Origin of the sequence: Priestia megaterium (assembly GCF_009497655.1) — a bacterium.
GTDB classification, from domain to species: Bacteria; Bacillota; Bacilli; order Bacillales; family Bacillaceae_H; genus Priestia; species Priestia zanthoxyli.
The window spans coordinates 3406840-3464510 of the sequence record NZ_CP023317.1 but is presented as its reverse complement, the minus strand read 5'-3'; the positions used below and the strand labels follow the sequence as shown (position 1 = coordinate 3464510).

Here is a 57671-nt window from a genome sequence, read left to right as displayed (position 1 = left end):
AGATGTCTTTAAGTTGCTACGTGTTACAGAATGTTTTAAGCTCAATTTTATTTTATGGATGGGGCCTTGGATTGGGTGGACACCCTCGTTCATTCTTCGTCATTTTTGTTTGGGTATTAATCTGTTTGTTTCAAATGTTATTTGCTACTTTGTGGCTTCGTTATTTTAAAATGGGTCCTATGGAATCAGCGCGTAAACGCTTAGCCAATTTAACTATAAGGAAAAATATAAAGAAAGATCTTAAAATGTAAGTCAGCTTCTTTTGGATGAATATCAAACATGTTATAAGAAGCAAAACTTTTACATAGAATTTTATGTTAAATTGATATTAGATATTAGAAATTTTAACCAATTAATAGTCCGTAGAGGAGAATTAAAGAAAATGGCTAACTTCTTCTTAATACTTATCGGCTTCTTTATTATCATTGCAAATATCGTTGGATTTATCTCCTACCAAAAAAAGAAAAGTCTATACGCTGCTGCTTTCACAATATTGATACTGGCGGCTTTATTTGGGGCAATAGGCGGTATATTAGCACTGTTAATCATTAGAGACGCTTTTGCCATATTTTATGGTTTACAAGTTGGATACTATTTACTTATAAATAGCGCAATTGTTCTGTTAATGGCAGTTATAGTCACAGTTATAAAACAATATAACAATAAATAAAAAATTTGCTTAGTAAGACTTATACTTCATAAATTTGTAGTTACCATAATACCTGTTTCCGGAACTCATGCAAAAAACAAACCCTTGGTACTCAAGGGCTTGTTCGCCTTTTGAGTTTATCGTTTATACAGCTTTTTATAGATCCCTTATTTATAAAGGTTTGATGCAAGAGAAAAAATAAAATGAATGAATAAAAAATTTGCATTTTATGCATATGGTCATTACCTTAACCCTCTAATAAGCTTACTAAATATAAACCTCTTCCAGGTATAATTCGGGGGAGGTTTATATTTTTATTATTAAGCTTGAATGAATTTTAATTTACAATTTTTTCATATAAAATCATTGACTTTATTAGTACCTAGTACTAATATCAATTTATATATCTTGGTAACAAATAAGAGAAGGGTGAATACAATGAAATCAACTGCACGTATTACAGCAATAGGTACATATGTACCGAAAAAAAGACTTACCAATGACGATTTAGAAAGAATTGTAGATACAAACGATGAATGGATCGTGAAACGAACTGGCATGAGGGAAAGAAGAATTGCTGATGAAAACGAATATTCTTCTGATCTAGCTGTTAAAGCAATTGAAAACTTAGTGGAGCAGTATCAGAAAGAGTTAAAGGATGTAGGATGTATCATTGTCTCAACTACGACACCGGACTATGCATTTCCAAGCGTAGCAGCTCAAATACAAGGCTACTTTGATATTCCTACAACAGGGGCCCTAGACTTTAATGCTACCTGTGCTGGTTTTACATACGGATTACACATGGCAAACGCTTTTATTACATCAGGACTTCATCATAAAGTCCTAATCGTAACTGCAGAAACGTTATCAAAGGTTACAGATTATACAGATCGCACTACATGTGTCCTATTTGGGGATGGAGCTGCAGCTGTTTTGGTCGAAAGTGATGTAGAGCGCCCGAGTTTTATTGCTACGCATATCGGTACAAATGGAAAGGGAGGTAAACATGTATACCGCACCAATTTATCTACTACTATGCATGGACAACCTTTGAGTTCGGGTGGCAAGATGGTGCAAAACGGAAGGGAAGTATATAAGTGGGCATCTCGAACAATTCCTTTAGGTATATCTGAATTGCTAGAACAAGCAAATCTACAAAAGAGAGAAGTAAATTGGTTCGTTCCACACAGTGCCAATTTACGAATGATTGAATCTATATGTGAAAGATCAGAGTTTCCAGTCGAGAAGACATTAACTAGTGTTGAGTACATGGGAAACACTTCTTCCGTTTCCATTCCTCTAGCATTACAAATAGGGATAAACGACGGGAAATTAAAAAATGGAGATGTTCTCTTACTCTACGGATTTGGAGGAGGCCTTACCCACGCAGGCCACCTTATTAAATGGGATTTAGGTAAGTAGTAAATAATTAATGTATACCATTACAACAAGAATTCTACAGCTTATACTATCTTTAATAAACGGAAGAATGAAAACAATAAACAAAGAAAATTAAATGCATTTCTACTAGAAAGCTATCTCGTTTACCAATGGCGGGGTAGCTTTTTATATTTTCTACAATCTTTACCATGCTCTTAGTCAAAAACACCTTGACTAAAAAAAAGGTAATTAGAGTCTTTTTATACCGTTAGTTCATTTTTTTATTAAAATTTTAAGCCAAATGCCAAGTAACTTTGTCTAATAAGTATAAAAGGAAAAAGAAGAGAGGAAGGATTTCAATTATTAGGATCGTTAAGAAAGCTCAAAAAGGTAATGATAAAGCTTTTTTGAAGCTTTTTCAGACATATGAACAAGATATTTATCGAATGGCTTATGTATATGTCAAAAATAAGGACGATGCTCTTGATGTAGTGCAAGAAGTAGCATACCGTTCTTTTAAAAAGATAGATACATTAAAAAAGCCTGAATACTTTAAGACATGGTTAATCAAGATTACCATTAGGTGCGCAATCGATCATTTAAGAAAAAATAGCAAGGTCGTTCAATTACATCCAGAACATGAGGAAATCATCGGCTCAGGCATTGAAGATATTCCCCTTACATTGTCCCTTCACCAACTAGTAGAAGAATTAAATGAAGATGAAAAAAGTGTTATTATTTTACGGTTTTATGAAGGCTATTCTTTTAGGGAAATAGCTGAGACGTTAACCATTCCTTTGGGCACGGCAAAATCTATTTTATATCGTGCTTTAGCTAAACTTCGTAAACAAGTGAAAGGCGTTGGTATTTATGAAGAATAAACTAAAACAAGAACTTGAACAAATTGAAATTCCAAAAGAATTACACATGAGAGCCAAACTCGGTGTAGAAAAGGCTAAATCAGAGCAACCAAGAAGAACGTTTAAAAAAGCAATTGTGTTTTCAGCTGCCGCAGCCTTATTCCTTATAGGCTCTGCAGGTGTAAGTGCAGCGGCCTTTCCAAGTTTTAACCACTTACTATCTCTTGTTAGTCCTGACATTGCTTTGTTTCTTCAGCCTATTGAAACCACTAGTGAAGATAAAGGAATAAAAATGAAGGTTATAGGTGCCATGAATGATGATGAAATGGCTGTTATTTATGTTACGATGCAAGATTTAACCGGTAACCGCATAGACAAAACGTTGGACCTTTATGATTATACACTAACTGAAGGGCATATGTTTAATAGCCAAATTGTTGACTACGATAAAGATACAAACACAGCGACGTTACGAGTTCAAGCAAACGGAGGCACAAACTTAAACCATAAAAAAATAAATTTCCAAATAAGCTCTTTCCTTAGCAACAAGCATAACCATGATGGTATTCATGTAGACACTCACTTAGCAGATTTAAAAAATAAAGAAGTAGCGACAGTTTCTATTAACTCAGATAGTACGTCTGGAGGTGGTGGAGAGATGTTTAATAAACTTGAAAAAGGTGAAAAGATAGAAATCTTAAAACCTAACGAAACTATTATCTCTCTGCCAAAAATAAAATTTATGCATGTATCAAATATTGGATTTATTGATGGTCAACTTCACGTTCAAACAAAATGGTCCAATGAAGATATAGATAGCCACGGAGATTTTTATTTAGTCAATCCTTCAGGCAAGAAGATAAATGCTTCTTCCAACATCTCTTATGGAGTAGATGAATCAGGAGAAACTGTTTACGGAAATAACTATGTAGAATATATCTTTGATGTAAATAATGAAGATCTTAGTAAGTTAAAGCTTATGGGAGACCTTATATCTAACGGCAATTTTACAAAGGGTAATTGGAGCACTACATTTAAACTGCATTCTGTAGAAAAAGAAAAAAGTCTGAGTTTTAATGAAAACCTTGGCAGTTGGAAAGCAACTAAAATGACCCTTTCATCGCTAGGTGTAACGCTATATGGAAAAGGCAAATTTAAAGACACTGATAACATAAAAGTGAGTGTCAAAATGAAAAATGGAAGCAGCCAATCACTCGATTCATTACAAAACTTTAGTGACAACAAAAGCGTTAAAGCTAAATTTCTATCTTCTTCTCCATTAGATCTATCAAAAATCGATACAATCAACGTAAATGGTACAGTCATAAAAGTCTCTAAATAAAAGATAAAGCTAAGTTTCTTACTTATCGCACTAAGAAACTTAGCTTTTTTAGCATTAACGATTTTAATAGCTCTCCTAAACGTTGATTCGTTAAGGTTACAATGCATATGGATTGGAAAGATATACGTTTAAAAAAGTATCTGTAATAGTACCTTCTTATCCCACTAAATAAAAACTTTTGGTACAAACTAGGAAATTTATAAGTGATAAAAGAAAAGGTCTTCTTAAGCGATTAATAAGTCTAGGAGGATTTTCTTGTATATAAGAGATTATAAAGAAACAGATGAAACTGAATGGCTTCGGTGTAGAGTATTGTCGTTCTTGGACACTGCTTATTTTGATAACGTTCTTAGAGTGAAAGAGAAATATAAAAATTCAGCTGTTGAGCTAGTGGCTGTAGAAAATAAGCAAATTGTGGGACTTATTGATGTTGAATGTGAATCTCAAAAAGGCACGGTTTGTTCCGGTTTAGAGAGCGGGCTTGGAGGTATGATCTGGCATCTTGCTGTTCACCCAGATTTTCGTCGCAAGGGAATTGCCAATCAACTACTTTATGCAGCAGAAAATCGAGTTAGAAAGCTAGGGATTACTTATCTTGAAGCGTGGACTCGGGATGATCACTGGGTAAATAAATGGTATTTAAAAAACAATTTTAAAGCCAGGGCGTCTCATTTACATGTATTCCTTGAAACATCTACCGAAATAAAAAAAGCAATTAGTAGCTCATTCCACTATTTACAGCCAGTTCAGGCATTTGCCCATTATACAGGACCTGAAAAGGAAAGGGTGATTCGTGAATATGAGAGAGTGCATGAGTGCTATTGCTATCAAAAGGAACTCTTGTAATGATGACTAATTCTTTTGTGTTATCGATCAAACTTATTTTTTATTAGAATATTTTTAGGAATACTCTTTTTAAAACAATAAGATTTATAATGTGATATTAAAGCTACTTTGGAAGAAGTAAAAAATAAGTTGAAGCTAATGTAATACCTGTTTCAACAATCAAAACAGCCTTTAGGTTGGCAAATCTAAAGGCTGTTAGTATATCTAGATATTTAATATTCCTTGTATGTAACAGTTACATTCTTATAATCATTAGGGCTTATTGGGTCAAATAGATAGTGGATTTTTAATTGGTTCTGATTCATCCATTCTAATTTGTAGTTATCCTCGTAAAACATTCTGTAACCATCATCACCACGAATATCCACAAGTTTTTTTGATAATAATTTAAATTTCCACAGTTGATAGACCTCACTATGACGCGTTTCTTTAACCACAAAAGCTTCATTCCTGCTAGGGGAATAAAAAGTAGTGTATGCAGTATCACTATCTATAAGCAGCCACCAACAAAAATTACTTACTATGAGAAAGGTCGAACATATAACAGTAAGGGTTTTTAACGTTTTATCTTTTAGTTTATACATAATAATCCTGGTAACGGATAATAGGATTACGGTATTTATAATAAGGTCAATAGTGTCCTCAGAAAAGTTGGTGCCTTGCACGTAAATGCCATTCAAATTTAGAACAAGCATTATAATTTTCAGTAGAATACTTAATACACAAATGAATAACGTTATAACAAAATTTCTTCCCAAATTGATTTAACCTCTTTTAATTTTTAAATTCCTTTTAACCCCATTTTATCATAATTATTCTTTGGAAAGTTCTTTATATCATGTATAAAACTAGTGCACATAACCATTCTTTCCGACACACAACCCAAAAAGAATCCTTATTCCTCCAGGGACATCTATAGATTTATTGTTATTATTATTCAGCCTTTTGTAAATAAAATAAAAAAAACACTTGATAATTTGTATGCGTTTTCATATTATAAATAAAAAGGTAGTAACTTTTTTGTAAACATTGTGATGTTATGAAGGGGGAGGTGATTTTAGTATCAACTTAGAGGAGGTTATAAGTTTGGAAGTCTATCAAAATTGTAATCTTCTGTGTGATGCATGTTTAATGTGAAGTCTTAAAATGTGTTAATCAAAGGGGGAGAACTTATGGAACAGCCATTGGTTCAAAATGTAGAACATTCAATTAATACGCCTAAGAAACTAAGACTTAAAGAGAAGGTTGCTTATGGATTGGGAGATGTAGGAAATAACTTTATGTTAGACTTGGGTCAAATTTATTTGCTGAAGTTTTATACCGATGCGTTAGGCTTGCCTTCTGCAACAGCAGGTTTAGTATTTTTAATTACAAAAATATGGGATGCGTTCGCTGATATTACAGTAGGTACTTGGATTGATAATCGAAAGAAGATAGGTCCTAAAGGCAAATTTAGACCATTCTTTCTTTATGCTGCAATACCGCTTGCTTTGATAACGATAGTCAGCTTTACTAATCCCGATTTTTCAATAACCGGAAAGATTATATGGGCATATGTAACGTATATGGCATTTGGAACGATTTATAGCATTTCAAATATTCCTTATGGATCAATGGTACCTGCGATGACAAAAGATCCCGTTGAACGAGCAGAAATGGCATCATTTAGACAAGCAGGCTCAAATTTAGGCCTTCTTATTACAACTGTAGGGTTTATGCCGATTGTCTTAATGTTTAACAATCAATCTACTGGTTATTTAGTGGCTGTATCTATTTTTGCATTTTTGGGCGTTTTATTACAAGTCTATTGTTATGCCAATGTAAAAGAAAGATATGTGTATGAAAAACCCCAAAATACAAATGTAAAGCTGACTGACAGCTATAAAGGGCTTTTTAAGAATACGCCTTTACTCATTCTTTGTTTAGTTAATTTGTTTACCTTTTCAGCTTTTAACGTCAAGCTTGCTGTACAAGTCTATTTTTGTCAGTACGTTTTAAAAAATGTAGCAATCGTTCCTTATATGGGCTTTTTTAGTATAGGCTGTGTATTTATCGGCGTAGCAATGGTTCCTTTCATGGTTAAAAAGATTGGAAAGAAATCTACGTACATATTAGGGTGCGCGATTTGGGCTGTAGGAGATATTTTAGCTTATGTTTTTGCAGATAACGCAGTGATTTTTATTACATTAGCTTGCTTTGCTTTCTTCGGAAGCTCATTTGTAAACAGTTTGAACTGGGCATTAGTTTCTGATGCTGTAGAGTATGGCGAATGGAAGACTGGAAATCGATCTGAAGGTGTTGTGTATTCTTTCTTTACGTTCTTCCGTAAACTTTCTCAAGCGCTTGCAGGCTTTATTCCTGGCGTTGTGTTAGGAGTTGTGGGTTACGTCCCAAACGCGGTGCAAAGTGCAAATGTACTGGAGGGAATCAGAGGGTTAATGTTTATTTATCCAAGTGCATTAGCCATTGCAACGATTATTGTCATGTTTTTCTTTTATAAACTTTCAGATGAAAAATACAATAAAATCGTAGCGGATCTTGCTAAAAGTAAAAATAGAATACCAATGTAAGATGATAGGTAAAATGGACGAAATACAAAATTAATTTAATAATCTAGCAAAAAGTACTTGAAATATTGGTGGCGTTTTCATATTATAAATACAAAGGTTATTACAAATTATATAAAGGTCATTATCTTTTAGGGGTAATAGTCACTTAACTGGAGGTATAAAGATGAAGTATTTTTTAGATAGTGCAATTTTAGAGGAAATTCGTTACGCGTATGAAAACTGGGCAATTGATGGAGTTACAACAAACCCTCGCCACATTATGAACAGCGGTAAACCATTCTTAACGGTTTTAGATGAATTTGCAAGTGAGTTTAAAGGAGTCGAAAATTTCCCGATTTCAGTGGAAATCAATCCTCATTTAGATAATGCTAAAGATATGGTAGAAGAAGGGACAAAGATTGCTAAATTATCGTCAAACTTTGTTATTAAAATTCCATGCACAGAGCCTGGCTTAATTGCAGCAAAGGAATTTGAAAAAGAAGGTATTTCTACTAACGTCACTCTTGTCTTCTCGCCATCACAAGCACTTCAGCCTGCAAGAATTGGAGCTAAATTTGTATCTCCATTTGTCGGCTGGAAAGAAAATAGCGGGGACGATACAACTCAATACATTCAGGATATTGTGAATATCTATAAAAACTACGATTACAACACAGAAATCATTGTTGCTGCTTTACGTAATGGTAAACAAATTGTAGATGCGGCAAAAGCTGGTGCGCATATTGTGACTTGCGGATTTGATGTATATAAAGAAAGCTTCCAGCATGCGTTCACAGACTATGGTTTAAACAAATTCCGCAACGCTTGGGATAATACAGTCACAGAAGCTCCTGTCTTAAAATAAACATATGTATTTTATAAAAGGCGCCTCTTAGAATCTTATTATCTTCTTGGAGGGGCTTTTTATATAGCAAAAGGAGAGAAGAAAACGTTGAGCAGCTTTCAATACATGAAAGACTTAAATAAACATGTACCTTTTTATCATATAGAGGACAGCAAATTTAAGCCTTATGGAAAGGTAATTAATGAATACGATTTCAGTGAACTAGAAACATATATGGATAGTTTAACTATTCCTCAAGATCAGAATGTATACGTAGCATCCGTTACTGAGATGGAAAACACCATTATTAAAGATCAGCTTCAAGAAGCTTTTTATGGTGAGATGCCTATTCAAATTGGATATTGTAATGGTCCTAATTCAACCTTAAATGGTCTTGAGTATCATAAAAGCAGTGAAATTAATATCGCTATAACGGATATGGTTCTTTTATTAGGTAAGGTACAGGGAGTTGAAAATAACTTTTTTAATTCAAGTGATGTAATCGCTTTCTTTGTACCTGAAGGAACAGCAGTTGAATTGTATGGTACGACATTACATTTTGCTCCTTGTAAGGTCAATAACGAAGGGTTTAAAACAGTCGTCATTTTACCTAAAGGAACAAATGATCCGTTATCAACTAATATTCAAAAAAGAACAAAAGAAGATGAGTTATTGTTTATGAAAAATAAATGGTTAATTGCTCATCCTGAAAGAGAGCAATTAATCAATAAAGGCGCACACCCAGGTATAAAAGGAGAAAATATTAAAGTTTATCAATAGAGCGCATGAATGTTAGATAAAAGACTAAGCTCTATTAATTGATGGGAGAGATAAAAATGTCAGGTACCTTAAACGTAACTAAAGGAGTCAATGTGGAGATCTTACAAGATGGATTTGAAGTTGCTCTTAACGGTGTAGTTCTGCTTCAGCATACAATACAAAAGCCAATGCTGTTTGTTGGTTATGGAGAAGAAACGATTGAAATGTATCGAGGGAACTTTGATATTAAAGATTATGTGACTGAACGTACAGCTCTTCGCTACGCAACTGTTGAAGAAGTAGAAGGGGCATATAAAATAGATTTCTCCAGCTATAAAAATGGAGATCATATCCTATCTCTTATAGTTAAGGAAGAAGAGGACCGTCTAAAAGTAGAATACCAAAAACACGATGCGAACATTAACCGCTTTTGGTTACGAGTAGCTGCAGATAAACAGGAAAAAGTCTATGGATGCGGAGAACAACTTTCTCATTTTAATATGAGAGGAAAAAACTTTCCTTTATGGACATCTGAGCCGGGCGTAGGAAGAAACAAACAGACATATGTAACATGGCAAGCTGATGTAGTTGATAGAGCTGGAGGAGATTACTATAATACCAACTTTCCTCAGCCTACATATGTATCTAGTAAAAAGTACTATTGTCACGTAGAAACAACGGCATACGCGGACTTTGATTTTCGTAATGAGATGTTCCATGAACTGCAGGTTTGGGAAGTACCTGAATATATGCTGTTTGAAACGGCGGATACGTACCTTGAATTAGTTGAAAAAATTACGGGTTTATTCGGAAGACAGCCCGAGCTACCAGACTGGGTATATAACGGCGTGGTTTTAGGTATTCAAGGTGGTACAGATGTTGTTGAACAAAAATTAGAAAAAGTTTTAGCGAAAGGTATGAAGGTATCTGGAGTATGGTGCCAAGATTGGCAGGGCAAACGTATTACTTCTTTCGGCAAACGTTTAATGTGGAATTGGAAATGGAACGAGAGTGAATACCCGGAGCTAGATAAAAAAATTGCAGAGTGGAAAGAAAATGATATTCGTTTTCTAGGTTACATTAATCCATATGTAGCCATTGAAGGTGATTTATATAAGGAAGCTGAAGATAAAGGATACTTGGCATTAAATATGGAAGGAAATACGTATTTAGTGGATTTCGGTGAATTTTATTGCGGAGTTGTGGATTTTACCAACGAAGAGGCTACTGAATGGTATAAACAAGTTATTAAAGAGAACATGATTGATTTTGGATTAGACGGATGGATGGCCGACTTTGGCGAATACTTACCAACGGATGTTGTGCTCAAAAATGGAGTCGACGCTAAGATTATGCATAATGCTTGGCCGACAATGTGGGCAAAAGCGAACTATGAAGCGGTATCAGAAGCAGGAAAACTTGGTGAAATTGTATACTTTATGCGCGCCGGATATACGGGCATACAAAAATACTGTACGCTTCTTTGGGGCGGAGATCAAAGCGTAGATTGGTCGCTGGATGATGGTTTAGCTTCCGTTATTCCTGCAGCTTTATCATCAGGAATGAGTGGCTGTGGCTTACACCATAGTGATATTGGCGGGTACACAAGTCTACATGGTAATAAACGTTCAAAAGAGCTGCTGATGAGATGGGCAGAAATGGGAGCCTTCACGCCTATGATGAGAACACATGAAGGAAATCGTCCGGATGATTGTTTCCAGTTTGACGGTGATGAGGAGACACTAGAGCATTTAGCAAGAATGTCTAATGTTTATGTAACGATGGCACCTTATATTAGATCACTTGTAGAAGAAAATGCGCGACGTGGAATTCCTGTTCAGCGACCTTTGTTTATGCACTATGAAGAAGACGAAAAAACATATGATATTCAATATCAATATTTATTTGGTGAAGATGTACTTGTTGCGCCGGTTCATCAAGAAAACCAAACAGAGTGGGAAGTATATTTACCAGAAGATCAGTGGGTCCATGTATGGAGCGGTGAAGAGCACACAGGAGGATCGGTTACTGTTCAAGCGCCATTAGGTTATCCACCTGTATTTTACCGTAAAAAATCTATATGGAGTGAGTTGTTTTCTAAACTACTTCACATCTAATTTAAGAGCTATTTATATAAGAAATGTAGTCAAACGGAAAATAGTGTTGATAAAGGTAATGATGTATTTTAAAATGGTTATAACAAATAGTTTTACGACAAGGGGAACTCTATATGCAAAATACAACAGTTTTATATGTGCCTATAGGTAGAAAAACATTTGATATTGAAGCGGCTGAAATGTATCGTCAAAAAAGTATGGAGTGGCTGAACGGCAACTGCAGTACTCTTATCGCGCCGGAGCAAATTATAACTTCAGTTGAAGAATTACAGGGATTTCTTGATTCAATTAAAGGGGATAAGATTGATACCGTTCTATATCAAAGCGTTACGTTTGCCGACGGTGAATTTATGGTTAAGATATTGGAGTATTTTAAACAGCCTGTAATTGTTTGGTCCGTACGTGAGCCAAGTGTAGGGGGACGTTTACGTTTAAACTCTCTAACAGGCGGAAATAGCACCAGTAATGTGCTGCGTAATCATCAGCATCCGTTTGCGTTTGTATTTGGAAATCCAGATGAGAAAGCCTTGCAGGAGCGTCTATTAAGACAAATTAACGTTATGCGCGTGTTAAAAGCATTAAATGAATTAAAAATTGGGGTAGTGGGAGATTATCCGCCGGGATTCTTCTTTTCACAAGCTAACGAAGATGAATTAAAAAGTGCACTTGGCGTAACTCTTCATAAGATGGATTTACAAGAAGCGTTTAAAGAGTGCGTAAAACTTCCAGAACACGAATGGATAGGGGAAGTTGAGCGGGCAGAAAAGCAGGTGATTGGTCTAAATCGAAACGATGAAACCGTTGCTAAATTTGCTCAATTTTCCACTTATATTAAAAAGCACATTCAACGTGAAGAGTTAGATGCATTAGCTATGCGATGCTGGCCAGATTTCTTTAATGATTTAGGAGCTGCTCCGTGCTCAACGCTGTCTCAGTTTACGGAAGACGGAATGGTGACATCCTGTGAGTCAGATATTCACGGATCAATCTCCATGTTTATCCTGCGTGAGTTAGCAGGGGGAAATGCACCTTACCTGGGAGATTTAGTTCACATAGACGAAGAAAAAAACTCAGTTGTTTTTTGGCACTGCGGTGCAGGAGCATATTCACTTGCCAATCCTTCTACCGGAGCAACAGCAGGGGTGCATCCTAACAGAAAAATTGGTTTTGCAATGGATTTCGGATTAAAAGCAGGAGAAGTAACGATCTTCAGGGTAAGTCATACGCCTGATGGGTATCGCCTTCTAGTGATGAAAGGAGATGCCTTAGATGTAGAGCAGCCTTTTACAGGTACATCTGTAGAAGTGGAACTGGCGACAAATGCATCAGACACACTTTATGAACTTATGCATGCGGGATATGAGCCTCACTTTGCACTAGTGTATGGTGATGTGACAGAACATCTAATTGAACTAGGGCGCATGCTTAATCTAGAAACAAAGGTCTATGTCTAAAAAGATCCTACTTCTCTGCTACAGTAAAAGTTAGCCAATACTATATAATAATACCAAACGCTAACTTAAAAGGAGTTTGAGAACATGAAAGATACAATCGGTTCTAATAAAAATATCGCGCTTTATCTTCAAGTAAAAGATGTCTTAATTAAACGTATACAAGAAAAAGTTTGGAAGCCGAATACGTTAATTCCAACAGAACAAGAATTAATGCAAGAATTTGATGTAAGCCGTACTACCTTAAGACAAGCTATTTCTATGCTAGTACAGGATGGACTGCTGGAAAAAAAACAAGGCAGAGGAACAATTGTAAAACCTCAGCCGCTTATTGGCGGTAGCTTAGGCAAGCTTAAAGGACTAGCAGAAGAAGTGGCAGAAAAAGGACTAACGCCGAATTCAAAACTCATTCGTACTGATTTTAAAAAAGATTTATATTATGAAACTTCTATGCTGGAACTGGATGCTGGAGAAGAGGTTTTAGTTATTGAACGAATTCGTTTTGCCGATGAAGTGCCTATTGCCATTGAACGTTCTTGCTGGCCTACGCATATTGGGAAAATACTAGTTGAACAAGATTTAAACCGTGCAAAATTTTATGAAGTACTAGAAGATAATGAAATCTTCTTGAAACGAGCTAAAGAGAAGATATCTGCGATTAATGCAACGATTTATGAAGCCGATCTGTTAGGCATACGAGGCGGAGAAGCTTTACTTGAAATGACACGAGTAAGTTACGGTTTTGATGATAAGCCACTCGAATTTACGGTAACAAAATATCGCAGTGACAAATATCATTACAATATTGAGCTTACAAGATAAAACGCTAATACAATTGGGGATGTGGAGATAATGACAAGTTTAACTCAAGTCAAACAATATGGTTTATATGTAAATGGGGAATGGGAAACAACAGCAGAAAAAATGGAAGTCTTAAATAAATATACGCAGCAGCCTGCAGCTGAAATCTCAGTAGCTACAAAAGACGATGTAAATAAAGCTGTGGCCAGCGCGAAAGAGGCGTTAAAAAACACTTTTTCACCGTACGAACGCTACGAGGTATTAATGAAGGCAGCTGAGTTATTACTAAGCCGTCAAGAAGAATTTGCTGAAATTTTGGCTACTGAAGTTGGAAAGTCTATTCGTGAATCTCGCGGAGAAGTTGAGCGCGCAGCTACAACTTTACAAATTTCAGCGGAAGAGGCAAAACGTATTCATGGAGAAGGTGTGCCTGTTGAATCGGCTCAAGGCTCGGAGAATCGTATGGCTTTTACAGTAAAAGTCCCGGTTGGAGTTGTTGCAGCTATCACACCGTTTAATGTACCTATCAATCTAGTTTGTCATAAACTTGGACCGGCAATCGCAGCTGGGAACAGTGTAGTATTAAAGCCTGCTGAAGTCACTCCAATTTGTGCGCTCAAGCTAGCTGAGTTAATGGAAGAAGCAGGGCTGCCAAAAGGGCGCCTTCAAGTATTGACTGGAGATGGGGCAGCAATTGGTGAATGGTTATTAGAAAACCAAGATGTTAATATGTTTACGTTCACAGGAAGCCCAAGAGTAGGAGAACTTATCCGATCTAAGGCAGGTTTACGTAAAGTTTCACTTGAACTAGGAAATAATTCGGCTACTGTCGTACATAAAGACGCTGATTTAGAAAAAGCTGCATCTTTAATTTCTCAAAAAAGCTTTAATAACGCAGGACAAGTTTGCATTTCCGTTCAACGAATTTATGTTCATACGAATATTTATACTGCTTTTGTTAATAAGCTAAAAGAAAAAACAGAAAAGTTAGTAGTCGGTAATCCAATGGATGAGCAAACCGATATTGGACCTATGATTCGTCTTAAAGAAGCAGAGAGAGTGGAAGAATGGGTAAAAGAAGCGGTGGAAGAAGGGGCAAAAATTGAACTTGGAGGAAAGCGTGACGGTGCTTTTTATCTTCCTACAATTTTGACTAATGTAAATGATGAGATGAAAGTTTGTCGTCAAGAAGTATTCGGGCCAGTAGTAGCTATTGCTCAATATGATGAGATTGATGAAGTGATTTCAAAAGTAAATGATTCTGACTATGGGTTACAGGCAGGCCTTTTTACGAACGACTTACAGTTTGCTATGAAGGCAGCTCGTGAAATCGAAGTAGGCGGATTAATTGTAAATGATGCTTCAGCGTATCGTGTCGATCATATGCCGTATGGCGGTGTGAAAAAGAGCGGTAACGGAAAAGAAGGTCCAAAATATGCAATTGAAGAAATGACGGAAGAACGTATCATTGTTCTAAATTTATAATGTATTAGTTTAAATGAAAGACCTAGATTCTTAATTTTCTAGGTCTTTCATTTGGAAAATAACAAAGAAAAAATGACGAAGGTGAACAAACATGGAGTTCCTAACAATCCTTCTTCCTATTTTCGGGATTTTTGCACTTGGATTTATTGGACAAAAGAAAATAGGATTTGATACCAAAACGATTTCAACAATGGCACTTTATTTGATGTCTCCAGTTCTAGTGTTCAAAACATTTTACACAACCAAATTTACGATTGATTACTTATATCTTACGTTATACACATTTGCACTTTGCTTTGCATTAATTGCTGTCGTCTATATTATTGCTTATTTTCAGCGATATTCTACTTCAGAAACCTGTGGAATGATATTAGCGTCTTCATTTATGAATAATGGAAACTACGGTACACCCGTTGTTTTATTACTTTTTGGCGTGACAGGCTTAGACTCTGCCATTATTTTAATGGTCATACAGCAATTGGTCATGTGTACAGTTGGAGTTTACTATGCAGCTAAAGGAAGTCCACAGGGAAATGGTATAAAATCAGCCATTGACTCAGTTAGACGGATACCAATTGTGTATGGGGGACTTTTAGGAGCTATATTTCAGTTTCTTCATATTCCATTAAGCAACTCTGTAAAAGAAGCGGTTGATTTAGTAGCGGGTGCAGCTATTCCTACCATCATGATCGTACTTGGCATGCAGCTTGCTAAAATATCAATTAGAAATTTAGCCAAAGCCAAAGTTTCATGGTCATTAGCTATCAAGCTTGTAATCTCACCATTTATCGCTTATATACTAACTCTTCTGCTACCTGTGGATGAGATGGTTAAACAAATTATGATTATTATGGCTGCTATGCCCACAGCTGCTAATACAACTATGTATGCGCTGCAATTTAATACAGAGCCGGAGTTTGTATCAAGCGCAACGTTAATTAGTACCTCTCTAAGCCTTGCTACATTGCCTATCATTTTTCTAATTGTTTTGTAAAATAACACAGAAAAATGGTTCAATATAGGTTAAAAAAATAATTTTATTATATGACTTTAAAAGGAGTAGTCAACGTGAATTCTCCTCATAACGCAGTTTTAAAAAGATATTTAAAGTTTATTTTCTATTTTAGTTTTGTGTTCTTCTTATACTTCTACTTCACATACAGTTTTCAACACTATCTGACTAAATATTTGTTTCTTAATTGTTTACTGACGGGGATCTCTTTTTTAATTCGAAATTTAAGAGGTTATACGGAAAAACTGTAAAGGTATCTGTAACGGTATCTGTAACGGAAAAAACTTATTAAAAGAACTTATGGATTCTTTTAATAAGTTTTTTTGGTTCTTAGTATTATCCCTGAATATATCTACATTTGAAAATATTTTAAAAAATAGTTGAAATGCCCGGTACTAAGTATTACAATCTACATATACTAAGTATTACTTAATAGCTTAATTTTAAAAGTTATTAAGTAAAAATTGGCTTGGTACTAAGTAATACAGAATATAAGTCAGACAATATAGAGGAGGTTCTGAAGATCGAAAATTTAACTGAAATGCTGAAGGGTTCGCTGGAAGGCTGTGTGTTAGAAATTATCAGCCGCCATGAAACCTATGGCTATGAGATTACACGCCGTCTGAACGAGCTTGGATTTATCGAGGTCGTGGAAGGAACGGTCTACACTATTCTCGTACGATTAGAAAAGAAAAAACTTGTGAATATAGAAAAAAAACCATCAGATATGGGCCCACCCCGCAAATTTTATTCGCTTAATGAGGCGGGCTACAAGGAGCTTGAGTTGTTTTGGAAAAGGTGGGATTTTGTATCATCAAAAATCAACGTCTTGAAGTCAAACTAGCTTCATAGGATAGACCGTCGGATAGTTTTAAAGCATCTTATGAAGCTTTATAAAAAGGAGGAAAAATGACATGTTGGAAATATTCAAAAAAATGATTGGTGATAAAAAAGAGTATAAAATGATGATGGCACGGGTTGAAGCCTTGCCAGAGGACTATCAGTTTGTATTTAAAAAAATTCAAAACTACATGTGGAATTTCTCATCGGGCAACGGAATGGATATGCTACACATGCAGTATGAATTAATTGATTTATTCGAAGCAGGTGCTGCAGAAGGTAGACAGGTGCTCGAAATTACTGGAGACGATGTGGCTTCCTTTGCTGACGAATTAGTGGCAAATGCTAAAACTTATATGGTTAAGTATCGTGAAGATTTGAACCAGAGTATTAAGGAACGATTAGGAAAAAATAAATTTAATCAATAACATCGACTGAATAGCTAGTTGCTTTTGCTATTCAGTCATTTTTCAAACTCAGTACTAAGTGATACAGAATATCAGTCAGACTGAATAGTAAGGTATCAAAAACCTAGCTCTACGAGACGCTCAGCTTAGTTACATCATGACAGTTCTAACAAGCAAGCTTGTGGAGCTTTTTAAAAGGAGGAAAAACGTATGAGAAATACAGCGATTTTTGTAAAAGAATTAAAAAAGTCCTTTAAAGACAAAGAAGTTTTAAAAGGGGTGAATGTTGAGGTGCAGCGCGGTGAAATTTTTGCACTGCTGGGCTCAAATGGAGCAGGGAAGACGACGACAGTTAACATTCTTTCAACACTGATGAAGGCTGATAGCGGCGAAGTAAGTATTTGCGGATTTGACGTCCAACGTCAACCGGCTGACGTCCGCCAAAACATCAGCCTAACGGGGCAGTTCGCAGCGTTAGACGGCATGCTTACTGGGAAGGAAAACCTGATAATGATCGCCAAATTGCGAGGGGTATTTAATCCTAATGAAGTAGCTGACAATCTCCTTGCAAGATTCAGCTTGACCGATGCAGCCAATCGCCGGGCGGATCAATATTCCGGTGGAATGAAGCGCCGACTTGATATAGCTATGAGTCTGATTGGGGCGCCAGCTGTTATTTTTCTCGACGAACCGACGACCGGACTTGATCCGGAAGCCCGGATTGAAGTCTGGAACACTATCAAAGAGCTTGCTGGCGGTGGTACGACCATCTTGCTCACGACTCAGTATCTGGAAGAAGCTGAACAACTGGCAGATCGTATAGCCATCCTACATGGCGGAAAAATCATCAAAACCGGTACCCTTACCGAACTTAAAGAGATGTTCCCCCCAGCAAAAGTGGAATACATTGAGAAACAGCCAACATTAGAGGAAATCTTCCTCGCAATCATCGGCAAAAAGGAGGAAATGTAAATGAAAAACAATACAGTTGTATTACTAGGACGTTTGATGCGCACGATTATGCGCAGCCCGGATACGATTATTACGGTGGCGATTACGCCAATTATGATGATGCTACTGTTTGTCTACGTATTTGGTGGCGCTATAAATACAGGAACAGCCAATTACGTCAATTATCTATTACCGGGAATCCTGCTGATGGCTATCGCATCCGGCGTCGCTTACACTTCCGTTCGGCTATTTAATGATGTAAAAAGTGGACTGATGGCCCGTTTCATCACCATGCCCATTAAACGTTCTTCGGTATTATGGGCTCACGTGTTGACATCTTTTGTTTCCAATGCCCTTACTATCGTGATAGTTATCTTCGTCGCGCTCTTGATGGGTTTCCGTTCCAGCGCTGATATCCTAGATTGGTTCGCGGTAGCCGGGATACTCGGGCTGTTTACGCTAGCCCTGACATGGTTGGCCATTATTCCAGGACTGACAGCGAAATCTATGGAAGGAGCCACAGGCTACTCGTACCCACTGATTTTCCTACCTTTTATTAGTTCCGCCTTTGTTCCCACTGAAACGATGCCTAAAGCTGTTCGGGCATTCGCCGAGAACCAGCCCGTGACTTCAATCGTGAATACGATTCGTGCACTCTTGTATGAAGGATCTGTTGGCAACGATATCTGGAGTGCCCTTGCCTGGTGCCTAGGTATCATGGTCATCGCTTACTTGTTCGCTAGTAAAGAATTCAAACGCAAATTAGGGTGAATTTTATAAACTGAGCAAGCTACCAAACGTATATGGAATCATCGGAATTTTAATGTAAAGTATTGATAGCATAAAACAGGGATTACTTCTAGTTGTCGTAATGCCTCTTTCCGGAACTCATGCAAAAAACAAACCCTTGGTACTCAAGGGCTTGTTCACCTTTTGAGTTTATCGTTTATACAGCTAACTGAACAAAATCAAAAATTAAATAAAGGAGAAAGACCCATAGATAAGCTAAAAATACATTAAAAAAAATCGATAATAAAAAATCTCTATTTTTCATAACTAACTTCCATTACAATTTTTTCTAGTTTCTATGATTTCATCATAGAAGCTTTTTTATATTGGTATTTATTAATCATTTTTCAGTTTCTGTCATAAGTATTTTTGTTTTATTTGTAAAAATATTTTGAATTAATGATCTGTCTATGATAATATTTAAATCAGTAAATCATATATAAAATTTAAAATCACATATGTGATTTAGAGAGGGTTTATTCATGTCAGTAAAATCAGCAGAACGTGTATTAAGGGTATTTGAATTGATTGCTCAACATCCCGAGGGGTTAACAGTAAAAGAAGTTAGCGATTTACTTTCGTTTCCGCAAAGCAGTACGTTTAATCTTGTGGGAACACTTCATAATGAAGGGTATTTGAATCAGGACTCATTAAAGAAGTACAAGCTAGGGCCAAAGCTAATTCAAATTGGAACAGCGGCTATGGAATCATTGGATATTTCTTCAGAGGGAAAACCGTATTTAAAGAAGCTGATGGAGGATGTTCAAGAAACTGTGTTTATGGCCTTGCTGTCAGATGGAGAATTGGTCTATGTTGTTAAGATTGATAATAATCGCTCTATTAGAACAACCGCTCAGCCTGGTAACCGAAAGCCGCTTTATTGTACCGGATTAGGAAAAATTTTTTTAGCTTTTCTTCCTAAAGATCAGCGAGAGCAGCTGCTTGAACATACGGAGCTGCTGCCTATTACGGACTATACAATTACAGATAAAAAAGTTCTTAATGACAATCTAGATTCTTTTGTTCAAATGGGCTATGCAATTGATGATGAAGAAAATGAAGAAGGGTTATTTTGCCTTGCTGCACCTGTATTTGGAGCAAAGGGAAGCATTCAAGCTGCTATTAGTGTAGCTGGTCCTAAGGAAAGAATGCTGAAGCATAAAGACTTTATTGTAGAAAGGCTGCTTCAAACAGCGACTAATATATCTTTTATTGCTGGATATGAAGAGGCGAAGAGATAAATGAAAAGAGGGGTAAAATGGATGTGATAAGCATGGGGGAAACAATGATTCTGTTTACCCCACACTCGAATGGAAAGATGCGATATGCTAAAGATTTTTCTTCGAAAATTGCTGGGGCAGAAAGCAACACGTTAATCGCCCTGTCAAAACTAGGTTATCAAACGGGATGGGTTAGCCGATTAGGAAAAGACGAGCTAGGAGAGCGGGTTCTTTCAAGTATTAAAGGAGAAGGAATAGATGTAAGACATGTAATATTTGATGATCATGCTCCTACAGGTCTTTTTTTAAAGCAAAAGACAAATGAAATGAACAGTAAAGTGTTTTATTACAGACAAGGGTCAGCAGCAAGCTTTATGAATCCGCATGATATGAATGAAGAGTATATCTCTTCTGCCAAATATTTATACGTGACAGGAATAACACCTGCGCTGAGCGACTCCTGCCATGAAGCTGTTTTTCAAGCAATGAAAGCAGCTAAAAAAAATGGTGTAAAAATAGTGTTTGATCCAAATTTACGCAAGACGCTTTGGGATGAATCAACTGCGCGTCAAACACTCATTGAAATGGCTACATATGCGGATATTATCTTACCAGGAATGAACGAAGGTCAGTTTTTATTTGAGAAGGATAACCCTGAAGATGTTGCAGCAGCGTTTCATCAATTAGGTGCAGAACTAGTTGTTATTAAGCTAGGTGAGGAAGGAGCTTATTATTCGACTGAAAATGAATCCGCTTACGTGGGAGGTTTTAAAGTTGCTAGAGTGATAGATCCAGTAGGAGCTGGTGACGGTTTTGCCGCTGGGATACTATCGGGATTAATAGATAAATCTTCTTTAAAAGAAACGGTTAGAAGAGGGTGTGCTATAGGAGCTATGGTTGTAACCGTAGAGGGTGATATTGAAGGCTTGCCTGATAAGAAAGAGCTTTACGAATTTATGAATGCGATTACAAAAGAAGACGTTATACGATAAAAGAAAGGGGCTTACCCATGACGGATAGTTTATCACATTTATTAGAGCATAAAATCGTTGCGATTATTAGAGGAGCCAAACCGCAGGGCGTAGTGAAGATTGCCTCTGCGCTTAATGACGGCGGTGTAAAAAATATAGAAATTACTCTAAATTCTCCGGACGCACTTTCAGCCATTAAAGAGGTTTCTACAGAGCTGGGTGATCAAGTGCTAGTAGGAGCAGGTACAGTGCTTGACCCTGAAACAGCACGTTCAGCTATTTTAGCAGGTGCAAAGTTTATCCTTTCTCCAACGGTTAATATTGAAACGATTAAACTAACAAAAAGATACGGTGCGGTGAGTATTCCAGGGGCTTTTTCACCTACTGAAATTCTAACGGCATATGAAAATGGCGGAGATATTATCAAAGTCTTTCCTGCTAGGCTGGGGGCTAGCTATATTAAAGATATTCGAGGGCCGCTTCCTCATATTCCACTTCTTCCAACAGGAGGAGTGAGCTTAGATAATATTCAAGAATTTGAAGAAGCAGGTGCTGTAGGGTTTGGGATTGGAAGTTCTTTAGTAGATACAAATCGTGAAATTACTCATGCATACCTGCAGGAGCTAACACAAAAGGCTAAAGCATACGTAGCCGCAGTGAATGGTATAACGAAAGGGGAAAAAGTACATGAAAATTACTAATTATGAATTGTTTCAAGTGCCGCCACGCTGGTTATTTTTAAAAATAGAAACAGACGAAGGAATTGTTGGGTGGGGAGAACCTGTTATCGAAGGAAGAGCCTCTACCGTTAAAGCTGCAGTAGATGAGCTGATGGAGTATCTTATTGGCAAAGATCCACTAAATATTGAAGATCATTGGAACGTTATGTACCGAGGCGGCTTCTATCGAGGCGGACCTATTTTAATGAGCGCGATATCAGGAATTGATCAAGCATTGTGGGACATAAAAGGAAAATATTACGATGCTCCTGTACATCAACTGTTAGGCGGAAAAGCAAGAGAATCTATTAAAGTATATTCGTGGATTGGAGGAGACCGCCCTTCAGATGTAGGCGAAGCAGCAAGAGAAGTTGTTTCAAAAGGGTTTACAGCAGTAAAAATGAATGGGACAGAAGAGCTTCAATACGTAGATTCATATGAAAAAATTGATCAAGTAGTGGAACGTATCGCTGCTGTCAGAGAAGCAGTGGGACCTTATGTAGGAATAGGTATTGATTTTCACGGACGAGTACATAAGCCAATGGCAAAAATTTTAGCTAAAGAACTAGAGGTCTATCGTCCAATGTTTATCGAGGAGCCGGTTTTGCCGGAAAACAATGAGGCATTAAGAGAAATTGCCAACCATGTATCCATTCCTATTGCGACAGGAGAAAGAATGTTTTCAAAATGGGAGTTTAAAAAGCTCTTAACGGACGGATACGTTGATATTATTCAGCCGGATTTATCACATGCGGGAGGAATTACAGAATGTAAGAAAATTATTTCAATGGCTGAAGCCTTTGATGTAGCGGCTGCACCTCATTGCCCGTTAGGACCTATTGCATTAGCAGCTTGTCTTCAAGTAGATGCAACGTGCCACAACGCATTTATTCAAGAGCAAAGCTTAGGCATTCACTATAACCAAGGCAGTGATTTACTAGATTATATTGTTGATAACCACGTATTTAAATATGAAGAAGGATTTGTAAAGATTCCAGATGGACCTGGCTTAGGTATTGAGATTAATGAAGACCATGTTAGAAAAATGGCTGATATTGGTCATAATTGGCGTAATCCAGTATGGCGTCATAAAGATGGTTCTGTAGCGGAATGGTAAAGGGGAAACCATTTTAGTACAAAAGATCTGATTGATAAATGACCGTCAGTCAGATCTTTTCTTAAACTAGTCATATACAGGGGGATAAGGGAATGAAGGGGTATAGCGAAAAGCCGACTCGCGTTAGATTTCGTGTTTTAGCATTTATTTTCATAAGCGTTGTCATCAACTATATGGATCGAAGTAATATTTCTGTAGCTGCCACAGCCATGTCCAAAGATCTAAAGCTATCATCAGTAGAACTGGGTCTCATATTTTCAGCCTTTGGATGGGCTTATGCTGCTTTACAAATACCAGGAGGGGTAATGGCTGACCGCTTTGGCGCTCGTGCTACGTATGCCTTTAGTTTAATTACCTGGTCTATTGTTACGCTGCTGCAAGGATTTACTAAGGGATTTGTGAGTCTTTTTGGTCTGCGTTTAGCTACAGGAGCATTCGAAGCACCGGCTTTTCCGACCAATAATAAAGTAGTTACCAGCTGGTTTCCAAATCAGGAAAGAGCATCAGCAATTGCTTTTTATACTTCAGGACAGTTTGCAGGGCTAGCATTTTTAACACCTACACTAGTTACCATTCAGCACTTTTTAGGGTGGAGAGGTCTGTTTATTACTACAGGGGTTATTGGTATAGCGTGGGGCATTATATGGTATATCTTTTATCGTGATCCTTCTCAGCATAGTAAAGTAAATAAAGCAGAATTACAGCATATCGAAGAAGGTGGAGGCTTAGTTAAAGCTGCTGATACGAAAGGAGAAAGAGCAAAGTTCGAATGGGGAAATCTTAAAGAAGCCTTTTCTCACAGAAAGCTATGGGGCATCTACTTAGGACAGTTTGCCGTCAACTCTACTTTATGGTTCTTCCTTACCTGGTTTCCAACGTACCTTGTGGAATACAGAGGGTTAGATTTCTTAAAATCAGGATTCTTAGCATCTGCGCCGTTTTTAGCAGCGTTTGTAGGAGTATTATTATCTGGCTTTGTATCTGACGCCTTAGTGAAAAAAGGAGTATCACTAGGTATTGCAAGAAAAACACCTATTATCGTAGGGCTGCTTTTATCAACTTCAATTATCGGAGCCAATTATGTAAATAGCACATCTCTCATTATCATGTTTATGGCTATTGCGTTTTTTGGAAATGGTCTGGCTTCTATTACATGGGTCTTTGTCTCAACGCTAGCGCCTAAACACTTAGTCGGTTTAACAGGCGGAGTTTTTAACTTTATCGGCGGTCTAGCTTCTATTATTGTTCCGATTGTTATTGGTTTCTTAGCTAAAGGAGGCAACTTTGCTCCAGCGCTAGTATTCATAGCGGCATTGGCCCTTTTAGGAGCACTTTCGTATATCTTCCTTGTAGGAAAAGTGGAAAGAATTAAAGTGGTTAAAGATGAAAAATTGAATCGAGATATTGTGTAAGGCTGTTTATAATCTTATAGTTTTTTAGGAATCATACATCTGGAATTATTTGTGGCGGGATTAAAAGAGAATTCGTAAAAGATTTATTAAAGAAGAAGCATAAATTTTGTTGGAGACCAACGGGTTTATGCTTTTTTGTTACCTATAAAGAAGAACTTCAGTCCGTACAAAAATAAGATTATTAGGTTAGGTAGTAGTGATGTTCATGAATACAAAAAACATGATAAAATATACAAAGTTTCTACCTTTTATTAACAATAAATAATAGGTGGAGAATGGTTATTAGAGAGTTGAAGGTGCATGTATGAAAAAGGTTTTAGCAACTTCTGCTGTATTATTGCTAGCATTAGCAGCTTGCAGTAGTAATTAAACTAAGTAAATAAGAGCGGACCTTCATTTACAGGGGCTCTTATTTTTGGGGCTGTCAAAGTCAACAATATAAGTAGGTTTTATTTATAGATGATTGTTATAATACGAATAGTGCAGGGGCGATTACAAGCCTAATACAGAGATAAAATCGGAGGTAGCAAAATGGGGAAAAGTGGAATGTTTAAAGATTTTAATTTTAAATTAGTGGTTATTGAAGCTTTATTAGATCAAGAGCCATTATTTCTAAAAGAATTAACCGATTTAAAAGATAAGTATACGAATAATTTCGAATGGTATTCTGGAGCTGGACCCATTGTTGAAATCAAAGATTATTTAGAAGAGTTAACTCTGGAAAAGAGTGATTTGGAAAAGGTTGAATCCCTTTGCTTTGATGGAGGTAATGAAATTTATCATATTCTAAAGCCAGATTGGGACGGTGAAGACAGTTTATTTGACGTACTATCTGTTGAAGGGTTTCAGAACTTAAAGAATCTAAAAGCAGTGGACTATATTTCCATGTGCGATCTAGAAGTATTAGAACCATTCAAGGAAGCTGGAATTGAGGTTGAGGATTAATGAGAAAGACGTGATTGCGCTAAAAGAAGCAATTCGTCGTAATGAAGAGTCAAGTTTCCTCATTATTTCCATTTAGAAAAAAGCAATAAGCAATTCTCCTATACTCCGTTTACAAAAACAGAAAACCCAACCTTTAGAGCTCATAGGTTGGTTTTTCTATTTTTAGCCTGTATACGCCACATATGTTTAGTAAATATAGTACCTCTTTGCAATACAAACTAAAAAACGTTATTGGCTTTGAATTTGAAGTTGAATTCTTGTAATTGAATTCTCTATTCCATCCGCCATTACCTCATCAATCACGTATTCCTCATATGCATACTCCGCTATTTTTAACCCTTTTTCTCTAACGAATTGAATAATTCGATCGTAAGCATGTTCGGTTTCGGCACCTTTTTGATACCCAACAACATATAGTCCCTGGGGACGTGTATGACAATGAATTTTTTCTATCTCTTCTGGGATTTTGATATACAAATGTTCGTAATTGTAAAACTCTTTTTTTTGGATTTGGTCTCTCGCAAGCATTGCTCCAATTGGATATCCTCGGTCTAATTTATGAAGTTGAGTATAATGAATGAGCTCCGGAATAACTGTAGTATATTTTTGTTCGGCTTCTTCTAAAATATTTTCACTAATCATAAAGGTTTCTTCATCTAAATATTGCAATGAAATAGAAGAAAAATCAGTTTTTAAAGCATGTTCTGCTAACTGTAAACGCGTTTGAATAATTGCTTGTAAATGATTAAGGCTCTTAATTTTTTCTTCAATTTCAAGAGATTTTTCCTTTAAAAGAGTAATCATATTTATTGGTTTTTTATCTTTTAAAAGAACTTTTATCTCTTTTAATGGAACACCGAATTCTTTAAATAAGGCAATCACTTGAAAGACTTCAAATTGTTCATACGAATAGTACCTATATCCATTCTCTCTTTTTATTTGAGGTGAAAGTAACCCTATCTCTTCATAATGAAATAGAGTTTGCTTTTTTACACGACAGAGATTCGCGAATTCACCAGTACTAAAGTACTTTTCCAACTCTTCACTCATAAAATCCTCCTTGACTATACGGTAACCATATACTTTATGATGTTCATTGTACTGGAAAGGGGATATAAACAGCAATGACGAGTCCTTTATTTCATTAAAGTAAGTGAAAAGGCAAATTGATGATGAATTTGAAGATAAAGCAATGAATAGAATTAAAGTTTGTTTAATTAGAGAAAAGAAAGAGTAGATAAGATGCAAATGATAAAAAAGAAAAAATCCTCCGTAGGTCAACTCCTTCAAGGTATATGGTCAAAAAATCGTAAAGGAATTAGCCTTACCTATATGCTCACTCTTGTTGAAAATGTTTGCGATCTTCTTTACGCTGCAACAATTGGTTTTGCAATCGATGGGTTGCTTAAAGGGAATCCGGCTAGCCTTATACCACTTGCTCTACTATGGATCCTTCACCTAGGGGTTGGCTTGTTCAGGCACGTTTACGATACCAAAGTATTCGTTGGAATTTATTCTAATGTTGCTGCAGAAATGGTGGAGCGCCAGCGTGCTGATGGAGTAAAAGGAACTCGAATTGTAGGACGTGTCTCATTGTCTCGAGAGGTAGTAGATTTCTTTCAGATGGAGCTGCCGGCAGTTGTAACAACGGTTATTCGATTTTTGGGCGCTATTATCATGTTATTTCTTTATGACCGGTTTATTGGGTTCTTAAGTTTATTGGCAATAATTCCAATACTAATCATAAATCATTGGTTCGGTCGACGTTCTTATCGTTTGAACCACGCACTTAACAACCGAATTGAAGAAGAGGCAGATATAGTCGTTCATCGTCCACTTACCATTGTTCAAAAACATTTTGCACGGTTACGTTTGTGGCGTGTTGCTATTTCTAACGCTGAGGCTAAAACATGGGGGATGATGGAGATTGTCGTCATTCTTTTAACCCTAGCTACACTACTTAGACTTACAGGTGTTCAGGGTACTACGCCTGGTGCTATTTATGCAGTTCTAGCTTATATTTGGATGTTTCAAGAGGCAGTAGTTGGTCTTCCTGAAATTGTGCAAAATATTTCGCGTGTACTTGATATTGGTGAACGTGTTGCTGAAGACGTTAACACCTAAAGCCACAAAAGCTTAGCTAACCATTATTGCTATTTTATCCCCTAAATTATTGTTGTTGTCTTTTCAGAGAAATAAGCTCATAACTATAGACTAGGAGGATTTTTAATGAAAAAGATTGAAACTGATCGATTACTATTGAGAAACTTTTCTAAAGCAGACTCTCAAGCTCTTTTGGAATACTTGGCTAATCCAAGGGTAAACTGCTTTCTTGAAGACAAAGTTCACACAATAGAGGAAGCTACTTTAAAAGCTCAAAAAAGAAAAAAAGATGACTCTTTTGTTGCAGTCTGCTTAAAAGGCAGTGATTATCTAATAGGAGAAATATTCTACTTAAAGGAAGATCCAGATACTTATTCCATTGGTTGGCACTTTAATGCTCAATATGAGGGGAAAGGGTACGCAAGCGAGAGTGTGAAGGAGTTCTTTAGGTATCTGTTTACTCAAAAGGGCGCAAGAAGAGTCTATGCATACGTTGAGGAGGATAACTACAAATCACAAAAACTATGTGAAAAATTAGGAATGCGTAAAGAAGGACGTTTTGTTGAGTTTATTTCGTTTACTAAATACGAAGATGGAACACCTAAGTATGAAAATACTCTTCAGTATGCATTATTAAAAAAAGAGTGGATGAAAAATATTTATTTTAATGAACCTGAGGAAAAAGTATCTCCTTAATTCATCTAGATAAACAGAATTAGTATTAAATCCATTAATATTTAGTAATCTAAGATATAGGCAATTTGTAGAAAAGCTATGTATTTGTCGTTATCTAATGTAAATATTAAAACCTTTATAATAAAAAACCCCAGATATTTTGATTATCTGGGGTTTAAGGAAGGTAGACAAAATCTGTTTTTAATCATTTTTTTTATCTATTTTTACGTACATAAAGGCAAATAATAAAAGTAACACAATACTAATAGGGAAAATAACGTAGGAATCTGTCGCTTCACTCACACTAGATTTTAATGTGTAGTTGTAAACAACAAGTCCAATCGAAACAATTGCTATTAATATTTGATAGGTTCTTTTTTTACTAAACATAAAAAACAATCCCCTTTACCTGAATAAGCTACTCCAAAGGTGTAGTGAAACTTACTTTAGAAAATCATTAATAAACGTATCTATTTCTAGGGGTACTTATAATGCGTCAAAAGCACCTGGTGTAGCTCTAGCTGTCCTTTTCAACGCTAATTTCATAGCTTTTGTTTTGGAGTATTTAGCAACTCTGCTACCAGGCTTTTTAATTCTTGAATAGTAATCATAAGATTTAGCAAGTTTGTTAGCAAATTTAGTTGCACCACCTGTAACTTTAACAGTTTTTTTAATTTTTAATACTTTAGAAATCGAACAGCATTTGATGTTATGGCAGCAGCTATTTCTTTCTAGTTAACATAAAACTATTTATGAGAAGCAAAGAGAGACAGAAATGTTTAAACATGGGCTTTTTTTAACTTGAATAACAAAATCATTTTAATCTCATACTAGCCTTATAACCATAAGGGGTTGACTATATCTTGAATCCAAAACTCTTTGCATTTCTTACTTTAATTATATCTTGGATAAGTCTAATATTTATTCCTAAAAAGGAAGTGAAAAAATATACTCCTGTATCTATTTTTACTTCTCTTATTGTTTCACTAATATTTGTTATTGCTACTGATTTTGGTTGGTGGAAGTTAAAAAAACCTATTATACCAGGACTTAAATCCATCAACATGTTCTATGTATTTGGTCCTTTTTTTATAGGGACAATCTGGATATTTAAATTGGTCTATAAAATTGGATTCCTTCCGTATCTACTTACGAATGCTCTTATTGATTCATTTTTCACATATGTATTCGTACCTTTTGCAGAGAAAATCGGAGTTGGAAAGAGTCATATTTCAAGAACATCTATTCTAAGTCTAATGCTTTCCACCTCATTAGTTATTTACGGGTTTCAAAAATGGTATGAGAACCCTTCAAAAACAGAAAAACCTGTTTCATAATATTAGTTTTTTCTCTACATACAAATAAAACATAATATTATGAGCAAACTACTCAAGATGAATTGAATCATCAAAAAAATATGATTGCGTTACAGAAAAAAACTATCTAGCCACCTTTCTAACCGGACAACAGATAGTTTTTTCTGTTTTCAAGATGTATAATCTATACATTATTAGTTAACATAATGTCTCTTTCCAGAAGACACGAAAAAAGAGAACCCTTATGGGAGTAAGGGTTCTACAAGGGTCACTTTTATAGAATATTCAGATTTTTATACATCCTTGATATGACGAATTTCTCCTTACAAGTAGTTGAAGAGATGATGCATAAAAAGCGCACCTTTTATTCATATGCATAGACATATTGAAAATATCCTTTAATTACATAAAATGGTAATATTCTTATATTTCAATACTTCGGATACGTATGAACAAACCCTTATAAAAAAGCAACTTCGTTCATTGGCCAATGCCGAGGTTGCTTTTTTATAACGTTATTCAAGTTCTAATCTTCACTCAAAGCTTTCGACCATGTCATTTTCTGATGCTCTTAACCACTTTTAAGGGTGAGTTAGATTTCCTAATACTGTATAACCCTTAGTACCACTTAATTTAATATGTACAAAATTACCTTCTAACGGTATTGCTTCCTATATACCAGTTCTTAATTGATTACCAAGATTTAGAGTATTTTACGATAGGCAAATATTTTTGTCAAAGCTCTCCAATCAAAAACCTTCTCCATGTTCTTTCCCCCATGTATGCATCAGGTCTAAGATGGGCATTAACGTTTTTCCCTTGCTGGTTAAGGAATAGTCCACTTTAGGTGGTACGGTATTGTACTGAGTCCTATTAATTAAGTTATCTTGCTCAAGTTCTTTTAATTGTTTCGTCATTACTTTATGGCTCACACCAGGTAACAAATGACGTAATTCACTATACCTTAATGTCCCGTCTACGCCTAAATGCCATAGGATCACCGTTTTCCATTTGTTACCTATTTTTCCTAATGTATATTCAATAGAACATTTTAATTTTCCTGTATCGTCTATCGGAGTGCTCATTTCATTCTTCAGTCCTTTCTTACCTTTAGGTTAGTTTCTTACAAAAAAGTGCGTTCTTCCATAATTTAAAATTGTGAAATACACTATTTATGTGTTCGACAGCAAACACTAAAATCATTAAAAAAATTGGAGGAATATAAATTATGTTCACATATCCTAAAACATTTTCTCATATCGGTCTTTCAGTACCTAACCTAGATGAGGCAATTAAATTCTATACTGATGTGTTCGGTTGGTACGTTATTATGGAACCTTCAGATGTGGAAAATGATGACACACCTATCGGTCAAATGTGTCGAGATGTATTTGGGAATGACTGGGATAAATTCAGAATTGCACATTTAGCTACGGGAGATAAAATTGGCGTAGAAATGTTTGAGTTCCCTGAAAATGAAACACCTGAAAATAACTTTGAGTATTGGAAAACAGGCATTTTCCATTTCTGCATTCAGGATCCAGATATTGAAGGTCTTGTAGAGAAAATTAAGCAACATGGTGGTAAACAACGTATGCCTATCAGAGAATATTACCCAGGAGAAAAACCATATAAAATGGTTTATGTAGAAGATCCATTTGGAAATATTTTTGAAATTTATACGCATAGCTATGAGTTAACTTATTCACAAGGCGCTTACTAATAAATAATCTCTTTCCACCAGCAAAATCTTTTGCTGGTGTTTTTTATTATATGGTAGCGCCATGTTACAAAACAACAAAAAAGAGAGTTTATTAACATTTCTAAATTTAATGATCCAGTGGTTTTTGACACTGCGAAACAGAAGTAAAAAGAAAAGGCCGTAAAAGTATACTGACTCCAAACTTGATGATAATAGAAAGAAGAGTGCATAATGAAATATGCATGTTTTTTTCTAAACTATAAGCAGCCGTATGAAATATATTAAAAACTATATTCGTAAAAAAGAAGGGGACTGTTCTATGAAAGCTGTACAAGTAACAGGTTATGGAGACGTAAGTAAATTAAGCCTAGTAGAAATTCCTATACCTGAACCCAAAGAAAATGAAGTTCTTATAAAAGTGAAGGCCTGTGCTATTAACAATACAGAAATTTGGATGAGAGAGGGTGCTTACGGTACTGACTCAAAATCTGGATGGCGACCGGAAGGAGTCCAGTTTCCACGTACACCAGGATCTGATATAACGGGAAAAGTAGTAAAAGCAGGAAAGTTAGTAGAGGAGTCTATAGTGGGAAAAGATGTTGTGTTATTCCCTTTTATATCTAGTGGAGAAGAAGGGTACGAACATATTTCTGATGATATGTCCTTTATAGGTTCAGAATACGATGGTGGTTATGCTGAATATGTGGTCTGGCCTGCTGAACTTTGCTTTGACATGCCCCTATCAAGCTATTCAGAAAGTGCTGTTTTTTCGGTAAGTGGGTTAACTGCTTGGCACATGGTCAACCAAATTCAAGCTCAACCAGGTGAGACAGTTATAGTAACTGGAGCAAATGGTGGTGTGGGATCATTAAATGTACAGATTGCCTCTAAAGTCTTTGGTGCTAAAGTTATTGCAATCACGGGGGACTTAGAGAATCAAGAAAGAATTAAGGAATTGGGAGCGACACACGTATTATCATATAAATCTGATACTCTTTCAGAAGACATTTTAGAACTGAACGGAGGCCCGGTCGATTCCGTTCTAGATGTTGTAGGAGATGCTTTGTTTTCCATATCTCTTCAAGTTTTAAAAAACGGAGGGAAATTTTGCATTTCAGGTTCTGCTGGTGGTCAGCATACAAATTTTGATTTTAGAACATTGTATCTAAAACATATTACAATGTATGGATCTGTGTTGGGAACGAGAGCAGAGTTTAAAGATATGCTTAAGGCCATTTCTGAGGGGGAAATTAAACCGGTTATCGATAAAATTTTCCCTTTAGACAAAGCAAAAGAAGCCCAAGTGTATTTTAAAAATAAAGGGAAGTTAGGGAAGATTTTATTACTTCCCGAAGAATAACCTTGTATCACAAAGGGTTCTTTCAACGAGCATGAAAGAACCCTTTTAACATTATTTTTGGTTTTTGTTTGCTTGAGCGTTTTGACGTTTAACGTGTTGTACGTCAGTCTCGCTAGCAAATTCCGTACCGTATTTGCCAGAAGATGCTTGAGCATTCTTTTGCTTCACGTGTTGTACATCTGTTCCTGAAGCTGTCTTGTTAGAGTATTTGTTTTCCATTACTATCACCTCCACAAGAATTAATATATCCAAGTGGAGAGACAGTATCCTTAGAAGTACCTGGTAAGAAAAAATTGAAAATTTCAGGAAGTATTGTGCATACAACTATGAGGCAACATGTACAAGAAAACATCGTCAATAGTTTGTTCGAATTTTTACCGATTATATATTATAATCCTTAGGCAGCATGCTCTTAAGATAATTCGTTGTGTAATTTTAGAATAGATGTACACCTTAAAATAGAGAGGTGTATAAAATCATGAAAAAGAATAGACTATTTTTAATACTGTTAGTTATCACTTGTTGGTCCAGCTTTTCATTTATGAAAGGCAAAGATTTTAAACGGTTTCTTCCAGCGTCCATTGCTATTTGTATGGTAACTAAATACCTTAATTCTTATGCTAAGAGAAAGAATTTTTGGTCTTTTAAACAAAGCATACATCCGAAAATTCCTGGTGAAGATGTGTGGACATGGGGGCCCTTTTTTACTGTATCTATGTGGGTGCTTAAATCCACATACCGTAAATTGCCTCTGTATATAGCTGTAAACTTTATGATTCATACTACATTTACATTTGTAGTTGTACCTAAATTAAAAAAGGGCAGCATCTTTAAGTTTAAGAAAATTAATCCTTTTCAGTACGTAACCATTTTGACTGTTAGACAACTTCTGTTATATGGTTTTCAACATATGAGTGAGTTTATAATGTCGAAGAAACTAGAGGTAAAGCCGGATAATGGGGAGCATTGATAGGAGCATTCCTTTATTAGGTAAGTGATAAAAATATCTAAGCATCTTCATCAGTACACAGGGCACGAGCCGTTTGGATAAAGGCATCCGTTTCTTTTGATGTACCTTTCCTAGCACTGCTATATTAATTTTTCTGAACGTGTTGGGCTTTAACTCTCGAGAAACTACTTGTTCTGGCAGTGACAAGTAGTTTTTTTTTGTTGTAATCGTAATTCCTAATCCTTCTTGTACCATACTTAAGGCTGTGTCATATGTAGTTCTTCACCGCCTTTTGTAAAACTTCCGGTTTTCGATATCTGAACAATAAGTTGAATTTGTGATTTTGTCATATCAATTTTGTTATATTCCATATAATTAATATGCATTTTATTTATGTTGGAACCTAATGTACCATAAAAGAGAATTAAACTTCAAGAAATCAACCGGAGGTAATTAGTATGGTCAATCGTCATAAATTGTTTCTACTTGCACTTATACTAGCTGCATTTAACCTTAGGCCGGGTCTAACTTCAGTTAGCCCAGTATTGCATGGAATAACGAAGGATTTAGGTATGAGTTCAACTTTAGCTAGTTTGCTCACTTCCATTCCTTTAGTATGTTTTGGTTTTTGTTCGTTATTTGCTGGTCGTTTAGCAAATCGCTATCAACCAGAGAAGATGATTACTTTTGCTATAACTTGCATAGGTATTGCAACGTTTCTAAGGGCCTTTACAAATTCCTCAATTTACCTGTTAATAACGGCTTTATTAATTGGTGCAGGAATTGGTGTTGTAAGCCCTTTGCTTTCTGGTTTCATTAAAAGTCATTTTCCAGACAAGGCAGCATCGATGATAGGCATATACTCTACTTCAATGGTAGTGGGTGCATCTATTTCTATTGGGCTAACGACACCACTTCAACACTGGTTCAATCATTCATGGAAAAATGGATTAGCATTTTGGAGTATTCTTGCGCTACTCGCTATTCCACTTTGGCTTGTGGTGATAAAACAATCTCGTATTCCTGCGAGTAATTTTTCACAAAAGACGAAGGTTTCTTTACCGTTAAAAAATAAAAAAGCCTGGCTATTAACTTCTTTTGTAGGGATTGTAACTCTTCTATTTTATTGTTTTGCAGCATGGCTACCAGCCATTGTAGAGGAAAAAGGGTGGACGCCAGCATTTGGTGGTCTTGTAGGTACAATCGCTATGATTGCACAGCTACCAGCTACGCTTTTATTACCTAGTCTTTTAAAAGTGCTACCGAGCAGAAGGTTTTGGATTACAGCCTTTACCTTAAGTATAATAATTGGTTTATCTCTTTTATGTTTTACAAACGTAACACCTATTGTTTCAAGTATATGTTTAGGAGTTGGTGCCGGTGGTCTGGTGTCGCTAACTTTGTTGTTACCATTAGATATGGCATCTTCCCCTATGGAAGCAAGTACTTGGTCAGCAATGACTCAAGCAATCGGATATATGATCGGTGCAGTCGGCCCGTTCATAATTGGATTTCTTCATGATTATCTAGGAAGTTTTGTTCCGACGTTATATCTTCTTATAATTATAGGGTTCATTGCTATCTTGTTAGGGTGGAAAATTACCAAACCAGCTAAGGGTAAAGCAGAGGGCCTACCTGTGAAATAAAAACCACGAAGTAAATCGTGGTTTTTATTTTAACTTTTGAGAAAGCTCATATAACAACTTTTAAAACGTAGAGTGATATTACTGTGTGCAAGAGGGGGAGATCCCATGAATGCATTTGATCAGATGAATAGTAGCGATTATATAGAATCACGCGTGGGTATCGCCTACTAATAAAGCCTTATATTACTCGATTATTAGCTTAATACATATTTTTTCATCTTTCTGAGGTGACGTTATGGATTTACATGATTTAACAAGTCATCTTATTCATCGTACAGATGTAAGAGCAATGAATTATTTCAAGAAAAAGCTCAAACCTTATGGCATGACTCCAGTACGATGGAGCATCATTAGTGTTCTAGACTCTCACAAAGGGATAACCCAAACAGAACTAGCAGAAGCAATTGATAAGAAACAAACAACTATTGTAGAAATGATTTATGCGATGGAGGAAAAAGGACTCATAAAAAGAATGTACAGTGAACGAGATCGTCGCTTACACTATCTATTTCTTACAGAAAGGGGAGAAGAGTTAAAGGAAACTCTTTCACCTTTAGTTAAAGACGTTCACCTCTTCGTCACGCGTCAATTAAGTGATGAAGAAAATACTCAACTAAAGACATTGTTAAACAAAGTATATAACGGTATACAATAAGCCGTGTTACTGAATATTCCTTTCTCTAATCAGGATCGTATACGGATTCTTCCATCATCCTTTTGTTTGGTCAACAACGATTAAAAATAGTAGAAAGAAAAAAGACAGCCACTTTTTGAATCAACCGGCTGTCTTTTTTATATGCACTAAATAGCAACACATGTTTCTTTAAGTGCTATTTAAGCATCTTCTTGAGCAAAAAGAGTGAGAGCTGTTTGAATAAAGGCATCTGTTGCTTTGGATGTATCTTTACTATCTACCACTGCTATATTGATATCTCTAAACGTATCTGGTTTTAATTCACGAAAAACGACTTGGTCTGGCAACCACCAAATATTTTGTTTCGTTGTAATGGTAATTCCTAATCCTTCTTGTATCATACTTAATCCTGTCTCTATATAATCCATTTCAAACCGTACTTTAGGAGTCAAGTTATACTCGTTGAATAAAGCATGAATTTGTACCTCATAACCGCATTTTCCAATTAGTATATCTTCACCTTGTAGGTCAGGAATACTTATTGTTTTTTTCTGAGATAAAGGATGGCTTGAGTGCATAAGTACAATCAGTTGATCTTTTATCAAAGGTACGGTGTCAAAATCTTTATCAGGAGGAATAATAATTCCTACATCAATGCATTTGGAACGTAACCACTCTTTTACTTGATCTACACTACCTTCCGAAAGCTTGATTTCTATACCAGGATACTGACTTTCCATTGTACGTATGATCTTAGGAATAAACCTCGTACAAGCAGTTCGGTAAGCGCCAATGTGTACCTTCCCAATTTCTAACCCCTGTTCAGCCACAATTAATTCATCTACTTTTTGTAATTCACTCAGGATTGTTCTAAAAGTAATTAATATGCGCTCTCCTACATCTGTAAAAGATAATCCGTTCTTCTTATCTCTCTTGATTAACTTCGTTCCTAGTTGCGATTCAATTGTTGCTACAGCGCGACTTACCGCAGGTTGTGTCATATGTAGCTCTTCACCGGCTTTTGTAAAACTTCCTGTTTCTGATATCCGGACAATAAGTTCAATTTGTGATTTGTTCATATCAATTTTGTTATCTCCTGTATAATTAATATGCATTTCATTTGTATTAGAATCCAATGTATCATGAAAGAGAATTAAACTTCAAGAAATTAACCGAAGATAATTAGGATTAGCGATTGTAATAAATTATTTTCATTTGTGCTTATAGTACTGTTTTGAGGATTTTATTTTTAAAGTGCATTTGGCTTTAGTAAATGAGATCTCAATAGTGTATTTGCTACTGTAATGTTAGCTTGTACTCATATGATGTATCTAATTGATTTAGGAAAGCGGGGTGCTAACAATAGAGAATAACTCGAAGTTACAGCAGGCGATAAAAATATATAAAGCACTCGGTGAACCAACACGATTAAAAATTGCTCGGTTGCTTGCTAATGAAGTAAATTTATGTTGTTCGGATATTGGGACAAAACTTGAATCAATTGCTGGATCAACTTTATCCCATCACTTAAAACAATTAACTGATTGCGGACTTCTGAGTACTTATAAAGAAGGCACATATATATACTACAGCCTAGACCGTGAGTTAATTGAAAAGTATGCTCCATATGTGATGGAGTAATTTCTCTTATTTCTATACTTAAGGAAATATAGAAATAAGGGGTATGATCTTTCTTGTCTGGATTATGGCTAAATTGCTTAATAGGTATCCTCATCTAAATTATGAGTATATCCATTACTGGTACTTTAGATAAAAAGGCTAAAGCAAATCACTTATCGTTATCATAAGCGCGTTAAATTCATGGTGTGTCACCTTTATAAAACATCTTTTAAGAAACTGTAAAGGTCACGTTGTCTACGCGCAAAGATTAGCTCTTTACAGTGAACTTTTCAAACACTCGGTTAATTTACGAACTTAAATCTGTATTTCTAGAAATACAGAAATATAAAAACAAAAGGTGTGATTTATTTTGTCAAATATGTGGAAAATTTATTTGTTAGCTGCCATTAGTTTTCTTAATGGTACATCAGAATATGTTATTGCCGGAATCTTAGACAGAATTGCTGAGGCCAATAACATTTCAGTTTCATCTGCAGGACAGCTAATTACCGTGTTCTCAGTAGCTTTTGGAGCAGGGACACCTTTTCTAATTGCTATGACTGCTCGACTGGAACGAAAAAAACTTCTTGTCTATGCTTTAACCGTTTTCTCTGTCATCAATATTCTTATTGCGATTATAACAGGTTATGAAATGCTAATGGCAGCTAGAATCATCTCTGCCCTTAGTGCCGGCGTTATTCAAGTTACGCTTTTAACCCTTGCTGCAGTTTTAGCAGCTCCAGGAAAGCAGGGAGGTGCGATTGCTACAGTTGTTACGGGGCAAAGTACTGCTTTGGTTGTAGGTGTACCTATAGGAAGAGTTGTGGCTTCGCATTATGATTGGAATTTAATATTCATTGGGCTTGGTGTAGTAGGATTACTTTTCACCGCCTTAGCGTCGTTTACTATACCAAAAACAGTTGCTGAAGAACCTGTACCTTTGCGTGAGCAGTTTAAATTTCTTATGAAACCACGTATCTCAGCATACTTGCTCATTACGTTTCTATGGTTAGGTTCATATTCCATTGTATTTACGTACATTTCACCGTATTTCTTAAATACATTCGGAATGAGCAATCAAGGGGTAACTACAGCTCTCTTTATATTTGGTATTGCTAGCGCTATTGGATCCAAATTAGGAGGTTTTAGTACAGATAAGTGGGGATCATTTCGTACATTAACTGGAGGAATATTACTCCATGCTATTGCACTATTGCTATTTCCGTTTATCGGTCAATTTGCTTTTCTTTTCTATGTATTGCTTATTTTCTGGGCGCTTTCAGCTTGGTCTTCCGGCGCGCCAATACAATTTCAGCTTATAAGCCTTGCTCCTTCTGCAGCAAGCATTGTACTTAGTTTACACAGTGCTTTTGGACAACTTGGAATGGCAGCTGGAGCTGGTATCGGCGGTGTTGCTGTCAAAAATGGATTGTTGAATTATATTCCTTGGATTGGTGCTTTTGCTCTTGCCGTTTCTGTCGTAGTAATTGTTGCCGACAACGTTCTATCTAAACGAAAACAGACTAAACAAGCTCAGAGCAATCTTTGTATAGAAAAATAAAAGTCTCATATCTAACGTAGCAAAAGGCCACTTGTTTTATACAAGTGGCTTTTTACGTTGGCTATTTTTTTGTTTTGAATCACTATACAAAGCGAACATCGATTAAACCGCTTAACCTCATTTTGTTCCTTCATAAACCATCCATTGAAATGGATACAATTAAAGAAAACTCCGTACACCTTAATGGAAGCCTTACATACAAATAAACCAGTATACCTTAGATAGTATGTATAACAAAAACGAGATGCAAACGATTATGCATCCCGTCATGTGAAGAAGGAAAAATCAGCTTTTAATGCAGCATATGATCTTTAAGGAACACCTCATTTACGTAATTCCATTGCCTAATGAAACAGTCACTTGAAAAAGTATATTCTCTTTAACAAACACCTCATTTAAGCATTGAACTAAAAAAATATACAATGTGAACGAAATCGTTCTTGGTCTGGGACAAACACCTCATTTGTACAGTGATAAATGAATATTATTGTCTACCCATTATATATATTCTTACTACGTTCATGACTACCATCCCCTTATGAATCAAACATACATCGATTTACAATAAGGTTTTCTGAAATAGGCCTGCTGTAGACACCTCATCCCAAATGTAAGAAGCTTTGTAATGATTAGTTGTAATCAATAACTTGTTTTCCTTCTTCCCTAAATAGAATATCCCAATAGCCTCTTTATAATTCAGTAAAGTTAACAGGTGTTTTTTGGATTACATATATCCTTTATTTATAAGAAAGGTTAAATAGTGAATTATCATGAATAGCTATAATAAATGGAGATATATACATATTCAATATGCTCGAGCATTTATAAGCTATGCTACATATGCCTACCATAAGTCTTGGTAGGGGAAAGATGAATAGGTAGAACTTGTTGAAGGGGATATTTTTCTTGTTTGCTATCAATCCTACTATGTGTTACACTACAGATAACTTATTTTTGTTCGGTATATTGAGAAAAGAAAAAACCCTAAGTAGAAGTTTTTATCTTGAAATAGTATGTTTGGGCAAGATTAGTAATACATTTGTGGAGTATTCCACAGCAGGAGGCAACATTATGACACAAGGTACAGTAAAATGGTTTAATGCAGACAAAGGTTTCGGTTTCATCGAAGTTGAAGGCGGAGAAGATGTATTCGTTCATTTCAGTGCTATTCAAGGTGAAGGTTTCAAATCATTAGAAGAAGGTCAAAAAGTTACTTTTGATATCGAGCAAGGTCAACGCGGAGCACAAGCTGCTAACGTTCACAAAGCATAATTAAAAGTGATAAAAAAAGACTCCTGTGAAGGGGTCTTTTTTTTATGGTCTCATAATTAGCATACTATTGGTTCAATAGAAAAACCCAGGCTTTAAAAAAGCCTGGGTTTTAGACAAGACGATTGGTACAAGGTTAACTAGTTATAACATACAACAGAAATAGAAAGCAAATAGGAACCAAGACTTCTTTATGGATAAATAGTGTTTAATCTTTTAGAAAGCATAGGTTTATATTATTTTTTATGCGGATTACGGGGGATTTTATCAATAAGCCGTTTTTTAGCTTCCATCTGACTTTTACACAAAGGACATTTCTGATGACTATCGTAAGAGAAGTCTTTCCTCATCCAGCCTTTACACTCTTCTACTGTACATTCCCAAATTTCTGTTTCCTCTTGAATCGGAGGTTCTTGATTTCTTTTACTATAATGCATATTAATCACTGCTCCTCTCCTTAGAAGTATACCTTATAAAGAGAACATACATACTAGACTTGAGTCAATAACTTGGACACAAAAAAACTGTCTCAAATAAGACAGTCTAAAAACGAACCTCTATTAGAAAATAGGTAAATTATCTTCAGTCGATGATTGATAGCCATCACCTAAAATCCAAATTTGCTGATTATCTGGTGCAGAGTTCTTAGTGTACAAGACACTCTTTGGAGAAAGCACAGTGCTAGCTGTACCTGCTTTGATAATGTTAGAACTTGAACCTAAAGTTGGAGAGTATTGATAGTTTACAGTATCTGTATCGATTTCAAAATGTAAGTGTGCTCCTGTAGAATACTTTCCTGTGTTTCCGTAAATACCTAAAGACGTATCTTTTGTGACGCTTTGACCTTTTGCTACTTTTATTGATGCAAGGTGATTATAACGAATTACAATGTCTTTGGTCGCTTTTGTACTATGAATGTATGCTTGAGGATATTTTACTATAATCGTATTACCTAGAACCCCATCATATCCAGTGGCTAAAACTTTCCCTTTACCACTTGCCCAAACTGTACGATTACTTGTTGCTGAGACTAAATCCCAACCATAATGTTTGAAGCCAAACTTTTGTTGGTATTTAGTGTTGAGGTATCCGGCTGTAATTCGTGCATTATTAATTGGTTGAATTAACTTTTGCGAAGCCGCCTCTGCAAACGTTGGTAAAGCTATTCCCATAGAAAAAACAAATAATGTAACTAAACTAAGTATTTTTTTCATATTACCCTCCTTTTTTGTCTATATTATCATATAAATGTAATAAAAAATCCAAATTTACCAAAAAATAATATTTTACATTAAAGATACAATCTATATACAGCTATGTATTCATGTAGTGACCTTGGTTTAACTATGATTAAAGAAAATCAATAATCTGAAAGGAAGCTATATATTTTTTCTACAATTATATAATGTTTATTAATAATGCCTGTAGAACGATGTCCAACAATTAAAATATTCTTTATTATAGATTCGACGTTATTCATAGAAATAATATGGAAAACTTTAGAGTTTTCATTGAAAAAAGAACGTTTGTTCCTATATAATATAGAGAACTAATGTTCTTTTTTTGTAGGTTCTTTGAATCTAGTATGAGTAGCTATCAAACAGAGTCATTATATGTACCGACATGAAGGCATTCCTTGCTTTGTTTTGTTTTGTTTCTCTATATTAAATGTAAATGTTGAAGAAGAGGAGAAAATGAGATTGTTGGAGGATATTATAATCAGCGCGAAAGAAGCCTATGCGCTTGCCAAAACGATTAATTAAATTTGGCTTTCTCTTTAAGAACATCCAATTATACTATCATCTTAAAGGGAAAAGATAACCAAGATAAAAATTATATAAAATTAGTTTCTAAGGAGAAATAACATTGAACTCTACACTCAATAATTCAGAAGATATAAAAAGGGAAGAAGGACAAAAGCAGCTGCTTGAAAAAAGTCTTCAAGCTCATAGAAATAGAAAATGGGTAATCAACTTTACTTGTACTATATCCTTTCTTTTAGCAGTATTATGTTTTTGCTTTCAAGTGCCAGACGCTATAATTATTGCTATTATCTTACTGTTCATATGTGTAACTTTCCAAACCGCACATAAAATGTTAGATAGAAAAATAGAGCTGCGCTTGAAACGTATAAAGCAGGATCATAGAAAGACCATATTCAAGATAAAATAAATCCTAACTTCCTGCTTGAAATATTTATAATTTTAATAACTATCAAGTCAATTGAAGAAGGGCATTTCCTACATTTGAAGAATAGTAACACCATTAAATGAATTGACGGCTGACTATATCATTGCTAGAGCCACAGATTAAAAAATTGAATAGGGGTGTTCCTTGATGACAAATAGCAAAATGAATCCTAAGGTTGATGAATTTTTAACTAAAGCTAAAAAGTGGAAAGAAGAATATGAGACGTTGAGAAAGATTGTTCTTGATTGTGAGTTGACCGAAGATTTTAAGTGGATGAACCCTTGTTATACGTTTGATAAAAAAAACATTGTTTTAATACATGGATTCAAAGAATACTGTGCGCTACTATTTCCTAAAGGTTCTCTGTTACAAGATTCTCATGGTATTCTAATTCAACAAACGGAGAATGTACAAGGGGCGCGACAAATTCGCTTTACCGATGTGCAAGAAATAGCTGAAAAGGAAGCTATCTTAAAAGCTTATATTTATGAGGCCCTTGAGGTGGAAAAAGCCGGATTAAAAGTCAAAGCTAAAAAGCCTGAAGAACTCATTATTCCTGATGAGCTACAGCATAAATTTGATGAAATACCTGCTCTAAAAGATGCTTTTACTACATTGACTCCAGGACGGCAAAGAGCATATATTCTTCATTTTTCTGCGGCCAAACAATCTAAGACTCGAGCATCAAGGGTTGAAAAATGCATTCCGAACATTCTTAATGGAAAAGGATTAAATGATTAGTACATTTTATTTAAAACATCGCTAATATAAATCGTTAATGTATTTGAGTTAAAAATGAAATAAGGTTAAATGAACGATTGATGTTTGATTTGTATAAAAGTAGAGTAGATTAAAAAAATTTATTTGAGGAGAAGATACTATGGAAGTTTTTGCAGAATATTTAGCGCGTATAGATAGCCCTGACCACCGTCACCGAACAGAGGAGGTTTTGGCTTGGATTGCTAATACTTTCCCGAATTTGGAACCACAAATTAAATGGAATACTCCAATGTTTACTGATCATGGAACATTTATCATCGGCTTTGCCTCAGCGAAACATCATTTGAGCGTTTCACCTGAAGAAACAGGCATGGCGCACTTTAATCATGACATCACCCAGGCTGGATACAGCGCTACCAAAGGTCTGTTTCGAATTTTATGGACTGAGCCAGTAAACTATGAATTACTTAAGAAAATAATCGAGTTTAATATGTTAGATAAGAAAGACTGTTCAACTTTTTGGCGGAAATAAAGAGTAGATTATGAACGGAGAAGAAGGAGGGTATAGAAAGATGGATTTTGAAATGGTTATGAAAGAACTTGAAGCGCTTGGTACGGAACGAATTAAAAAGACTTACATAAACAATGGTGCACACGATCCACTTTTTGGAGTAGCAACAGGAAAAATGAAGCCGATTGCAAAGAAAATCAAGAAAAATCAGGCTTTGGCCGAGCAGCTTTATGCGTCTGGCAATTATGATGCTATGTATTTTGCTGGTATCATTGCAGACCCAACAGAGATGACTGCGGAGGATTTTGAGCGTTGGATTGATAAAGCGTATTTCTACATGCTATCCGATTATGTAGTTGCAGTAACTTTGTCAGAAACCGATTTTGCGCAAGCTGTTGCTGATAGATGGGTGGCAAGCGGTGAAGAACTTAAAATGTCGGCAGGTTGGAGTTGCTACTGCTGGCTTTTGGGTAATCGTCCTGACGATGAATTTAGCACAAGCAAGATTGCTGATATGCTTAATCAAGTGAAAAATACGATTCACGATTCTCCAGATCGAACGAAATCGGCTATGAATAATTTTATCTATACAGTCGGTGTTTCATATTTGCCACTTCATGAAAAGGCCCTTGAAACTGCAAAGACAGTAGGTCCAGTCGAAGTTAAGAAGGATAAGAAAAAAAGTAGTATTCTTCTTGCTTCCGAAAACATTCAAAAGGATATAGATAGAGGACGGATTGGTTTCAAACGCAAACATGTGAGGTGTTAGCATAATTTGTAATGGAACTGCACTATCTAAAACGAGACTGATAAGTATTTAATGATAATGAGTTTACTATACGTATGATGTTTTGTTCCTTCATAAACCATCCATTGAAGAAGTGGCAGGGGATAAAAGCTAAAAAAATTCTTGAGAAAAGGAGAGGTTAAAAATGAAAACCCAAAAAGGAAATCTAAGAATCTGTCATAAAGGACACAAATATTATAAAAGCAGTAGTTGTCCGACCTGCCCAACTTGTGAGCAAGAACGCAAACCTGAAGATGGATTTCTTTCCATGCTATCAGCACCAGCAAGACGAGCACTGGAAAACAACGGGATAACTTCTTTGCAGCAGCTATCAACATTTAGTGAAAAAGAGATATTACAATTTCACGGTATAGGGCCGGCTTCTTTACCTAAACTTAGAGAAGCTTTGCAGAACAATGGGTTAGTCTTTAAAAATTAAACATTAAGGATAGTTAAAGCAAGAAATAGATCTAGATAAAGTGTACAAATACGCTGGATTTCTGGATATGGAAGGATGTTAAGAGATAAATAGTGGGAAAAAGAAGGGCTGGAGATTTAGATAATGAATAACAAACTAGATAAAGCATTAGCGTTACGAAAGAATGGAAATCACAAAGAATCTAACGAATTGCTAAGTGAATTAGTTAAGGAATTTCCAGACAATGCTTTATATAACTATCAATGTGCTTGGAGCTTTGACGTATTAGGAGAAGAAGAAAAGGCAGTGCCCTTTTACGAAAATGCCATAAAGATAGGATTACCTTCTAAGGATATGGAAGGGGCAATAGTGGGATTGGGCAGCACGTATAGAGCCTTGGGGGAGTATGAAAAATCAAAAAAGACATTTTTAAAAGGAATGGAATTATTCCCAGATAATCACGTAATTAAAGTGTTTTATTCCATGACCTTATACAATTTAAAAGAGCATAGCAAAGCGATGGAACTGCTACTGAAATGCTTACTAAATACAACAAATGACAATGAAATACTAAGTTATAAAAAAGCCTTACATTTCTATTCAGATAAACTTGATCAGACTTGGAAGTAGCTTGTAAAATTCACTGCATATAAGTTCTTTTCCTGAAACGAGGAGAGGACTTTTTTGTAACAATATTGGCAGGCTTCCTTTGATAAAAAGACTTTTAAAATGATAGACTGTGAAGAAATACATTTAAACTATAGGAGGCTTTGTTGAACAAGAAAGCCCTTACATATTATATATGTCTAATATGTAAGGAGCCCTATACGAATTACGTTTGAAATAGGAGATTCCTGATTTGGATCTTGCGCTTCTTTTTTTGTTGAAGCACTTATGTTTGTACAACCCTATCCTTACTAAACTCTTCTTCAATTAGCTTATCCATGAGAAAATGATAAAAAACGTGATAATTTGTTTTAGTTAGTTTGTCCAGTTCCTGGTGAGTGATGATATTATGTTGGATTAGTAAACCTATAGCAGCTGATATACAATTTACTTTTAAATCTTCTTCCCCTAACATATAAATCACCTTCCCTTATTTACTAAGTAACCCATTCTATATAATAGGCATACTTAAGACACGGACTAATATAAGCTCTTTTCTCGAATTATGGATCTCGTGCTGATAGAAAATGATCATAACATTTTCTCAACACTTTTTGATGTATACTGTTATCTTTATATACTGAGCTTTCTTTTCCTGCAAAAAAAACAAAATGATTTCGTTTTTCCCTTATTTTGGAATAATTCATTTATTTTTGACAGTTAGGGGAGCTTCTGAACGTTCAGTATGTATTTAAATGCCAACACTAAAAACTTATGAACGCCATCCAAGGAAAGCGAATAATGGAATTTATTTTAATTGGTTCCTATTATTTCTCTTATGTAAATGCGGTTTTCCTGTAGGTGAAAAAGGGGATTTTAACCATGTTATAAACCTCCCTGTAGGTAATTATTAAATTATATAGGGAAATTTACATTTCAATAAAATACTGTTATTACAAGTTAGTGAGGTAGAAGTATGGAAGAAAACAATAGTGAAAATTTAAAATCGGAAATTATAAAAAAGCACGAGGTATTATTTGCAAAGAGATTGAAGCTTGAGAGTGAAGCAAGCCGTTTGATGTTAGAAATCAATTTATTGGATGCACGGAATACTCTTGATAAAGTAAGTCAGTTAAACCAACAGATAGATGATATAACCTCTGAAATGGATTATTTGAAACAAGCTCTTGAAACCATCAATTAAGCTATATATGAGAGTGTAACTAATTCTATAAGTATAAGCACGAGCAAATTAGAAAAAAGTGATCAACATGGAAGAGAAAGAAGGTATTTCTATGAAATCTATATTATTAATTGGACAATCAAATATGGCAGGCAGAGGATTTATTGAGGATGTACCGCCGATTTATAATGAGCATATACATATGTTGAGAAACGGTAGATGGCAAACAATGGCAGAACCACTTAATTTTGATCGTCACATATCTGGCGTCGGGCCAGCAGCCTCTTTTGCCCAAGCTTGGACAGAGGATCATCCGGGCGAGTCCATTGGGGTAATACCATGTGCCGAAGGAGGAAGCTCAATTGATGAGTGGACAATTGAAGGACTATTAACAAGACACGCGATTTCTGAAGCAAAATTCGCAATGGAAACAAGTGAGTTAGTGGGAATTCTATGGCATCAAGGAGAAAGCGACAGTTACAGAGAACGTTATAAGACGTATGAAGATAAACTGCTTTCATTGTTTAAATATTTGAGAGAAGAATTGAATGCACCAGATATCCCCATTATTATCGGTGAGTTGGGGCATTACCTTGGAGACGTCGGATTTGGAAAAAGCGCCGTAGAATATAAACAAATAAACCAGATATTATCTAAAGTTGCCCATACTGAAAAAAATTGTTATTTTGTAACATCAAAAGGCTTAACAGCAAATCCAGATGGCATTCATATTGATGCCGTTTCCCAAAGAAAGTTTGGATTAAGATACTATGAGGCTTTTTCAAAACAAAAGCATGTGTTAGATGTTTTAGACGTTGAGCATGAATGGATTGAAAAGGAAGCAAAGCGTGAACTAACTAAAAATGAACGTATATTTGTTGAAAGTATGAAGCTTGCCTTGGGACAAGTAAGTTTTGAGGAGTTTTCTCTTAATATCTCTATTATTAATGAAAGTAAGTAAAGCAGAATTAATCCCATTTTGTGAGGAGTGGAGTTCGTATAGATTTGTTAATTATTAAAACTAAAAAAGGAGAATCCTTTAAACAGGAACTCCAAAAAGCCGGTATTCAAGACACGCAAATTTTTCAAGTGCAACTAGTGAAGAAGTTGCAGACAGAGTGTTAGGTGGGAATATTTCAAACCTGTATTTCTCCTCTCGTTTCAGAGAAATGGAAAAACATTCAGGAAAAGTTTATTCAACGAATTTCCCAAGACATTGCCTATGCGCAGCGCAATGGATTAGCACGTAAAAATGTACATAACGAGTTAGTAGCAAGAGGATGGTTTTTCACCAATGAAATGTACCTTTGGGAAATTGTTCGTAATGAATATGAGCACCCTGTAGATCAAATTGCCAAGAATATCGCATCTATTTATATTAAAGGACTCTATTTATAATTTCGAAATTGCATTTGTCTGAAGTAGTATATAATATCTCCTTAATATTCAACATTCTCTACAGAAAAAAAGACCGTTTCCCAATATACTCTCTCAAGGATATAGATAACATAATAAAGCTCACTAAATGTTGAACGTTTAGTGAGCTTTTACTGTATGGAAAAGTATTATTTAATTTGAACTTTACTTCCGTTTATTTCAATGTACCATTTACCTTTTGCATAACTATCTTTTGAAACCTCAAATACGTCAACATCTGTAACTTTGATACCCGGATTTAAATCACTTGCAATCTTAGAGTTATCAATGTTAGTTTCAACTGCATAATTTGATGTTGCATCAATATCAGCGTCATATTTTGTACCTTTTTCATCAACGAGGTTAATTGTTGGGGTTGAAAAAGCACCTAATGGTTTGTCAGAGATGTTTTTAACAGTCCATTGAATAGCAACAAGTGTACCGCCTTCAGAAGCTTTTTTGTTTGCATATTGGTTTCCAACTTGTTCTCTTTCCTCTACTTTTGTTACAGAAACTTTCGCTTTATCATCTACTGTAAAAGTGTCTCCCACTTTATGAGCTTTTTGTTCTTCTGATTTTGAAGAGTTAGAACTAGATCCAGAACCACTATCGTCTCCACCTGATGCTACGACAGCAATTACTACAATAAGTGCAATCAGAATAATAAATCCTAAACAGCCAATCTTAAAAAATTTTTTCATTTTAGTGCATTTCCTCCTGTACCATTAAACATGCATTTATTATGTATTTATAATGCATGTTTAATCTTTACATATAAATAGTTATATTACAATATTAAATTTCCTTATTTTAATAATAGATTAGATCAAACTGCTTAATATACATTAATAAGGACTTATTATCCTGAAATTAAGCCTTGATATGTTTGATGGTTAATTTTTGTATATATAAATTATTTTACCAATATATAAATATTGAAAATAGTGTGTACGTATGTATATCAAAATACTTAGCAGAAACTTATAGCAACAAGAGGGGTGAATTACAAAGGCGAGGCCCAGTAGACGGTTCATCAAAAGAGTTGCACTGTCTTTATCGTTTGGATATGGTTATTTAGGCATTCATTTTTATAGTGCTACAGTAGAGGAAAAAGAGAGGATCTAGAAAAGTAATGAACAAGTATGACTATATTAAAAGACAATTAGCGAAAACGAATAAAAAAAACGATGAAAACTATATCATTACAAGGATCTGGCATTTGCTTGATAATTACGATATAAAAATAAATACTCAACAGTATGTAGTACGATCAAATAAACACCAAAAGGTTGAATACGGATTAATTGATTTGTATTTTCCACAGTTTAATTTGGCCATTGAAATTGATGAAGCCCATCATAAGAATAATATAAATCAAACATTAGACGAAATTAGAAAAAACGATATTGTAAATGCCTTAGATTGTGAATTTATCAGAATAGATGCTACTGAATCTCTTGAAAAGATTCACGAAAAGATTGACCAGATAGTAGAAAAAATTAATTTACTAACAAAGGAGAAAGGGTTTATTCCATGGGATGTGGAGAAGGAATACGATCCAAATACGTATATTGAACAAGGATATATAGATGCCGACGATAATATTTCTTTAAGATTAGTCGCAGACTGTTGCAATGTGTTTGGAGCTGGCTATGCTCACGGAATTCAAAAAAGCGGAGCACCACACAAGTTTGAAGAAGATACAGATATTAAAAGGTTAAAATTTTTCCCTAATGAAACGTGGAACAATCAACTTCTTGAAAATGAAGAACTGTTTATTGAATATAATACAATTCCAGAAGAGAACGAAGCCTACTTTCAGAAAAGAATGTATCAGCTGAATCAGAAGATTGCACTATTTGCATATGCTAAAACTTCTTCTGGACGCTTTGAAGCGATATTTAAAGGGCTTTATGTATTAAATCGTGAAAAAAGCAAAGAGACAGGCATTCTGACTTATAATCGTATATCTACAATAATGCCAACTTACTATCCAAAAGATGTTAAACAACCTCTTAGAATTGCAGAAGCCTATAATAATGAGGAATATAAAGTAGCACATTTTTATACAGAAAATCAGGTTAGGAAATTTGAGGACAAATATAAAGAGAGATATAAGGTAATATCGTATTCATAAAAAGATTGGCTATGGTCAGTTACACTTTTTTATTTTGTTACAATTAATGCTTCAATCGTTTTATTCCAGTAATGAGTTCTGTTATTCTTCTATGAAATGAAATATGCTAGGTTTTGTTTAAATGTTCCTGTTCTATTTTGTACACATTCTTTTAAGAATTACTATGAGAATTTTGTTAAAAGGTGTTCATGAAATGCTAACTCTTAATTTCAGTTTGAGGTATAGACTTTTATATTTTGATTAAGTTAAAAAAAGCATTTGACTTTTCTGAATAATAGGCATTATAGTTATATTATAAAATTGTTTGTAATAATAAAAACAAGTTTTATAATATAAAACAAAAGGGTGGAACTCCATGCCTATTATTCAATCAGTAGATCGCGCCCTTCGTATTCTGGACCTCTTTGATGAACATACAACAGAATTAAAGATAACAGATATAAGTGATCAGATGGGTCTTCATAAAAGTACTGTTCATTCATTATTGAAAACACTTCAACAACGTGGCTATATTAGTCAAAACCTCGAGAATGGAAAGTATGGGCTAGGGATGAAACTTTTCGAAAGAGGAAACTATGTTATTCAGTCTTTAGATATTAGACAATTAGCTAAAAAATATCTGATAGACTTATCAACAAAAACAGGACAAACTACACATTTAGTCATCTTAGATGGTAAAGCAGGAACATATATTGATAAAGTAGAAGGTCCGTTGGCGGTTATTCTTTATTCCCGAATAGGAAAAAGAATTCCACTTCACTGTTCTGCAGTAGGAAAAGCTCTAATAGCTTTTAAAGAAAGAGATGAAATAGAAAAAATTTTAGCTGGATATGAGTACACTAAGCAAACTGAATTCACTATTACAAACGAATTTGAATTTTTGCAGGAACTTAAAAAAGTTCAAAGTCAGGGCTATGCAGTTGATAATCAGGAAAATGAACCTGGTGTTCGTTGTATTGCAGCACCTATTCGAAACCACGACAATCAAGTTATAGCTGCTATAAGCCTTTCTACACTTATAGCAGGAGTAGATGACATCCAGTTAGGTATTTTCGTTCAACAACTGAAACAAGCAGCTTCCGAATTATCCGAGCAGATGGGACATGGGATACCGATTTAATAAAGAGGGTCCCTTCTCTTTTGTCTATATTAAAAAACTAGGTTTTATATTATAAAACAAATGGAGGTTTTTCTATGCGTATTATTCGATATTTGAGTGAAGATTTAAAACCCATTTTGGCAGCCCTTACATCAGAGGGAATAGTTTACCCCCTCGAGCAGGAAGGGTTTATGCAACTAATCCACCAAGCGCACGCACAAAACATTTCTCCCCTTTCTTTTGTTCAAAATATGATTTCTGAGTCAAAGCCTATCCCACAATCTATTGAAGAGCTTTCACTACTTGTACCTATTATTGCCCAAGAAGTATGGGCTTCGGGAGTTACTTACGAACGGAGCCGAGATGCCAGAAACTATGAAGCTACAGATGGAAATTTAGACGCTACCACATTTTACGACAAAGTATATGACGCAGAACGTCCAGAAATTTTCTTTAAATCTACAGCTGCTCGCACAGTTGGACCTAATCAGGAAGTCTATATTCGTAGTGACTCTAAATGGCAAATTCCTGAACCAGAACTCGGTTTGATTATTAGTCAGGAAGGCGAAATCCTTGGTTATACAATTGGAAACGACATGAGCTGCCGTGATATTGAGGGAGAAAATCCGCTTTATCTTCCACAGGCAAAAATGTGGAAGCACTCTTGTTCTATTGGACCAGCTATTCTTCTCGCGGAATCCGTAAAAGATCCATATAACTTTGATATTACATGTCGTATTTATCGCCATGAAAACCTTGTAGTAGAAGGAACAGCTAGTACGCGTCAATTAAAAAGAAAATTTGAAGAATTGGTTTCCTTCTTAGCTCGTGATAATGAAATTTTTGATGGGACCGTACTATTAACGGGCACATGTATTGTACCACCAAATGACTTTACATTATTAGAGGGTGATCAGATTGAAATTGAAATTCCCAGTATTGGTATATTAAAAAATAGTGTAACGTTACCAAATAAAATTTCGGTCTAATTAAATAAATTCAAACTTAATTATTAAACTACTTTTCTATTTTGAAATATCAGAAATTTAAGAATTAAATAACTTTTAATTTAGATATATGGAGGAAAATACGATGAGTATAAAAACGGAAGAAAAAATGTATTTAAATTATGTTGCTGGCGAGTGGGTACCTGGTTCTGTTAAGAGAGTTGATAGCAGCATTAATCCAGCCAACCGGCATGAAGTAGTGGGGTATGTACAGCACTCTGGAAAAGAAGATTTAGATAGGGCTGTCAATTCTGCTAAAAAAGCTCAAATTGCTTGGAGCAAACTATCGGGGGCCGATCGTGGTCAGTATTTATATAAAGTAGCGAATATGCTTGAGCAGCGCTTAGATGAAATAGCAAAGACAATGACCTGCGAGATGGGAAAAACATTCTCAGAAGCAAAAGGTGAAACTGCAAGAGGCGTTGCAATTCTACGCTATTATGCAGGAGAGGGTCTAAGAAAGATAGGAGATGTTTTACCTTCAACAGACTCTGAAGCATTTATGTACACGACTCGAGCTCCCCTTGGGGTAGTGGGTGTTATTACACCTTGGAACTTTCCAGTAGCTATTCCTATTTGGAAGATTGCTCCCGCGCTTATATATGGAAACGCTATCATATTGAAGCCAGCTCGAGAAGCAGCAGTTACTGCTGCAAAAGTTATGGAATGTTTTGCAGAGGCAGGTTTGCCAAGTGGTGTGGTTAATATGGTAACGGGTTCTGGTTCTGTTATTGGACAAGGCATTATTGATCATCCAGATATTAAAGGAATTACATTTACAGGATCCGATGCAGTTGGTAAACAAGTTGGTTTGGGTGCACTAAAACGTGGTGCAAAATATCAATTAGAGATGGGAGGGAAAAATCCAGTTATCGTTGCTAACGATGCTGATATTGAACAAGCAGTAGAGGCAACTATTAGTGGAGGTTTGCGTTCCACTGGCCAAAAATGTACAGCTACGAGTCGGGTAATTATACAAAGTAAAATTTATGAAGAGTTTAAAGAAAAGCTGATTGATAAAGTGAAAGAAATAAAAGTTGGGAACGGCCTCGAAAAAGATGTTTGGATGGGACCTTGTGCAAGTGAAGACCAGCTTAACACAGTACTCGCCTACGTAGAAAAAGGTGTTGAAGAAGGGGCTTCGTTAGCTTATGGTGGTAAGCGTCTAGATGAAGGAGAGCTGGCTGATGGTTTTTATGTGGAGCCTACTATATTTGAAAATGTGACTAGTGGAATGACTATTGCTCAAGAGGAAATTTTCGGTCCAGTACTTGCACTTATGAAGGTTGAAACGTTAGAAGAAGCACTGGATGTTGCAAATGATGTAAAGTTTGGACTGAGTGCTTCCATTTTTACGAAATCAATTGGGCGTATGCTTTCATTCGTAAGTGAGATGGATGCTGGCCTTGTGCGTATCAATGCGGAATCTGCTGGAGTAGAATTGCAAGCACCATTCGGAGGAATGAAACAATCTAGCTCTCATTCTCGTGAGCAAGGGCAAGCTGCAATTGAATTTTTTACTTCTATTAAAACCGTATTTGTAAAACCGTAATTCCATTTTTAATCAATGTATGAAATCAAATAATGATAAGGAGGTGCATAACTATCACTTCCTTTATTTTCATCTATTTTAATTGATTAGGAGATAAACAAATGCAAATTGAAACTAAAGAGCCCGTGCTTTCTGCTGCACCCAAAAAAAATTGGAGATGGACGGTTGTAATCTGGTTAATCATAGGTGGGTTTATCAACTACCTAGATAGGGCAAATCTATCTATTGCTGCTCCGCAAATGATGAAAGAGTTAAATTTAACAAAAACAGATATAGGACTTTTAGGTACAGTTTTTTCATGGTCTTATGCTTTAATGCAGCTTCCTGCTGGTTGGCTAATTGATCGTTTTGGTACAAAAAAGATATATTCAATTGCAGTCTTGTGGTGGAGTGGAGCTACATTTATGATGGGGCTCTTCAGTAAGCTACCTTCATTTATTATTGTAAGGTTACTTCTAGGGGCTGGTGAAGCCCCTTGCTGGCCAACAGGTGCAAAAATAACATCTTACTGGTTTCCAAAAAAAGAAAGAGGATTTGCAACAGGCCTCTGGGATTCGTCATCGAAATGGGGTCCGGCTATTGCTCCTCCTCTTTTAGTCGCAATCATGTTGGCTTTTGGATGGAGGTCATTATTTTATATTACCGGTATTGCAGGAGTGTTATTTAGTATTGCTTTTTGGATTTTTTATAAAAACCCTGAACATAGCAGAAAACTTTCTAAAGAAGAATTTGAATATATTCAATCAGAGGGTGCTGGCTTTGAGGAAAACCTAGTAAATTCAAAGATTAAATGGAGATCGTTATTTAAATACAAAACTGTTTGGGGAATGATTTTAGGATTCTTCTGTACCATTTGGATTTGGAATATCTTCTTAGTCTTTCTTCCTCTGTATCTCGTTGAAGTGCATGGAGTTAGCCTTCAAGAGCTAGGCATTTATGCAAGTATCCCGTGGGTGGGTGGAATATTTGGTGCTATTTTTGGAGGGTATCTTACAAAAAAGCTAGTAGATAAGGGTATAACGTCTCCAGTTAAGGCAAAACGTGCGCTAATTAGCATCTGTGCTATATTAGCTGCTATTGTGGTGATTTTTGTTCCTTTTGTGGATAGTCTTACTATGAAAATAACTTTATTCACACTGGCACTTTGTTTTATTTCCGCAATTACAGGAAGTGCTTGGGCGCTTGCCGGAGATATTGCCCCTCCTTCTATGGTTGCATCTGTAGGCGCTATACAAAACTTTGGAGGTTATTTTGGAGGAGCACTTTCACCCTTTATAGCAGGTTTAATTGTAGATAAGACTGGATCTTACTCTCTTGCCTTCATATCCGGTGGTATTATTGCAGGATGTGCAGCATTTTGTTATTGGTTTTTAGTGAAAAACCCTATTCAAGAGAGAGTAGAATAATAAAATGATTATAAACGATGTGATATTAAGAAGGCTAAGCAAAGATTTATAATAATATTGCTTAGCCAATAATAACTAAATTTTTATTAGGTTAATTAAAGCATTTAAAAAGAAACAATTCTAGCTACTACACGTATCTAAAGAGATCCTTTACTAGAAGAAAGTTATCTCTTAACAAATAGAAGATATAGCAATCTCCTATATCTTTTTGCCAAAATACAACAAAATTATATTTAAATAATTAAGTTGAGTTTTTATATGAGCTTAAAAAATTTGTTTTTATTAAATTTTAAAAGGATGGAAATATAATGAGAAAAATAACAAGGTTTCATGGGGTAATTCCGCCTGTCTCTACAATAGTAGATCAAAATGAATGTTCAGATGAAAAAGGAATGAAAAATTTAATTGATTTTCTAATTGATTCTAAAGTGAATGGGCTGTTTTTTTTAGGATCAGGTGGAGAATTCAGTCAAATGTCAGTTTCTTTAAGGAAAAAAGTAGCGGAATTTGCAGTGGAATATGTAAATGGACGTCTGCCAGTTCTAATTGGCACTGGTACTCCAAGTACAAAAGAGACTATCTCACTAAGTATGCATGCCAAAGAAATAGGGGCGGATGGAATCGTAGTCATTAACCCATATTATTGGCCTTTATCCGAGGATAATCTTTTTCAGCATTTTGCCCAAATTGCTGAAAAAGTAAATATGCCCACCCTTTTATATAATTTTCCAGCATTAACAGGCCAAGATTTATCTCCGGAACTTGTTCTTAAGTTAGTCGAATCTTATCCCAACATTGTAGGTATTAAAGAAACTGTTGATTCAGTTGCTCATACAAGGGAAATGATCTTGACTGTAAAGGCTACCTATCCTGATTTCGCTGTTTTCTCAGGATACGATGATCACTTTTTAAATACGTTATCTCTTGGCGGAGATGGCTCCATTCCTGGTACTGCTAATTTTGCACCAGAGATTTCCATAAATATTTATCAATCTTTTATGGAAAAAGACTATGCCCGCGCAATTGAAGCTCATCGTCTGTTATCAAGTTTATTATCCTTATATCAAATAGATAAGCCTTTTGTAAGTGTGATTAAAGAAGCTCTTTCCTTAAGAGGGATAAAAGTTTCTACAAACATGATAGCTCCAGCTCGTGAACTTAGTGAAAGAAAGAAGGAACAAGTAGAACAAATACTAGGCCAGGCACTAGGGACAGAAAAAAATTTCATAAATTATTAATGAAAGATGTTGTTTTCGAGGAACCTATATTCTCCAATTAATAGAAAATAGTATGAGCAACATAAAAATATGTCTTTTTTTATAAAAAATCTTATTAACGGAGGAATACATATGTCATTGCAATCCATATTTGGCGAAGAGGATGTATCTCTTTATAAAATTCAAACTCATTCGAAGGGAGCAGATGGTTCACTCCCACTTACACCCGAAATGTTGTTAGACTCACCAAGTGGTGACCTTTTTGGATTATCCCAAAATGTTGGTATGGGCTGGGCACCTTCAAATCTACTGGGAAAACAAGTTCTAATTCTCGGTACTCAAGGTGGAATCAGGAATCATGATGGTACTCCAATTGCATTAGGCTATCATACTGGGCACTGGGAAATAGGTTTATTAATGAAGGCATCAGCCCAAGAGATTAGTAGACAAGGTGGCGTGCCCTTTGCAGGTTTCGTAAGTGATCCATGTGATGGTCGCTCCCAAGGAACTACTGGTATGTTTGACTCACTGCCTTTTCGAAATGATGCGGCTATAGTTTATCGAAGATTAATTCGTTCATTGCCTACTCGCAGAGCAATTATCGGAGTAGCTACATGTGATAAAGGTCTTCCAGCAATGATGGTAGCTCTGGCATCAATGCATGACTTGCCAACTATCATTGTTCCTGGAGGTGTTACTCTTCCACCTACAAATGGAGAAGATGCAGGCAAGATTCAAACAATTGGGGCAAGATACGCAAATAACGAAATTACTTTGCAAGAAGCTGCTGATCTCGGATGTCGTGCTTGTGCTACACCGGGAGGAGGATGTCAATTTCTTGGGACAGCTGGTACCTCTCAAGTTGTTGCAGAAGCAATTGGAATGGCTTTACCCCACTCGGCACTAGCACCTTCAGGCCAGTCAGTATGGATGGAGATGGCTAAGCAATCAGCACGTGCGGCTTTAGAAATGGAGAAGAAAAAGATTTCCACCAAAGATATAATTACAGATAAAGCTATAGAGAATGCTATGGTAATTCATGCAGCTTTCGGGGGTTCAACAAATTTATTACTTCATATTCCAGCAATTGCTCATGCAGCTAATTGTAAGATACCTAG

Annotated in this window: 61 protein-coding genes (2 of these 61 only partly in view); 51 read left to right on the top strand and 10 right to left on the bottom strand. The window is 35.6% G+C overall.

Annotated features, from left to right (window positions below):
• From CEQ83_RS17740 to CEQ83_RS17715, 6 genes are all read left to right on the top strand, one after another.
• Positions 1 to 251 carry the end of a DUF418 domain-containing protein gene (locus CEQ83_RS17740; protein WP_098112481.1) on the top strand. 928 nt of this gene lie to the left of the window's left edge, so the window shows 251 of its 1179 coding nt (coding positions 929–1179); its start codon lies off the left edge, out of view; its stop codon occupies positions 249 to 251.
• 131 nt (positions 252 to 382) lie between these two features.
• A complete protein-coding gene (locus tag CEQ83_RS17735; protein WP_028414830.1) occupies positions 383 to 670 on the top strand; it encodes a hypothetical protein in 288 nt (95 codons plus the stop codon).
• Between the two features lie 417 nt (positions 671 to 1087).
• Positions 1088 to 2074, top strand: coding sequence for a ketoacyl-ACP synthase III (locus tag CEQ83_RS17730; RefSeq protein ID WP_155017450.1), 987 nt, complete (start codon positions 1088 to 1090; stop codon positions 2072 to 2074).
• Positions 2075 to 2385: 311 nt separating this feature from the next.
• On the top strand, positions 2386 to 2913 hold the full coding sequence (locus CEQ83_RS17725; protein WP_155017581.1) for an RNA polymerase sigma factor: 528 nt from the start codon (positions 2386 to 2388) through the stop codon (positions 2911 to 2913).
• On the top strand, positions 2903 to 4234 hold the full coding sequence (locus CEQ83_RS17720) for a DUF4179 domain-containing protein (protein WP_155017449.1): 1332 nt from the start codon (positions 2903 to 2905) through the stop codon (positions 4232 to 4234). The genes CEQ83_RS17725 and CEQ83_RS17720 overlap by 11 nt, the downstream gene beginning before the upstream one ends.
• Positions 4235 to 4489: 255 nt before the next feature.
• Complete coding sequence (locus CEQ83_RS17715; RefSeq protein ID WP_155017448.1) at positions 4490 to 5080, top strand: GNAT family N-acetyltransferase; 591 nt, start codon at positions 4490 to 4492, stop codon at positions 5078 to 5080.
• A 212-nt stretch (positions 5081 to 5292) separates the two neighbouring features.
• Here the strand turns inward: CEQ83_RS17715 and CEQ83_RS17710 are convergent, their stop codons facing one another.
• Positions 5293 to 5517 carry a hypothetical protein gene (locus CEQ83_RS17710; RefSeq protein ID WP_154989972.1) on the bottom strand — a complete coding sequence of 75 codons (225 nt, stop codon included), beginning with the start codon at positions 5515 to 5517 and terminating at the stop codon, positions 5293 to 5295.
• A 735-nt stretch (positions 5518 to 6252) separates the two neighbouring features.
• Here CEQ83_RS17710 and CEQ83_RS17705 point away from each other — a divergent pair.
• From CEQ83_RS17705 to CEQ83_RS17620, 18 genes are all read left to right on the top strand, one after another.
• Positions 6253 to 7650 (top strand): glycoside-pentoside-hexuronide (GPH):cation symporter, encoded by a 1398-nt coding sequence (locus CEQ83_RS17705; RefSeq protein ID WP_028414827.1) that lies wholly within the window; start codon positions 6253 to 6255, stop codon positions 7648 to 7650.
• Positions 7651 to 7813: 163 nt separating this feature from the next.
• Positions 7814 to 8494, top strand: a complete 681-nt coding sequence (locus CEQ83_RS17700) for a transaldolase family protein (RefSeq protein ID WP_016766295.1) — start codon at positions 7814 to 7816, stop codon at positions 8492 to 8494.
• An 87-nt stretch (positions 8495 to 8581) separates the two neighbouring features.
• Entirely contained in the window at positions 8582 to 9253 is a 672-nt protein-coding gene (locus CEQ83_RS17695; protein WP_155017447.1) for a DUF4867 family protein, read from the top strand.
• Positions 9254 to 9309: 56 nt separating this feature from the next.
• A complete protein-coding gene (locus CEQ83_RS17690) occupies positions 9310 to 11349 on the top strand; it encodes an alpha-glucosidase (RefSeq protein WP_155017446.1) in 2040 nt (679 codons plus the stop codon).
• Between the two features lie 113 nt (positions 11350 to 11462).
• Positions 11463 to 12803 (top strand): sulfoquinovose isomerase, encoded by a 1341-nt coding sequence (gene sftI, locus CEQ83_RS17685; protein ID WP_155017445.1) that lies wholly within the window; start codon positions 11463 to 11465, stop codon positions 12801 to 12803.
• An 84-nt stretch (positions 12804 to 12887) separates the two neighbouring features.
• Positions 12888 to 13622, top strand: a complete 735-nt coding sequence (locus CEQ83_RS17680) for a GntR family transcriptional regulator (RefSeq protein WP_033580085.1) — start codon at positions 12888 to 12890, stop codon at positions 13620 to 13622.
• A 30-nt stretch (positions 13623 to 13652) separates the two neighbouring features.
• Positions 13653 to 15086, top strand: coding sequence for an aldehyde dehydrogenase family protein (locus CEQ83_RS17675; RefSeq protein ID WP_108674843.1), 1434 nt, complete (start codon positions 13653 to 13655; stop codon positions 15084 to 15086).
• A gap of 91 nt (positions 15087 to 15177) precedes the next feature.
• Positions 15178 to 16080, top strand: coding sequence for an AEC family transporter (locus CEQ83_RS17670; RefSeq protein ID WP_098626300.1), 903 nt, complete (start codon positions 15178 to 15180; stop codon positions 16078 to 16080).
• Positions 16081 to 16621: 541 nt separating this feature from the next.
• Positions 16622 to 16942 (top strand): PadR family transcriptional regulator, encoded by a 321-nt coding sequence (locus CEQ83_RS17665; RefSeq protein WP_028414817.1) that lies wholly within the window; start codon positions 16622 to 16624, stop codon positions 16940 to 16942.
• Between the two features lie 70 nt (positions 16943 to 17012).
• Complete coding sequence (locus CEQ83_RS17660) at positions 17013 to 17366, top strand: DUF1048 domain-containing protein (RefSeq protein ID WP_013058327.1); 354 nt, start codon at positions 17013 to 17015, stop codon at positions 17364 to 17366.
• 189 nt (positions 17367 to 17555) lie between these two features.
• Positions 17556 to 18317, top strand: a complete 762-nt coding sequence (locus CEQ83_RS17655) for an ABC transporter ATP-binding protein (protein WP_028414816.1) — start codon at positions 17556 to 17558, stop codon at positions 18315 to 18317.
• Complete coding sequence (locus tag CEQ83_RS17650) at positions 18318 to 19067, top strand: ABC transporter permease (RefSeq protein ID WP_098112488.1); 750 nt, start codon at positions 18318 to 18320, stop codon at positions 19065 to 19067.
• Between the two features lie 500 nt (positions 19068 to 19567).
• Positions 19568 to 20326: an IclR family transcriptional regulator gene (locus CEQ83_RS17645; protein WP_108674842.1), complete on the top strand. Its 759-nt coding sequence runs from the start codon at positions 19568 to 19570 to the stop codon at positions 20324 to 20326.
• Positions 20327 to 20343: 17 nt separating this feature from the next.
• A complete protein-coding gene (locus CEQ83_RS17640; protein WP_108674841.1) occupies positions 20344 to 21297 on the top strand; it encodes a sugar kinase in 954 nt (317 codons plus the stop codon).
• A 17-nt stretch (positions 21298 to 21314) separates the two neighbouring features.
• The gene (locus tag CEQ83_RS17635; RefSeq protein ID WP_108674840.1) at positions 21315 to 21977 is read left to right on the top strand and encodes a bifunctional 4-hydroxy-2-oxoglutarate aldolase/2-dehydro-3-deoxy-phosphogluconate aldolase; all 663 of its coding nucleotides are present in this window, start codon (positions 21315 to 21317) and stop codon (positions 21975 to 21977) included.
• The gene (gene dgoD, locus CEQ83_RS17630; RefSeq protein ID WP_013058319.1) at positions 21964 to 23112 is read left to right on the top strand and encodes a galactonate dehydratase; all 1149 of its coding nucleotides are present in this window, start codon (positions 21964 to 21966) and stop codon (positions 23110 to 23112) included. The genes CEQ83_RS17635 and dgoD overlap by 14 nt, the downstream gene beginning before the upstream one ends.
• Before the next feature lie 92 nt (positions 23113 to 23204).
• Positions 23205 to 24524, top strand: coding sequence for an MFS transporter (locus CEQ83_RS17625; RefSeq protein ID WP_155017444.1), 1320 nt, complete (start codon positions 23205 to 23207; stop codon positions 24522 to 24524).
• Between the two features lie 531 nt (positions 24525 to 25055).
• Positions 25056 to 25469 (top strand): DUF6892 domain-containing protein, encoded by a 414-nt coding sequence (locus CEQ83_RS17620; protein ID WP_154973994.1) that lies wholly within the window; start codon positions 25056 to 25058, stop codon positions 25467 to 25469.
• A gap of 228 nt (positions 25470 to 25697) precedes the next feature.
• On the opposite strand, the gene CEQ83_RS17615 is transcribed toward CEQ83_RS17620, so the two are convergent.
• Complete coding sequence (locus CEQ83_RS17615) at positions 25698 to 26519, bottom strand: MerR family transcriptional regulator (protein ID WP_108674838.1); 822 nt, start codon at positions 26517 to 26519, stop codon at positions 25698 to 25700.
• A 192-nt stretch (positions 26520 to 26711) separates the two neighbouring features.
• On the opposite strand from CEQ83_RS17615, the gene CEQ83_RS17610 reads away from it, so the two are divergent.
• Together CEQ83_RS17610 and CEQ83_RS17605 are read left to right on the top strand one after the other, a co-directional pair.
• Positions 26712 to 27593 carry an ABC transporter six-transmembrane domain-containing protein gene (locus CEQ83_RS17610; RefSeq protein ID WP_155017443.1) on the top strand — a complete coding sequence of 294 codons (882 nt, stop codon included), beginning with the start codon at positions 26712 to 26714 and terminating at the stop codon, positions 27591 to 27593.
• Positions 27594 to 27698: 105 nt separating this feature from the next.
• Complete coding sequence (locus tag CEQ83_RS17605; RefSeq protein WP_155017442.1) at positions 27699 to 28268, top strand: GNAT family N-acetyltransferase; 570 nt, start codon at positions 27699 to 27701, stop codon at positions 28266 to 28268.
• Between the two features lie 180 nt (positions 28269 to 28448).
• On the opposite strand, the gene CEQ83_RS17600 is transcribed toward CEQ83_RS17605, so the two are convergent.
• Positions 28449 to 28637 (bottom strand): hypothetical protein, encoded by a 189-nt coding sequence (locus CEQ83_RS17600; protein WP_098112498.1) that lies wholly within the window; start codon positions 28635 to 28637, stop codon positions 28449 to 28451.
• A gap of 473 nt (positions 28638 to 29110) precedes the next feature.
• Here CEQ83_RS17600 and CEQ83_RS17595 point away from each other — a divergent pair, with 473 nt between their 5' ends.
• A complete protein-coding gene (locus CEQ83_RS17595; RefSeq protein WP_098112499.1) occupies positions 29111 to 29584 on the top strand; it encodes a hypothetical protein in 474 nt (157 codons plus the stop codon).
• A 728-nt stretch (positions 29585 to 30312) separates the two neighbouring features.
• Here the strand turns inward: CEQ83_RS17595 and CEQ83_RS17590 are convergent.
• A complete protein-coding gene (locus CEQ83_RS17590) occupies positions 30313 to 30648 on the bottom strand; it encodes a winged helix-turn-helix transcriptional regulator (protein ID WP_098999701.1) in 336 nt (111 codons plus the stop codon).
• Positions 30649 to 30791: 143 nt separating this feature from the next.
• On the opposite strand from CEQ83_RS17590, the gene CEQ83_RS17585 reads away from it, so the two are divergent.
• Entirely contained in the window at positions 30792 to 31286 is a 495-nt protein-coding gene (locus CEQ83_RS17585; protein ID WP_014458924.1) for a lactoylglutathione lyase family protein, read from the top strand.
• Between the two features lie 298 nt (positions 31287 to 31584).
• The gene (locus CEQ83_RS17580; protein WP_108674836.1) at positions 31585 to 32625 is read left to right on the top strand and encodes a zinc-binding dehydrogenase; all 1041 of its coding nucleotides are present in this window, start codon (positions 31585 to 31587) and stop codon (positions 32623 to 32625) included.
• A 51-nt stretch (positions 32626 to 32676) separates the two neighbouring features.
• Here the strand turns inward: CEQ83_RS17580 and CEQ83_RS17575 are convergent, their stop codons facing one another.
• Entirely contained in the window at positions 32677 to 32844 is a 168-nt protein-coding gene (locus CEQ83_RS17575; protein ID WP_033580113.1) for a gamma-type small acid-soluble spore protein, read from the bottom strand.
• A 259-nt stretch (positions 32845 to 33103) separates the two neighbouring features.
• Between CEQ83_RS17575 and CEQ83_RS17570 the strand changes: the two genes are divergently transcribed.
• The 3 genes from CEQ83_RS17570 to CEQ83_RS17560 all read left to right on the top strand — a co-directional run bounded on the left by CEQ83_RS17570 (position 33104) and on the right by CEQ83_RS17560 (position 35875).
• Complete coding sequence (locus CEQ83_RS17570; protein WP_098999703.1) at positions 33104 to 33595, top strand: hypothetical protein; 492 nt, start codon at positions 33104 to 33106, stop codon at positions 33593 to 33595.
• 437 nt (positions 33596 to 34032) lie between these two features.
• Entirely contained in the window at positions 34033 to 35220 is a 1188-nt protein-coding gene (locus CEQ83_RS17565) for an MFS transporter (protein WP_098112503.1), read from the top strand.
• A gap of 235 nt (positions 35221 to 35455) precedes the next feature.
• On the top strand, positions 35456 to 35875 hold the full coding sequence (locus tag CEQ83_RS17560; protein ID WP_098112504.1) for a MarR family winged helix-turn-helix transcriptional regulator: 420 nt from the start codon (positions 35456 to 35458) through the stop codon (positions 35873 to 35875).
• Positions 35876 to 36054: 179 nt separating this feature from the next.
• On the opposite strand, the gene CEQ83_RS17555 is transcribed toward CEQ83_RS17560, so the two are convergent.
• The gene (locus CEQ83_RS17555) at positions 36055 to 36933 is read right to left on the bottom strand and encodes a LysR family transcriptional regulator (RefSeq protein WP_167387329.1); all 879 of its coding nucleotides are present in this window, start codon (positions 36931 to 36933) and stop codon (positions 36055 to 36057) included.
• A 283-nt stretch (positions 36934 to 37216) separates the two neighbouring features.
• Here CEQ83_RS17555 and CEQ83_RS17550 point away from each other — a divergent pair, with 283 nt between their 5' ends.
• The 3 genes from CEQ83_RS17550 to CEQ83_RS17540 all read left to right on the top strand — a co-directional run bounded on the left by CEQ83_RS17550 (position 37217) and on the right by CEQ83_RS17540 (position 40307).
• On the top strand, positions 37217 to 37495 hold the full coding sequence (locus CEQ83_RS17550; protein WP_080963365.1) for an ArsR/SmtB family transcription factor: 279 nt from the start codon (positions 37217 to 37219) through the stop codon (positions 37493 to 37495).
• A gap of 358 nt (positions 37496 to 37853) precedes the next feature.
• Complete coding sequence (locus CEQ83_RS17545) at positions 37854 to 39035, top strand: MFS transporter (protein WP_223546692.1); 1182 nt, start codon at positions 37854 to 37856, stop codon at positions 39033 to 39035.
• Between the two features lie 1071 nt (positions 39036 to 40106).
• A complete protein-coding gene (locus CEQ83_RS17540) occupies positions 40107 to 40307 on the top strand; it encodes a cold-shock protein (protein ID WP_033580115.1) in 201 nt (66 codons plus the stop codon).
• Between the two features lie 233 nt (positions 40308 to 40540).
• On the opposite strand, the gene CEQ83_RS17535 is transcribed toward CEQ83_RS17540, so the two are convergent.
• Complete coding sequence (locus tag CEQ83_RS17535; protein ID WP_033580116.1) at positions 40541 to 40741, bottom strand: cold-inducible protein YdjO-related protein; 201 nt, start codon at positions 40739 to 40741, stop codon at positions 40541 to 40543.
• Between the two features lie 123 nt (positions 40742 to 40864).
• A complete protein-coding gene (locus CEQ83_RS17530; RefSeq protein WP_014458934.1) occupies positions 40865 to 41518 on the bottom strand; it encodes a M23 family metallopeptidase in 654 nt (217 codons plus the stop codon).
• 652 nt (positions 41519 to 42170) lie between these two features.
• Between CEQ83_RS17530 and CEQ83_RS17525 the strand changes: the two genes are divergently transcribed.
• From CEQ83_RS17525 to CEQ83_RS17500, 6 genes are all read left to right on the top strand, one after another.
• Complete coding sequence (locus tag CEQ83_RS17525; protein WP_098113272.1) at positions 42171 to 42476, top strand: hypothetical protein; 306 nt, start codon at positions 42171 to 42173, stop codon at positions 42474 to 42476.
• Between the two features lie 165 nt (positions 42477 to 42641).
• Entirely contained in the window at positions 42642 to 43235 is a 594-nt protein-coding gene (locus CEQ83_RS17520; protein WP_098999705.1) for a YdeI/OmpD-associated family protein, read from the top strand.
• Between the two features lie 139 nt (positions 43236 to 43374).
• The gene (locus CEQ83_RS17515) at positions 43375 to 43746 is read left to right on the top strand and encodes an iron chaperone (protein ID WP_098999706.1); all 372 of its coding nucleotides are present in this window, start codon (positions 43375 to 43377) and stop codon (positions 43744 to 43746) included.
• A gap of 40 nt (positions 43747 to 43786) precedes the next feature.
• Entirely contained in the window at positions 43787 to 44494 is a 708-nt protein-coding gene (locus CEQ83_RS17510) for a DNA alkylation repair protein (RefSeq protein WP_108674816.1), read from the top strand.
• Between the two features lie 163 nt (positions 44495 to 44657).
• Positions 44658 to 44951, top strand: a complete 294-nt coding sequence (locus CEQ83_RS17505; RefSeq protein ID WP_098999708.1) for an RNA polymerase alpha subunit C-terminal domain-containing protein — start codon at positions 44658 to 44660, stop codon at positions 44949 to 44951.
• A 123-nt stretch (positions 44952 to 45074) separates the two neighbouring features.
• Positions 45075 to 45560 (top strand): tetratricopeptide repeat protein, encoded by a 486-nt coding sequence (locus CEQ83_RS17500; RefSeq protein WP_108674815.1) that lies wholly within the window; start codon positions 45075 to 45077, stop codon positions 45558 to 45560.
• Positions 45561 to 45822: 262 nt separating this feature from the next.
• On the opposite strand, the gene CEQ83_RS17495 is transcribed toward CEQ83_RS17500, so the two are convergent.
• The gene (locus tag CEQ83_RS17495) at positions 45823 to 46011 is read right to left on the bottom strand and encodes a hypothetical protein (protein WP_014458940.1); all 189 of its coding nucleotides are present in this window, start codon (positions 46009 to 46011) and stop codon (positions 45823 to 45825) included.
• 501 nt (positions 46012 to 46512) lie between these two features.
• On the opposite strand from CEQ83_RS17495, the gene CEQ83_RS17490 reads away from it, so the two are divergent.
• From CEQ83_RS17490 to CEQ83_RS17480, 3 genes are all read left to right on the top strand, one after another.
• Positions 46513 to 46740, top strand: coding sequence for a hypothetical protein (locus CEQ83_RS17490; RefSeq protein ID WP_098999710.1), 228 nt, complete (start codon positions 46513 to 46515; stop codon positions 46738 to 46740).
• Positions 46741 to 46831: 91 nt separating this feature from the next.
• Positions 46832 to 47680, top strand: coding sequence for a sialate O-acetylesterase (locus CEQ83_RS17485; RefSeq protein ID WP_108674870.1), 849 nt, complete (start codon positions 46832 to 46834; stop codon positions 47678 to 47680).
• Between the two features lie 164 nt (positions 47681 to 47844).
• Positions 47845 to 48117 (top strand): hypothetical protein, encoded by a 273-nt coding sequence (locus CEQ83_RS17480; protein ID WP_372491966.1) that lies wholly within the window; start codon positions 47845 to 47847, stop codon positions 48115 to 48117.
• Between the two features lie 167 nt (positions 48118 to 48284).
• Here the strand turns inward: CEQ83_RS17480 and CEQ83_RS17475 are convergent, their stop codons facing one another.
• A complete protein-coding gene (locus CEQ83_RS17475; RefSeq protein ID WP_108674814.1) occupies positions 48285 to 48836 on the bottom strand; it encodes a DUF4352 domain-containing protein in 552 nt (183 codons plus the stop codon).
• A 431-nt stretch (positions 48837 to 49267) separates the two neighbouring features.
• Between CEQ83_RS17475 and CEQ83_RS17470 the strand changes: the two genes are divergently transcribed.
• From CEQ83_RS17470 to CEQ83_RS17440, 7 genes are all read left to right on the top strand, one after another.
• Complete coding sequence (locus CEQ83_RS17470) at positions 49268 to 50272, top strand: AbaSI family restriction endonuclease (protein WP_098113264.1); 1005 nt, start codon at positions 49268 to 49270, stop codon at positions 50270 to 50272.
• A 355-nt stretch (positions 50273 to 50627) separates the two neighbouring features.
• A complete protein-coding gene (locus CEQ83_RS17465; protein WP_098113263.1) occupies positions 50628 to 51392 on the top strand; it encodes an IclR family transcriptional regulator in 765 nt (254 codons plus the stop codon).
• 74 nt (positions 51393 to 51466) lie between these two features.
• Positions 51467 to 52360, top strand: a complete 894-nt coding sequence (locus tag CEQ83_RS17460; RefSeq protein WP_108674813.1) for a fumarylacetoacetate hydrolase family protein — start codon at positions 51467 to 51469, stop codon at positions 52358 to 52360.
• A gap of 103 nt (positions 52361 to 52463) precedes the next feature.
• A complete protein-coding gene (gene gucD, locus CEQ83_RS17455) occupies positions 52464 to 53930 on the top strand; it encodes an alpha-ketoglutaric semialdehyde dehydrogenase GucD (RefSeq protein WP_098113261.1) in 1467 nt (488 codons plus the stop codon).
• 101 nt (positions 53931 to 54031) lie between these two features.
• Entirely contained in the window at positions 54032 to 55336 is a 1305-nt protein-coding gene (locus CEQ83_RS17450) for an MFS transporter (protein WP_098113260.1), read from the top strand.
• A gap of 308 nt (positions 55337 to 55644) precedes the next feature.
• A complete protein-coding gene (locus tag CEQ83_RS17445; protein WP_155017441.1) occupies positions 55645 to 56574 on the top strand; it encodes a dihydrodipicolinate synthase family protein in 930 nt (309 codons plus the stop codon).
• Between the two features lie 111 nt (positions 56575 to 56685).
• Positions 56686 to 57671 carry the 5' portion of a YjhG/YagF family D-xylonate dehydratase gene (locus CEQ83_RS17440; RefSeq protein WP_098113258.1) on the top strand. Its footprint extends 1003 nt past the window's final position, so only the first 986 of its 1989 coding nucleotides appear in the window; it begins with the start codon at positions 56686 to 56688; its stop codon lies beyond the right edge, outside the window.

Excerpts from the sequence above, each read along its gene's own strand:
- CEQ83_RS17735 (WP_028414830.1), top strand. The coding sequence starts at position 383 with ATGGCTAACTTCTTCTTAATACTTATCGGCTTCTTTATTATCATTGCA.
- CEQ83_RS17730 (WP_155017450.1), top strand. The coding sequence starts at position 1,088 with ATGAAATCAACTGCACGTATTACAGCAATAGGTACATATGTACCGAAA.
- CEQ83_RS17720 (WP_155017449.1), top strand. The coding sequence starts at position 2,903 with ATGAAGAATAAACTAAAACAAGAACTTGAACAAATTGAAATTCCAAAA.
- CEQ83_RS17705 (WP_028414827.1), top strand. The coding sequence starts at position 6,253 with ATGGAACAGCCATTGGTTCAAAATGTAGAACATTCAATTAATACGCCT.
- CEQ83_RS17700 (WP_016766295.1), top strand. The coding sequence starts at position 7,814 with ATGAAGTATTTTTTAGATAGTGCAATTTTAGAGGAAATTCGTTACGCG.
- CEQ83_RS17690 (WP_155017446.1), top strand. The coding sequence starts at position 9,310 with ATGTCAGGTACCTTAAACGTAACTAAAGGAGTCAATGTGGAGATCTTA.
- sftI (WP_155017445.1), top strand. The coding sequence starts at position 11,463 with ATGCAAAATACAACAGTTTTATATGTGCCTATAGGTAGAAAAACATTT.
- CEQ83_RS17680 (WP_033580085.1), top strand. The coding sequence starts at position 12,888 with ATGAAAGATACAATCGGTTCTAATAAAAATATCGCGCTTTATCTTCAA.
- CEQ83_RS17675 (WP_108674843.1), top strand. The coding sequence starts at position 13,653 with ATGACAAGTTTAACTCAAGTCAAACAATATGGTTTATATGTAAATGGG.
- CEQ83_RS17670 (WP_098626300.1), top strand. The coding sequence starts at position 15,178 with ATGGAGTTCCTAACAATCCTTCTTCCTATTTTCGGGATTTTTGCACTT.
- CEQ83_RS17660 (WP_013058327.1), top strand. The coding sequence starts at position 17,013 with ATGTTGGAAATATTCAAAAAAATGATTGGTGATAAAAAAGAGTATAAA.
- CEQ83_RS17655 (WP_028414816.1), top strand. The coding sequence starts at position 17,556 with ATGAGAAATACAGCGATTTTTGTAAAAGAATTAAAAAAGTCCTTTAAA.
- CEQ83_RS17650 (WP_098112488.1), top strand. The coding sequence starts at position 18,318 with ATGAAAAACAATACAGTTGTATTACTAGGACGTTTGATGCGCACGATT.
- CEQ83_RS17645 (WP_108674842.1), top strand. The coding sequence starts at position 19,568 with ATGTCAGTAAAATCAGCAGAACGTGTATTAAGGGTATTTGAATTGATT.
- CEQ83_RS17640 (WP_108674841.1), top strand. The coding sequence starts at position 20,344 with ATGGATGTGATAAGCATGGGGGAAACAATGATTCTGTTTACCCCACAC.
- CEQ83_RS17635 (WP_108674840.1), top strand. The coding sequence starts at position 21,315 with ATGACGGATAGTTTATCACATTTATTAGAGCATAAAATCGTTGCGATT.
- dgoD (WP_013058319.1), top strand. The coding sequence starts at position 21,964 with ATGAAAATTACTAATTATGAATTGTTTCAAGTGCCGCCACGCTGGTTA.
- CEQ83_RS17625 (WP_155017444.1), top strand. The coding sequence starts at position 23,205 with ATGAAGGGGTATAGCGAAAAGCCGACTCGCGTTAGATTTCGTGTTTTA.
- CEQ83_RS17620 (WP_154973994.1), top strand. The coding sequence starts at position 25,056 with ATGGGGAAAAGTGGAATGTTTAAAGATTTTAATTTTAAATTAGTGGTT.
- CEQ83_RS17615 (WP_108674838.1), bottom strand. The coding sequence starts at position 26,519 with ATGAGTGAAGAGTTGGAAAAGTACTTTAGTACTGGTGAATTCGCGAAT.
- CEQ83_RS17610 (WP_155017443.1), top strand. The coding sequence starts at position 26,712 with ATGCAAATGATAAAAAAGAAAAAATCCTCCGTAGGTCAACTCCTTCAA.
- CEQ83_RS17605 (WP_155017442.1), top strand. The coding sequence starts at position 27,699 with ATGAAAAAGATTGAAACTGATCGATTACTATTGAGAAACTTTTCTAAA.
- CEQ83_RS17600 (WP_098112498.1), bottom strand. The coding sequence starts at position 28,637 with ATGTTTAGTAAAAAAAGAACCTATCAAATATTAATAGCAATTGTTTCG.
- CEQ83_RS17590 (WP_098999701.1), bottom strand. The coding sequence starts at position 30,648 with ATGAGCACTCCGATAGACGATACAGGAAAATTAAAATGTTCTATTGAA.
- CEQ83_RS17585 (WP_014458924.1), top strand. The coding sequence starts at position 30,792 with ATGTTCACATATCCTAAAACATTTTCTCATATCGGTCTTTCAGTACCT.
- CEQ83_RS17580 (WP_108674836.1), top strand. The coding sequence starts at position 31,585 with ATGAAAGCTGTACAAGTAACAGGTTATGGAGACGTAAGTAAATTAAGC.
- CEQ83_RS17575 (WP_033580113.1), bottom strand. The coding sequence starts at position 32,844 with ATGGAAAACAAATACTCTAACAAGACAGCTTCAGGAACAGATGTACAA.
- CEQ83_RS17570 (WP_098999703.1), top strand. The coding sequence starts at position 33,104 with ATGAAAAAGAATAGACTATTTTTAATACTGTTAGTTATCACTTGTTGG.
- CEQ83_RS17565 (WP_098112503.1), top strand. The coding sequence starts at position 34,033 with ATGGTCAATCGTCATAAATTGTTTCTACTTGCACTTATACTAGCTGCA.
- CEQ83_RS17560 (WP_098112504.1), top strand. The coding sequence starts at position 35,456 with ATGGATTTACATGATTTAACAAGTCATCTTATTCATCGTACAGATGTA.
- CEQ83_RS17555 (WP_167387329.1), bottom strand. The coding sequence starts at position 36,933 with ATGAACAAATCACAAATTGAACTTATTGTCCGGATATCAGAAACAGGA.
- CEQ83_RS17545 (WP_223546692.1), top strand. The coding sequence starts at position 37,854 with ATGTGGAAAATTTATTTGTTAGCTGCCATTAGTTTTCTTAATGGTACA.
- CEQ83_RS17540 (WP_033580115.1), top strand. The coding sequence starts at position 40,107 with ATGACACAAGGTACAGTAAAATGGTTTAATGCAGACAAAGGTTTCGGT.
- CEQ83_RS17535 (WP_033580116.1), bottom strand. The coding sequence starts at position 40,741 with ATGCATTATAGTAAAAGAAATCAAGAACCTCCGATTCAAGAGGAAACA.
- CEQ83_RS17530 (WP_014458934.1), bottom strand. The coding sequence starts at position 41,518 with ATGAAAAAAATACTTAGTTTAGTTACATTATTTGTTTTTTCTATGGGA.
- CEQ83_RS17520 (WP_098999705.1), top strand. The coding sequence starts at position 42,642 with ATGACAAATAGCAAAATGAATCCTAAGGTTGATGAATTTTTAACTAAA.
- CEQ83_RS17515 (WP_098999706.1), top strand. The coding sequence starts at position 43,375 with ATGGAAGTTTTTGCAGAATATTTAGCGCGTATAGATAGCCCTGACCAC.
- CEQ83_RS17510 (WP_108674816.1), top strand. The coding sequence starts at position 43,787 with ATGGATTTTGAAATGGTTATGAAAGAACTTGAAGCGCTTGGTACGGAA.
- CEQ83_RS17505 (WP_098999708.1), top strand. The coding sequence starts at position 44,658 with ATGAAAACCCAAAAAGGAAATCTAAGAATCTGTCATAAAGGACACAAA.
- CEQ83_RS17500 (WP_108674815.1), top strand. The coding sequence starts at position 45,075 with ATGAATAACAAACTAGATAAAGCATTAGCGTTACGAAAGAATGGAAAT.
- CEQ83_RS17495 (WP_014458940.1), bottom strand. The coding sequence starts at position 46,011 with ATGTTAGGGGAAGAAGATTTAAAAGTAAATTGTATATCAGCTGCTATA.
- CEQ83_RS17490 (WP_098999710.1), top strand. The coding sequence starts at position 46,513 with ATGGAAGAAAACAATAGTGAAAATTTAAAATCGGAAATTATAAAAAAG.
- CEQ83_RS17485 (WP_108674870.1), top strand. The coding sequence starts at position 46,832 with ATGAAATCTATATTATTAATTGGACAATCAAATATGGCAGGCAGAGGA.
- CEQ83_RS17475 (WP_108674814.1), bottom strand. The coding sequence starts at position 48,836 with ATGAAAAAATTTTTTAAGATTGGCTGTTTAGGATTTATTATTCTGATT.
- CEQ83_RS17470 (WP_098113264.1), top strand. The coding sequence starts at position 49,268 with ATGAACAAGTATGACTATATTAAAAGACAATTAGCGAAAACGAATAAA.
- CEQ83_RS17465 (WP_098113263.1), top strand. The coding sequence starts at position 50,628 with ATGCCTATTATTCAATCAGTAGATCGCGCCCTTCGTATTCTGGACCTC.
- CEQ83_RS17460 (WP_108674813.1), top strand. The coding sequence starts at position 51,467 with ATGCGTATTATTCGATATTTGAGTGAAGATTTAAAACCCATTTTGGCA.
- gucD (WP_098113261.1), top strand. The coding sequence starts at position 52,464 with ATGAGTATAAAAACGGAAGAAAAAATGTATTTAAATTATGTTGCTGGC.
- CEQ83_RS17450 (WP_098113260.1), top strand. The coding sequence starts at position 54,032 with ATGCAAATTGAAACTAAAGAGCCCGTGCTTTCTGCTGCACCCAAAAAA.
- CEQ83_RS17445 (WP_155017441.1), top strand. The coding sequence starts at position 55,645 with ATGAGAAAAATAACAAGGTTTCATGGGGTAATTCCGCCTGTCTCTACA.